The 56,127-nt window shown below is 61.1% G+C and carries 59 protein-coding genes (2 of these 59 running past the window's edge); 36 read left to right on the top strand and 23 right to left on the bottom strand.

Annotation, left to right across the window (positions count from 1 at the left end):
• The 8 genes in view from hypF to LK12_RS04620 are tightly spaced (at most 1 nt apart) and all read right to left on the bottom strand, a layout consistent with a single transcriptional unit that may run on beyond the window.
• On the bottom strand, nt 1-605 hold the 5' end (the start) of the coding sequence (gene hypF / locus LK12_RS04585) for a carbamoyltransferase HypF (protein ID WP_082010338.1). The gene continues 1,714 nt to the left of window position 1, outside the view; 605 of the gene's 2,319 nt are visible here — the first part of the coding sequence; the start codon lies at nt 603-605; its stop codon lies off the left edge, out of view.
• Nucleotides 606-884: a hydrogenase maturation nickel metallochaperone HypA gene (locus tag LK12_RS04590; protein WP_039279768.1), complete on the bottom strand. Its 279-nt coding sequence runs from the start codon at nt 882-884 to the stop codon at nt 606-608.
• Nucleotides 877-1,356, bottom strand: coding sequence for a hydrogenase maturation protease (locus tag LK12_RS04595; protein WP_039279770.1), 480 nt, complete (start codon nt 1,354-1,356; stop codon nt 877-879). The genes LK12_RS04590 and LK12_RS04595 overlap by 8 nt, the downstream gene beginning before the upstream one ends.
• Nucleotides 1,353-2,642, bottom strand: a complete 1,290-nt coding sequence (locus LK12_RS04600; RefSeq protein WP_039279772.1) for a Ni/Fe hydrogenase subunit alpha — start codon at nt 2,640-2,642, stop codon at nt 1,353-1,355. The genes LK12_RS04595 and LK12_RS04600 overlap by 4 nt, the downstream gene beginning before the upstream one ends.
• Nucleotides 2,632-3,402 carry an NADH-quinone oxidoreductase subunit B family protein gene (locus LK12_RS04605; RefSeq protein WP_039279773.1) on the bottom strand — a complete coding sequence of 257 codons (771 nt, stop codon included), beginning with the start codon at nt 3,400-3,402 and terminating at the stop codon, nt 2,632-2,634. Before LK12_RS04605 ends, LK12_RS04600 begins: the two co-directional genes overlap by 11 nt.
• A 1-nt stretch (nt 3,403) precedes the next feature.
• A complete protein-coding gene (locus LK12_RS04610) occupies nt 3,404-4,246 on the bottom strand; it encodes an FAD/NAD(P)-binding protein (protein ID WP_039279775.1) in 843 nt (280 codons plus the stop codon).
• Nucleotides 4,246-4,710, bottom strand: coding sequence for a cyclic nucleotide-binding domain-containing protein (locus tag LK12_RS04615; RefSeq protein ID WP_197063454.1), 465 nt, complete (start codon nt 4,708-4,710; stop codon nt 4,246-4,248). The genes LK12_RS04610 and LK12_RS04615 overlap by 1 nt, the downstream gene beginning before the upstream one ends.
• Nucleotides 4,710-5,855, bottom strand: coding sequence for a 4Fe-4S dicluster domain-containing protein (locus tag LK12_RS04620; protein ID WP_052223187.1), 1,146 nt, complete (start codon nt 5,853-5,855; stop codon nt 4,710-4,712). Before LK12_RS04620 ends, LK12_RS04615 begins: the two co-directional genes overlap by 1 nt.
• A 242-nt stretch (nt 5,856-6,097) precedes the next feature.
• On the opposite strand from LK12_RS04620, the gene LK12_RS04625 reads away from it, so the two are divergent.
• The 11 genes from LK12_RS04625 (at nt 6,098) to LK12_RS04675 (ending at nt 16,090) form a co-directional block, all read left to right on the top strand.
• Nucleotides 6,098-6,856, top strand: a complete 759-nt coding sequence (locus LK12_RS04625) for a sensor histidine kinase (RefSeq protein ID WP_039279777.1) — start codon at nt 6,098-6,100, stop codon at nt 6,854-6,856.
• Between the two features lie 161 nt (nt 6,857-7,017).
• Entirely contained in the window at nt 7,018-7,692 is a 675-nt protein-coding gene (locus LK12_RS04630; RefSeq protein WP_039279780.1) for a protein-L-isoaspartate(D-aspartate) O-methyltransferase, read from the top strand.
• 153 nt (nt 7,693-7,845) lie between these two features.
• Nucleotides 7,846-9,039, top strand: a complete 1,194-nt coding sequence (locus LK12_RS04635) for a hypothetical protein (RefSeq protein ID WP_039279782.1) — start codon at nt 7,846-7,848, stop codon at nt 9,037-9,039.
• A gap of 61 nt (nt 9,040-9,100) precedes the next feature.
• On the top strand, nt 9,101-10,447 hold the full coding sequence (locus LK12_RS04640; protein ID WP_052223150.1) for a lipopolysaccharide biosynthesis protein: 1,347 nt from the start codon (nt 9,101-9,103) through the stop codon (nt 10,445-10,447).
• The gene (locus LK12_RS04645) at nt 10,444-11,529 is read left to right on the top strand and encodes a glycosyltransferase family 4 protein (RefSeq protein ID WP_039279785.1); all 1,086 of its coding nucleotides are present in this window, start codon (nt 10,444-10,446) and stop codon (nt 11,527-11,529) included. Before LK12_RS04640 ends, LK12_RS04645 begins: the two co-directional genes overlap by 4 nt.
• 224 nt (nt 11,530-11,753) lie before the next feature.
• Nucleotides 11,754-12,350, top strand: a complete 597-nt coding sequence (locus LK12_RS04650; RefSeq protein ID WP_039280380.1) for a DedA family protein — start codon at nt 11,754-11,756, stop codon at nt 12,348-12,350.
• A 121-nt stretch (nt 12,351-12,471) separates the two neighbouring features.
• Nucleotides 12,472-12,849, top strand: a complete 378-nt coding sequence (locus LK12_RS04655; RefSeq protein WP_039279787.1) for a hypothetical protein — start codon at nt 12,472-12,474, stop codon at nt 12,847-12,849.
• A gap of 25 nt (nt 12,850-12,874) precedes the next feature.
• Nucleotides 12,875-13,939: an alpha/beta fold hydrolase gene (locus LK12_RS04660; RefSeq protein ID WP_039279788.1), complete on the top strand. Its 1,065-nt coding sequence runs from the start codon at nt 12,875-12,877 to the stop codon at nt 13,937-13,939.
• Nucleotides 13,936-14,520: a GNAT family N-acetyltransferase gene (locus LK12_RS04665; RefSeq protein WP_039279789.1), complete on the top strand. Its 585-nt coding sequence runs from the start codon at nt 13,936-13,938 to the stop codon at nt 14,518-14,520. Before LK12_RS04660 ends, LK12_RS04665 begins: the two co-directional genes overlap by 4 nt.
• 158 nt (nt 14,521-14,678) lie before the next feature.
• Nucleotides 14,679-15,455, top strand: a complete 777-nt coding sequence (locus LK12_RS04670) for an esterase/lipase family protein (RefSeq protein WP_039279792.1) — start codon at nt 14,679-14,681, stop codon at nt 15,453-15,455.
• A gap of 206 nt (nt 15,456-15,661) precedes the next feature.
• Nucleotides 15,662-16,090, top strand: coding sequence for a hypothetical protein (locus LK12_RS04675; RefSeq protein ID WP_039279794.1), 429 nt, complete (start codon nt 15,662-15,664; stop codon nt 16,088-16,090).
• A 25-nt stretch (nt 16,091-16,115) separates the two neighbouring features.
• Here LK12_RS04675 and LK12_RS04680 read toward each other — a convergent pair whose 3' ends face one another.
• The 10 genes from LK12_RS04680 to LK12_RS04725 all read right to left on the bottom strand — a co-directional run bounded on the left by LK12_RS04680 (nt 16,116) and on the right by LK12_RS04725 (nt 24,676).
• Nucleotides 16,116-17,171, bottom strand: coding sequence for a hypothetical protein (locus LK12_RS04680; RefSeq protein WP_039279796.1), 1,056 nt, complete (start codon nt 17,169-17,171; stop codon nt 16,116-16,118).
• Nucleotides 17,172-17,175: 4 nt separating this feature from the next.
• The gene (locus LK12_RS04685; RefSeq protein ID WP_052223151.1) at nt 17,176-19,707 is read right to left on the bottom strand and encodes a fimbria/pilus outer membrane usher protein; all 2,532 of its coding nucleotides are present in this window, start codon (nt 19,705-19,707) and stop codon (nt 17,176-17,178) included.
• 3 nt (nt 19,708-19,710) lie between these two features.
• Entirely contained in the window at nt 19,711-20,460 is a 750-nt protein-coding gene (locus LK12_RS04690; RefSeq protein ID WP_231568240.1) for a fimbrial biogenesis chaperone, read from the bottom strand.
• Nucleotides 20,461-20,491: 31 nt separating this feature from the next.
• Nucleotides 20,492-21,076 (bottom strand): hypothetical protein, encoded by a 585-nt coding sequence (locus LK12_RS25085; RefSeq protein ID WP_039279799.1) that lies wholly within the window; start codon nt 21,074-21,076, stop codon nt 20,492-20,494.
• Nucleotides 21,076-21,654 (bottom strand): hypothetical protein, encoded by a 579-nt coding sequence (locus LK12_RS04700; protein ID WP_156135381.1) that lies wholly within the window; start codon nt 21,652-21,654, stop codon nt 21,076-21,078. The genes LK12_RS25085 and LK12_RS04700 overlap by 1 nt, the downstream gene beginning before the upstream one ends.
• A 25-nt stretch (nt 21,655-21,679) precedes the next feature.
• Nucleotides 21,680-22,243: a hypothetical protein gene (locus LK12_RS04705; protein ID WP_156135382.1), complete on the bottom strand. Its 564-nt coding sequence runs from the start codon at nt 22,241-22,243 to the stop codon at nt 21,680-21,682.
• Between the two features lie 7 nt (nt 22,244-22,250).
• Complete coding sequence (locus tag LK12_RS04710) at nt 22,251-22,820, bottom strand: hypothetical protein (protein ID WP_039279804.1); 570 nt, start codon at nt 22,818-22,820, stop codon at nt 22,251-22,253.
• Nucleotides 22,821-22,871: 51 nt separating this feature from the next.
• Nucleotides 22,872-23,393, bottom strand: a complete 522-nt coding sequence (locus tag LK12_RS04715; RefSeq protein WP_039279807.1) for a hypothetical protein — start codon at nt 23,391-23,393, stop codon at nt 22,872-22,874.
• Between the two features lie 32 nt (nt 23,394-23,425).
• Nucleotides 23,426-23,998, bottom strand: coding sequence for a hypothetical protein (locus LK12_RS04720; RefSeq protein WP_039279808.1), 573 nt, complete (start codon nt 23,996-23,998; stop codon nt 23,426-23,428).
• 87 nt (nt 23,999-24,085) lie between these two features.
• Entirely contained in the window at nt 24,086-24,676 is a 591-nt protein-coding gene (locus LK12_RS04725; protein ID WP_231568241.1) for a hypothetical protein, read from the bottom strand.
• A gap of 756 nt (nt 24,677-25,432) precedes the next feature.
• On the opposite strand from LK12_RS04725, the gene LK12_RS04730 reads away from it, so the two are divergent.
• The 4 genes from LK12_RS04730 to LK12_RS04745 all read left to right on the top strand — a co-directional run bounded on the left by LK12_RS04730 (nt 25,433) and on the right by LK12_RS04745 (nt 28,927).
• Nucleotides 25,433-26,110 (top strand): hypothetical protein, encoded by a 678-nt coding sequence (locus LK12_RS04730; RefSeq protein ID WP_039279812.1) that lies wholly within the window; start codon nt 25,433-25,435, stop codon nt 26,108-26,110.
• Nucleotides 26,111-26,253: 143 nt separating this feature from the next.
• A complete protein-coding gene (locus tag LK12_RS23720) occupies nt 26,254-26,829 on the top strand; it encodes a TetR/AcrR family transcriptional regulator (protein WP_052223152.1) in 576 nt (191 codons plus the stop codon).
• A gap of 274 nt (nt 26,830-27,103) precedes the next feature.
• A complete protein-coding gene (locus LK12_RS04740) occupies nt 27,104-28,354 on the top strand; it encodes a tyrosine-type recombinase/integrase (RefSeq protein WP_039279814.1) in 1,251 nt (416 codons plus the stop codon).
• A gap of 66 nt (nt 28,355-28,420) precedes the next feature.
• Nucleotides 28,421-28,927, top strand: a complete 507-nt coding sequence (locus LK12_RS04745) for a winged helix-turn-helix domain-containing protein (RefSeq protein ID WP_039279815.1) — start codon at nt 28,421-28,423, stop codon at nt 28,925-28,927.
• A 55-nt stretch (nt 28,928-28,982) separates the two neighbouring features.
• Here the strand turns inward: LK12_RS04745 and LK12_RS23725 are convergent, their stop codons facing one another.
• Genes LK12_RS23725 through LK12_RS04755 form a run of 3 tightly spaced genes read right to left on the bottom strand, consistent with a single transcriptional unit; the run spans nt 28,983 to nt 31,347 of the window.
• Entirely contained in the window at nt 28,983-29,330 is a 348-nt protein-coding gene (locus LK12_RS23725; protein ID WP_156135384.1) for a hypothetical protein, read from the bottom strand.
• Between the two features lie 29 nt (nt 29,331-29,359).
• Nucleotides 29,360-31,087, bottom strand: coding sequence for a phage/plasmid primase, P4 family (locus LK12_RS23730; RefSeq protein ID WP_052223154.1), 1,728 nt, complete (start codon nt 31,085-31,087; stop codon nt 29,360-29,362).
• Nucleotides 31,084-31,347, bottom strand: a complete 264-nt coding sequence (locus LK12_RS04755; RefSeq protein WP_039279817.1) for a helix-turn-helix transcriptional regulator — start codon at nt 31,345-31,347, stop codon at nt 31,084-31,086. Before LK12_RS04755 ends, LK12_RS23730 begins: the two co-directional genes overlap by 4 nt.
• Nucleotides 31,348-32,318: 971 nt before the next feature.
• Between LK12_RS04755 and LK12_RS04760 the strand changes: the two genes are divergently transcribed.
• Nucleotides 32,319-32,732, top strand: coding sequence for a DUF5623 domain-containing protein (locus LK12_RS04760; protein ID WP_269430639.1), 414 nt, complete (start codon nt 32,319-32,321; stop codon nt 32,730-32,732).
• 6 nt (nt 32,733-32,738) lie between these two features.
• On the opposite strand, the gene LK12_RS04765 is transcribed toward LK12_RS04760, so the two are convergent.
• Nucleotides 32,739-33,059 (bottom strand): hypothetical protein, encoded by a 321-nt coding sequence (locus LK12_RS04765; RefSeq protein WP_039279821.1) that lies wholly within the window; start codon nt 33,057-33,059, stop codon nt 32,739-32,741.
• 454 nt (nt 33,060-33,513) lie between these two features.
• Here LK12_RS04765 and LK12_RS04770 point away from each other — a divergent pair, with 454 nt between their 5' ends.
• Genes LK12_RS04770 through LK12_RS25090 form a run of 4 tightly spaced genes read left to right on the top strand, consistent with a single transcriptional unit; the run spans nt 33,514 to nt 37,531 of the window.
• Nucleotides 33,514-35,037: a hypothetical protein gene (locus LK12_RS04770; protein ID WP_156135386.1), complete on the top strand. Its 1,524-nt coding sequence runs from the start codon at nt 33,514-33,516 to the stop codon at nt 35,035-35,037.
• On the top strand, nt 35,037-35,300 hold the full coding sequence (locus LK12_RS04775; protein ID WP_039279824.1) for a hypothetical protein: 264 nt from the start codon (nt 35,037-35,039) through the stop codon (nt 35,298-35,300). The genes LK12_RS04770 and LK12_RS04775 overlap by 1 nt, the downstream gene beginning before the upstream one ends.
• Nucleotides 35,297-37,432 (top strand): phospholipase D-like domain-containing protein, encoded by a 2,136-nt coding sequence (locus LK12_RS04780; RefSeq protein WP_039279826.1) that lies wholly within the window; start codon nt 35,297-35,299, stop codon nt 37,430-37,432. Before LK12_RS04775 ends, LK12_RS04780 begins: the two co-directional genes overlap by 4 nt.
• 33 nt (nt 37,433-37,465) lie before the next feature.
• Nucleotides 37,466-37,531 (top strand): SEC-C metal-binding domain-containing protein, encoded by a 66-nt coding sequence (locus tag LK12_RS25090; RefSeq protein WP_082010371.1) that lies wholly within the window; start codon nt 37,466-37,468, stop codon nt 37,529-37,531.
• A 15-nt stretch (nt 37,532-37,546) separates the two neighbouring features.
• Here LK12_RS25090 and LK12_RS04785 read toward each other — a convergent pair whose 3' ends face one another.
• Nucleotides 37,547-37,960 carry a hypothetical protein gene (locus tag LK12_RS04785; RefSeq protein WP_156135387.1) on the bottom strand — a complete coding sequence of 138 codons (414 nt, stop codon included), beginning with the start codon at nt 37,958-37,960 and terminating at the stop codon, nt 37,547-37,549.
• A gap of 63 nt (nt 37,961-38,023) precedes the next feature.
• Between LK12_RS04785 and LK12_RS25350 the strand changes: the two genes are divergently transcribed.
• From LK12_RS25350 to LK12_RS04860, 16 genes are all read left to right on the top strand, one after another.
• Entirely contained in the window at nt 38,024-38,281 is a 258-nt protein-coding gene (locus tag LK12_RS25350) for a helix-turn-helix domain-containing protein (protein WP_039279830.1), read from the top strand.
• Between the two features lie 66 nt (nt 38,282-38,347).
• The gene (locus LK12_RS04795; protein WP_039279831.1) at nt 38,348-39,379 is read left to right on the top strand and encodes a hypothetical protein; all 1,032 of its coding nucleotides are present in this window, start codon (nt 38,348-38,350) and stop codon (nt 39,377-39,379) included.
• A 233-nt stretch (nt 39,380-39,612) separates the two neighbouring features.
• The gene (locus tag LK12_RS25095; protein ID WP_231568242.1) at nt 39,613-40,065 is read left to right on the top strand and encodes a winged helix-turn-helix domain-containing protein; all 453 of its coding nucleotides are present in this window, start codon (nt 39,613-39,615) and stop codon (nt 40,063-40,065) included.
• A 77-nt stretch (nt 40,066-40,142) separates the two neighbouring features.
• Complete coding sequence (locus tag LK12_RS25100) at nt 40,143-40,538, top strand: restriction endonuclease (RefSeq protein WP_231568249.1); 396 nt, start codon at nt 40,143-40,145, stop codon at nt 40,536-40,538.
• Between the two features lie 138 nt (nt 40,539-40,676).
• On the top strand, nt 40,677-40,850 hold the full coding sequence (locus LK12_RS24125) for a type II toxin-antitoxin system Phd/YefM family antitoxin (protein WP_082010341.1): 174 nt from the start codon (nt 40,677-40,679) through the stop codon (nt 40,848-40,850).
• Nucleotides 40,850-42,850: a type I restriction-modification system subunit M gene (locus LK12_RS04805; protein ID WP_039279832.1), complete on the top strand. Its 2,001-nt coding sequence runs from the start codon at nt 40,850-40,852 to the stop codon at nt 42,848-42,850. Before LK12_RS24125 ends, LK12_RS04805 begins: the two co-directional genes overlap by 1 nt.
• Nucleotides 42,847-44,094 (top strand): restriction endonuclease subunit S, encoded by a 1,248-nt coding sequence (locus LK12_RS04810; RefSeq protein WP_197063457.1) that lies wholly within the window; start codon nt 42,847-42,849, stop codon nt 44,092-44,094. The genes LK12_RS04805 and LK12_RS04810 overlap by 4 nt, the downstream gene beginning before the upstream one ends.
• Nucleotides 44,091-45,359 (top strand): AAA family ATPase, encoded by a 1,269-nt coding sequence (locus tag LK12_RS04815; RefSeq protein WP_039279833.1) that lies wholly within the window; start codon nt 44,091-44,093, stop codon nt 45,357-45,359. The genes LK12_RS04810 and LK12_RS04815 overlap by 4 nt, the downstream gene beginning before the upstream one ends.
• Complete coding sequence (locus LK12_RS24130) at nt 45,346-46,044, top strand: retron system putative HNH endonuclease (protein WP_082010342.1); 699 nt, start codon at nt 45,346-45,348, stop codon at nt 46,042-46,044. Before LK12_RS04815 ends, LK12_RS24130 begins: the two co-directional genes overlap by 14 nt.
• On the top strand, nt 46,041-49,055 hold the full coding sequence (locus LK12_RS04825; RefSeq protein WP_039279834.1) for a type I restriction endonuclease subunit R: 3,015 nt from the start codon (nt 46,041-46,043) through the stop codon (nt 49,053-49,055). The genes LK12_RS24130 and LK12_RS04825 overlap by 4 nt, the downstream gene beginning before the upstream one ends.
• A gap of 505 nt (nt 49,056-49,560) precedes the next feature.
• The gene (locus LK12_RS04835) at nt 49,561-49,845 is read left to right on the top strand and encodes a PepSY domain-containing protein (protein WP_039279835.1); all 285 of its coding nucleotides are present in this window, start codon (nt 49,561-49,563) and stop codon (nt 49,843-49,845) included.
• An 8-nt stretch (nt 49,846-49,853) separates the two neighbouring features.
• The gene (locus tag LK12_RS04840; RefSeq protein WP_039279837.1) at nt 49,854-50,528 is read left to right on the top strand and encodes a response regulator transcription factor; all 675 of its coding nucleotides are present in this window, start codon (nt 49,854-49,856) and stop codon (nt 50,526-50,528) included.
• Nucleotides 50,529-50,587: 59 nt separating this feature from the next.
• Complete coding sequence (locus LK12_RS04845) at nt 50,588-51,871, top strand: HAMP domain-containing sensor histidine kinase (protein WP_231568243.1); 1,284 nt, start codon at nt 50,588-50,590, stop codon at nt 51,869-51,871.
• Nucleotides 51,868-53,208, top strand: a complete 1,341-nt coding sequence (locus LK12_RS04850; protein ID WP_039279840.1) for a TolC family protein — start codon at nt 51,868-51,870, stop codon at nt 53,206-53,208. The genes LK12_RS04845 and LK12_RS04850 overlap by 4 nt, the downstream gene beginning before the upstream one ends.
• Nucleotides 53,205-54,227, top strand: a complete 1,023-nt coding sequence (locus LK12_RS04855) for an efflux RND transporter periplasmic adaptor subunit (protein ID WP_231568244.1) — start codon at nt 53,205-53,207, stop codon at nt 54,225-54,227. The genes LK12_RS04850 and LK12_RS04855 overlap by 4 nt, the downstream gene beginning before the upstream one ends.
• Nucleotides 54,224-56,127, top strand: partial view of an efflux RND transporter permease subunit gene (locus LK12_RS04860; protein WP_039279844.1) — the 5' portion only. Its footprint extends 1,180 nt past the window's final position; the window shows 1,904 of its 3,084 coding nt (coding positions 1-1,904); it begins with the start codon at nt 54,224-54,226; the stop codon falls past the right edge of the window. The genes LK12_RS04855 and LK12_RS04860 overlap by 4 nt, the downstream gene beginning before the upstream one ends.

A 56,127-nucleotide genomic window follows, 5' to 3' on the forward strand; every position in this document is an offset into this window, starting at 1 on the left:
TGCAAGGCCAGTTGCGGCCCGCAATCGGGACAGGCGTTGGTCTCGGCATGGAAGCGGCGCGAAGCGGGATCGTCGTATTCGGCCTGACAGGCAGGGCACATCGCGAAGTGCCGCATGGCGGTGCGCGCCCGGTCGTAGGGCGCCGTCTCGATAATGCTGTAGCGCGGGCCGCAGTGCATGCAGGTCGTGAAGGGATAGCGATAGCGGCGATCCGCCGGATCGAAGACTTCGGCGCGGCAGTCCTCGCACATCGCCAGATCGGGCAGGATATGAGCTGAGGGCGCGGCATCAGAACTGCTTGATGAAATGGTAAAGCCCTGCCGCCCGGTTGGCTCAAGACTTTTCCGCGAAAGCCCTTCAATCAGGGCCGGTGGACGAACCTCGCGCCTTAGCCGCGCCAGAAACCGCTCGATCGCGCTGTCGGGCCCCTCCACTTCCAACGTGACGCCGGCAGCGGTGTTGCGCACGTAGCCTGCCAACCCCTCGTCCACCGCCAGTCGGTACACGAAAGGCCGGAAGCCCACGCCCTGTACGGCGCCTGTCACGTCCAGCCTGATCCGCTGGGCGTCTGGCACGGCAAGGCAGGCGGCAGGCTCCATCGGCATTCAGTCTTCCGTCTCGGAGACCTCCAGATCGACGCTGCGGATCATCACGTGCAGCGCATCGGGATCACCCGGATCGTCGGACGTGAGGATGTCCAGCGCCGCGCCCTCGGCGATCGTGCCGCGCGCCTCGTCGTCGAAGTGCTCGCGAAAGTGCTCGGGCGAGAACTGGCTCAGCGCGCCTAGCCAGACCTGAACCCCCGATACGGCCTCGGCGCCGGCATCGCGCGCCACCGTTTCCAGATGGCGGACGAGATCGCGGACAATGCCCGTTTCATGCATGGTTTGCAGCCTCCTGCAGTCTTGCCACTTCGGCGGTGATACGTTCCGCCACCGGGCCGATGGCCGCAGAGACGGGCGGCGTCATCTCTGCCCCTCCGTCGAAACGCTGCCCTTCGACAGCGTAGACGACGATATCAGGGGGCGCGAGATCGAGCGTCCGGGCGAGCGCGATCGCTTCGCCCAATCCGAACGCATGGCTGGAGAGGAACGCCATGTCGCGCGGCAACTCCTCCTCTGCCAGATCGATGCGGTGAATGCGGCCCGGCTGATCGCCACCGCCTGCGGCATCGACGCAGATGAGCGCATCGAAACCGGCCCAGTCCTCAAGCATCGTCAGCATGTCGCCGCTACGCGCCATGAGCGTCACCTCGGGCGGCAACTTGCCGGCCAGCGCCTCGGCGACAGCCGGTCCCAAACCGTCGTCGCCCCGGTCGGGGTTGCCCAGGCACAGGACCAGCAGGCGCCGCGTCACGTGCGGTGCACCGACAGCTTGAGGAAGTGCGCCGAGCACGAGATGCAGGGATCGTAATTGCGAATCGACTGCTCGCAGAGATGCCGGATCACGTCGTCGGGCTCGCTGGCAATCGGCGCGGCGACGGCGGCGACGTCTTCCTCGATGCTTGGCTGGTTCTGCGACGTGGGCGGCACGATGCGCGCGGTGCGGATCGTGCCGTCTTCCTCGAAATCGTAGCGATGCCAGCAGATGCCACGCGGGGCCTCGCTGCAGCCGAAACCGGTTCTCGCACGCGGTTCGAGCGGTACGGCGGGGCTCTCCGGCTGCTCGTAGGCGGCAATGAGACGCAAGCCCTCCTCACAGGCAAAGGCCGTTTCCAGCGCGCGCACGACGATGCTGCGGAAAGGATTGGAGCACACTGGTCCGAGCCCCGCCTCGCGCGCCAGTCCCCGGATCGAACCCGGCAGGCGGTCGTAGTTCAGCGCGTAGCGCGCCATCGGCCCCACCAGATAGGCCCCGCGCCGCTTCACCAGCGCATGCAGCGCGGTGGAATGAGCGACGTGGCGTTCCTCGAATTCGCTTTCGAAATCGGCAATGTCGATATCGATATCGCGGTTCGAAACCAGCCGTCCTTCGGTGATCGGATATTCGTCCGGGTGGCGCATCGCGACGAATTCGTAGTCGCGTTCGAGGTCGGGGAAATCGAACGTCGCAACCCAGCGCACCAGATCGACAGCCAGGTCGAAGGCCTGCTTGAGCTCTTCCGCCAGCGGCACAAGTTCGGCCTTGGTGGGCACCTTGTAGAACCCGCCCGGCTTCACGTTCACCGGATGGATCTCGCGACCGCCCAAAATCCGCAGGATGGCATTACCGGTCTTCTTGAGCGCCAGCCCCTTGCGCACGACGTCGCCGTGCTTTTCCGCCATGCGGATCGCATCGGGATAGCCGAGGAAATCGGGCGCGTGGAGCATCACCACATGCAGCGCATGGCTTTCGATCCATTCGCCGCAATAGAGCAGCCGCCGCAGCGCGCGCAGTTGCCCTTCGACCTTCACGCCGAAAGCATTCTCCACCGCCTGCACGGAACTCATCTGGTAGGCGACCGGGCAGATGCCGCAGATGCGCGCGACGATGTCCGGCAGCTCGATGTGCGAGCGGCCCTGCAGGAAGGCTTCGTAGAAACGCGGCGGCTCGAAGATGCGCAGGTTCGCGGTCTTCACCGTGCCGCCCTCGATATGCAGATCGAGGGCGCCTTCGCCTTCGACGCGGGCGAGATAATCGACCTTGATCGTCTTAGTCGTCATGCGCCGCGCTCTCCTTGCGGAAGGGTTCGGCCCAGGCATTGAAGCTGCGCAGGGCGCGCCGGATATCGCGTCCGTCGGCGCCCAGTTCGCGCCATCCGCGGGCCAGCGCCGGCATGTTGGGCGTTTCCATCGGACCGTAACAGCCATAGCAGCCACGCCGGTAGGCCGGGCAGATCGCGCCGCAGCCGGCATGGGTCACCGGGCCGAGGCAGGGCGTGCCCTGTACCATCACGCAGACGCTGCCGCGCTGCTTGCACTCGATGCAGACGCTGTGCGCGGGCACCGCCGGCTTGCGGCCCGCGAGAAAGGCCGAGATCACCTCGACCAGTTGCGCCTTATTGATCGGACAACCGTGGAGTTCGTAGTCGACCGGGATATGCGCCGAGATCGGCGTCGATGTCGCCAGCGTGTCGATGTACTGCGGCGAGGCATAGACTGCGGCCACGAAGTCCTTCACGTCGGCGAAATTGCGCAGCGCCTGGATGCCGCCCGCCGTCGCGCAGGCGCCGATGGTGACGAGGAACTTCGATTGCTTGCGCACTGCCAGAATGCGCTCGGCATCGTGCGGCGTGGTGATCGATCCTTCGACCAGCGAGAGGTCGTAGGGCCCTTCGACAATGGCGCTCGAGGCTTCGGGGAAGTTCGCGATCTCCACCGCCCCGGCCACGGCCAGCAGTTCGTCCTCGCAATCGAGCAGCGAGAGCTGGCAGCCGTCGCACGAGGCGAACTTCCATACGGCGAGTTTGGGGCGGGCGGTCATGTCAGATCTCCTGCACCGCCAGCAGCCCGGAAATCCGATCGAGCGGGAAGACCGGGCCATCCTTGCAGACGAAGGTGGGCCCGAACTGGCAATGGCCGCACAGACCGATCGCGCACTTCATGTTGCGCTCCATCGACAGGTGTATCTCGCTTGCCGGCACGCCCGCCTTGAGCAGGGCGCTGGCGGCAAAGCGCATCATTACTTCGGGACCGCAGACCATGGCTACGGTCTTGTCCGGATCGAACGGCGAGCGCGGGATCAGGGTGGTGACGAAGCCGACATCGCCGTGCCAGTCCGTCCCGGCATGGTCGACCGTGACTTCCACCGTCACGTCGAGCCGCTGCCGCCACTCCTCCAGATCGTGCTGATAGAGGATGTCGTGCGGGCTGCGGCAGCCGACGAGGATCGTCACCCGGCCATAGCGCTCGCGATGGGCAAGCACGTCCTGGATGGCGGGCCGTAGCGGCGCGAGGCCGAGCCCGCCCGCGACGATCAGAACATCGCGGCCTTCCGCTTTGACGACAGGCCAGCCGGTGCCGAACGGCCCGCGCACGCCCAGCGTCGCGCCCGGCTCCAGCCGCGCCAGCGCGCCGCTGACCGCGCCGGCATTGCGGACGGTATGGACGAAGCCGGTCCCCAGCCGGGCGCTGGCACTCATGCTGATCGCCACTTCACCGACACCGAAGGCATAGAGCATGTTGAACTGGCCGGGCCGGAAATCGGGCCGCGGGCCCGATTGCGGCTCCAGTTCCAGGGTTACGGCATCGGCCAATTCGCGCCGCACCTTCCCGACGCGGTATAGATCGGGAAGGAAAGGATCGGCAGCGAAAACGTCCGAAGGCATCAGGGCTGCCCGTAAACGTCGAGAATTTGGAGCCGCGTCGCATGCAACCGCTTGACCATGACCGGCAGGAACCGCTTCATCATCTCGTAGCCGAGGTGATGGTCGGCCTCGCATTTTCCACGCAGGCACTTGGCATCGATGCCGATGGCGCGGACCGGTTCCACGGCGCGCGCATCGAATTCCGCGCGGTATGGCGGAATCAGCCACGACACGCCTACGATCTCCCCTTCGCCCAGCGTCGTGACGATCACCGGCGCGCGGGCGGGCGCGGTTATTTCCAGCGCGACCTTGCCTTGTCGAACGAGGAAGAACCTGTCCGCCGGATCGCCTTCCCGGATGAGGTATTCACCCGCCTTGAAATGTTGATTGCGCGCGCAGCCGGCAAGCAGTTCGACGAATTCCGCCGGAAAGTCCGCGAAGAAGGCCTGGCTGGCGAGGATCCGGTCCATTGTCTCGATGCTCATCAGCTCCTCCCCTCGCCCGGCGTGGCCCGGATGGCGGCAGCCTCCTGCGTCAGGTCGATACCGACCGGGCACCATGTGATGCAGCGCCCGCAGCCAACACATCCAGAGGTGCCGAACTGATCAATCCAGTTCGCCAGCTTGTGCGTCATCCACTGCCGGTACCGCGAAGCTGTCGAGGCACGCACGCTGCCGCCGTGAATGTACGAAAAATCCATCGTGAAACAGGAATCCCACTTGCGTACGCGCTCGGCTTCACGGTTTGCGAGATCGCTGTGATCTTCCACCGTCGAACAGAAGCAGGTGGGGCAGACCATCGTGCAATTGGCGCATGTAAGGCAACGATCCGCCACATCATCCCATCGCGGATGTTCGAGATTGCCCTGCAGCAACTCCTTGAGGCCATCGGTATCGAGGTGCCGGCCCATCTGGGCGGCGGTACGCTCGACGATGGCACTGGCTGCTCCGATGCGAGCCTCGTCGGCGCGAACGTGCGGCACCTGCGCCATGACGCTCCGGCCTTCCTCGCTGCCGATTTCGACAAGAAAGCGGTGCTCCGCCCCTTCGATCATTTCGGTCAATGCCAGGTCGAAACCGTGGGTAGCTCTGGGGCCGGTCTCCATCGACACACAAAAGCAGGTTCCACCCGCCTGCCCGCAGTTGACGGCAACGATGAAGGCATCCGATCGCCGTGCGGCATAGGCGGTGTCGGTATAGGGCCCTTGTTCAAAGACCCGGTCCTGAATGGCGATGGCCTCGATCTCGCAGGCGCGCACACCGATGAACGCAAAACGGTCAGCGGGGCGTTCCGGACGGGACACCGCCATTGTGCCGTCGTCTTCCCGCCGCGCTTTCCACAAAGTCTCGACAGGCGGGAACAGGAACTTCTTCCACGAATGCGGTCCCACCACGTAACCGAAGCAGGCCTCGTCCTCCCGCCGTTCGAGCGCATAACGCCCCGCCTCCTGCCGATCGGTCCACCCCCTGGGCAGGGACCCGAGACCAGCGATATCGTCATAGACGATGGCTTCGTCGCGCACTGTCGGACCCACCACCCGGCGCCCGTCCTGCGAGAGAGCATCGATCAGGCATTGCAGGCCGTGCGCATCGATCACGACGTGCGACGTGTCTGGCCTGATGTCCTGCATGGCTTCAGCCTCGTTGCCGGCAATCAATCATCATGTCCGGTGCCTACAGCCACCGAGTGACCAATGCCTCATAAGCGATCTAGCGCGTGGGAACCAGACTTGCAGCCGTCGATCATTGAGGCCAGTCAATCCTCGTTCCCGTTCGACGGCTCGCAAGCCGGCTCCGGGAATCTACCCAGTGCGCGCGTCGTTCGAATGCTCCAGCATAACCGTTCCGGAAAAGCCAGACCACCGAGGTGACAATGCGGATCGAGGGCGCCACCGCCGAAAACGGTAAGAAAACAGGCTTCGTCGAACATCGCGGGGCCTACCGCGCGCCCCATCCCGTCGATTCGATCCATGTTGCGCAGCCAGCGCGTCTGAGCGACCTGCGCGACATGCTTTCAGCCATCGCAAGTGGTTTCGGCCTTATCGAGAGCAGCGCAAACGAAGCGAAGCGCGGCGCCATCCTCGACTCCATGCGCCGGACCACGGCTTGCGCCCAGGACCTTGCGGCCCGTCTCTTGGTAGAACAGCGAGCCCGGGCGAAAACCCGCATAGACGTGGGCGAAATCCTGTCGCGTCTCGCCGGCAAGCTGCGGCCGCACCTGCCAGAGGATATACTGCTGAGTGTCAGGGTATGGCAGGGCCTGCCCTTCATTGTTGCCGATCCAGATGAATTCGAAGCGGCGATCAAGAGCCTGATCCGCAATGCGGAGGAAGCGATTCATCGTGGCGGGGTCATCACGGTCGATGCCCGGCCTTCGCGAGGACAGGTCCTGGTAGCCGTCGCCGACACCGGCACCGGAATGGAACCCCAGGTTCTCGAACGCGCGGCGACGTCGTTCTTCACGACCAAGCCCGGCAAGGACGTCGGGCTCGGGCTCATGCAGGTAAAGCGCTTCGCCGCCCAGCTTGGCGGGCATCTCTCGATCCGGAGCACGCCGGAAAAAGGCAGCCTTTTCGTGCTCCATCTGCCCGGCGCACAGACAGCCGGGACGGCCTCGGCCTCATACGCATGACATTTCCGCAGGGGGCACCCTGCACCCGGCGTTGAAGGTCCACTCTGTGCGGCAGGGGCGGACTCATCTCGCAAGCACAACCGGCATGCCTATATGAGGTAAGGGCTGCCGAGCCCCGCGAGACAATTCAACGCCACGCCAGCCGCAAGCGGACAGATGCCATGAAACCTCTGACGGAAGATCACCTTGCCATCTACCGGCGCCACATGGTCGAAGTGATCGACATCCATTTCGACCTGCTGAGCGACGAACTCGGCAAGCCGCACATGGGCGAGCGGCTGCGCGAAGCCCTGCTCAAGGTCCCCCGCCATGTCTTCGTCCCGCGCGAACTGATCCTCGCATCCTACCAGGACGGGCCGCTGCCGATCGGTTTCGACAAGACCATCTCCCAGCCCTTCATAGCGGCACTGATGATAGACCTGCTCGACGTGCAACCCGACGACAGCGTGCTCGAGGTCGGGACCGGATACGGCTATCAGGCCGCCCTGCTCGCCGAACTGAGCCGCCACGTCGCCAGCATCGATGTGGTCGAGGAATTCATCGAGATGGCCGAGTCGCGCCTCATGACGCTCGGCTACGAGGACGTCGATCTGCGCGTTGGCGACGGGTCGCGCGGATGGCCGGAGAAGGCGCCGTTCGACAAGATTCTCGTCACCGCCGCGGAAGAGGAGATTCCTGCGCCACTGGCCGAACAACTCAAGGCGGGCGGCCGGCTCGTGATGCCGCTGGGGCCGTCCGACACGCAGCAGATCACGCTGGTCGAAAAGAACGACGACGGTACACTGGCGAAGACGCCCATCATGCCGGCACGCTTCACGCCGCTCGAGACGGTCTAGCGCGAACCCGCGACAAACCGGGCGGCGCGCGCTCCGTCCCCAATCGCCTCGACAGCGGTCATCGGTAACCCGCTTTTCGCAGGAAGTCGGTGTTCCAGATATTTTTTCCGACGCGCGACTGGGGAGACCGGCCGGCCGCGGCGTCGTGGGGGCATGCGCATAGGCTTCCTGTTCAATCACGACCAGATTCACCAGGTCGCCCACAGCCTCCCCATAGCGCTCGCCCTTGCCGAAGGCGGGTTCTCGGGAGAGATAATCGTTGCCACCACAACCGTTCCCCTCGCCCGCGAGGTCCAGCGGATCGGCGGGCAACTGATCGGTACGCAGATCGAGCACGTCCAGCTATCCCCATCGGCCGTCTCGCGCAGTCTGGACGCGGTTCTGGGAAAAGTCGTCCCGGCCAACAAGATTCTGATCTACAAGGACAACCTCGATTTCTTCCGTAGTCTGGACGTGCTGGTCGTCGCCGAAAAGACATCGCTAATTCTCAAGACGCGATACGGGCTCGATGATCTCGCCATCATCCACACCCGCCACGGCGCCGGCGACCGCGCCATCGGCTTCGACAAGGCGAGTGCCGGGTTCGATCATGTGCTCTGTTCGGGGCCCAAAATCCGCGATCGCCTTGTCGCCGAGGCAGGAGTGTCCCCGGACGCGATCACGATCGTCGGCTATCCCAAATTCGATCTGGTAAGGAATGCGCGACGTCATCGCTTCCTGCCGACGGCCGAAAAGGTCGTTCTCTACAACCCACACCCCTCTCCCCACCTGTCGTCGTGGTATCGCCACGGGCACGGGGTGCTGGATTATTTCCTCGACAACCCGCACTACGGCGTCATCTTCGCGCCCCATGTGATGCTGTTCCAGCGCAACTTCGTGGTGACCATCGACAAGCTGACGATCAACAGCGCGGGAGACATCCCCAAGCGCTTCCTGCGCGGCGACAACATCAAGATCGATCTCGGCAGCCGTGCCTCGACCGACATGACCTATACACAGGCCGCCGACATCTATCTCGGCGACGCAAGCAGCCAAGTCTACGAATTTCTCCTGAATCCGCGCCCCTGCATCTTCATGAACACGCATCGCCATAACTGGGTCGGCGATCCCAATTTCAAGCACTGGCATGCAGGCGAGGTCATTCTCGGGCCGGATGAATTGCCGGCCGCATTGGCGCGGGCCGAAGACCTTCACGAGACGCACTACCGGACTGTGCAGGAAGACATGTTCGCGGAAAGCTTCGACCTCACCGCCAAGCCTTCATCCGTGCGTGCCGCCGAAGCGCTCCTCGACTTCGTCCATGGCCGGTCGTCGCCGCGTCCGCAGCTGCGGCTCGTTGGCGCCTGAGGCCGTTTTCGGCGCGGCACAGTGACATCACGTGAAGGTTGCTGCTAATCGCACCGGTCTGATGGGCCGTAAACGCCCGGGTCGGGATGCCATTTTGCCAGCGCACGTAGAGCCATCCTCCGGCCGCATAGGCCGTATCTTCAAGGGCATCGGTCTGGTGCTGGGCGGCAAGGCCGGCGCTGGCCTGCTCAGCCTGCTCTACCTGCTGATGGCAACACGCTATCTCGGTCCCACAGACTATGGCGTGCTGGTGCTGGTGCATGCCTATGTCACTACCGTGTGCGGTATCGTCGAGTTTCCCGCCTGGCAGGCCATCGTACGCTACGGCGCCGAGGCAGAGAAGGAATCGGGCACGCAGCGCATGGCCCGTCTGCTGCGTTTCGGCGCAACCGTCGAACTGACTGGCGGGGCTCTGGCCATCCTTTCCGCCATGGCGCTGGCATCGCTGGTGGGCCCCCACCTGGGATGGCCGCCCAAGGCGATGGCCTTCGCGCAGATCTATGCGTTTGCCGTGCTGGGCTCGGTGCGTTCGACGCCATCGGGCTACCTGCAGTTGATCGGACGGTTCGACCTCATCGGCTTGCACAACCTCGTCCAGCCCCTCGTCCGGCTGGGCGGGGCACTGGTGGTCATCGCATTCGGCTGGGGCCTCAAGTCCTTTCTCGTGGTGTGGCTGCTGGCAGCGCTCGCCGAGTTCGCCGTCTTGTGGGCCATGGGTTTCTGGTTCGCGGCACGGCGCCTCGGCCCGAGCCTGTGGAGGCCGGAGCCGGGCGAAGTCACGAGCGAAAACCCCGGCATCTGGCGCTTTCTGATCGCCAGCAACGCCGACGTCACGCTGCGCGATCTTTCGGGCAGGATTGCCCCGCTGATCGTTGGCTGGGTGCTCGGGCCGGCATCGGCAGGACTGTTCGCCGTGGCCCAGAGAGCCACCGTGATCATTGCCCAGCCGGCGCAGATCCTGGGCAACACTTCCTATGCGGAGCTTTCCCATATTGTCGCGGAAGGCGGCGGAGGCCGGCCGCTGCGCCAGACGCTTGCAAAGGTGGTGGGGATCAGCCTTCTTGCCGCCCTGCCGATCGTGGCAATCGTCGCCCTGTTCCCGCAGGCCGTTGTCCACCTGCTCGCGGGCAGCTCCTTTGCCGCCGCGGCCTCGGTGATGGTTGCCCTCGTCGCGGCGCGCGCGATCGCCTTGGTCGGACCGCCATGCAGTTCGGCGATTTCCGCACTGGGCCATCCCGCCCGTTCGATGAGCGCCAACCTCTTTTCCAGCTTGGTCTTCCTGCCGGCTCTTCCCTTCCTGCTCCACCGCTTCGGTCTGATGGGAGCCGGCGTCCAGGCCGTGGGGCAGGCCGTGGTCGCGAGCGGGCTCCTGGTCTTTCTGGCCTGGCACAGCAGCACGCGGCGATGATGCGGCCCCGGATCGCCTATGTCATCAACTCACTGGAAGGCGGCGGCGCAGCTCTGCCGGTGCCGGCAATCACCCGCGTCCTCCGCGATGCCGGTGCCGACGTGCGTGTCTTCGCGCTGACCCGGCGCAATGGCCGCGCGCTTCCGGCTATGGTCGCGGCCGGCCTCGATCCGGTCGTCCGCGAAGGCGGCGAAACCGATCATCTTGCCGCGGCCCTGTGGCTGAAACGCGAGTTGCGCCGCTGGGGCGCGACCCACGTCTGGACCTCGCTTAGCCGCGCAACCTTGCTGGGCCTGGTGATCGGGCCCTCGCTGGGATTGCCCGTCATCGCCTGGCAGCACAACGCGTTCCTCAAACCCTGGAACCGCCGGCTGCTGCGGCTGCTGCAATCGCGCGCCAGGTTGTGGGTCGCCGATTCGCGCTCGGTTGCCGAACTGAGCGTGGATCGGCTCAAGATCGCCGCGGATCGCATCGAGACGTGGCCGATCTACTTCGCCGATCCGACCATGCCGAAGGCCGAATTCTGGTCGCCGGGTCAATCGCTGCGGCTGGGCAGTCTCGGGCGGCTCCACCCCGCCAAGGGGTATGACATCCTGATAGCCGCACTGGCGCGACTTACGGCCGAAGGCTTCGCCCCGCCGGCGCCGTTCGAGATCGCGGTCGCGGGCGAAGGGGATCAACGCGAGCAGCTTGAGACGCTCGCACGCGAGGCAGGCATCACCAATCTGTCCCTTGCGGGTTATACGGAAGCCCCGCGCGCCTTTCTGGCCGGGCTCCATCTCTATCTGCAACCGTCTCGCGCCGAAGGCTTTTGCATCGCGGCGCACGAGGCCCTGACCGCGGGCCTTCCGGTGATCGGATCGAAAGTCGGAGAAATGCCTCACTCCATCGTACCGGGACAGACGGGATGGCTCGTCGATCCAGGCGATGTGGACTCGCTCGCCCATGCCCTGCGGGACGCTCTTTCCCACCCGGAACGACTTGCGGCGATGGGGCAAGCCGCCCGTGCAGACATGTTCGAACGCTTTTCCGAGGCGCGCTTCCAGACCGCCGGTACCGAGATCTGGCGCCGCGCCCGCTGAGATGGCCGCTGAGATCTCCCGGCAACCGACGTTCGAACCTCTGAGCAAGACCCCAATCGGCAGGTTACAAAATCCCAATCATGGAACGCCCTTCTTCCGTATGGGTTATGTCCTGCAAGCACCATCGGCCGAATGCGGCACCGCCCGAACGTGCCGAAGCGACTCTCCCTCAAGCGCAGCGCGAGAATGCCGATCGATCGCGGCGCGCGTCTGCAGGAGCCCGAATGTTCAACTGGATCACGCACCTGATCGATCAGTTCGGCTACGCCGGGATTGCCCTCCTGATGTTCCTGGAAAACGTCTTTCCGCCCATTCCCTCCGAATTGATCATGCCGCTGGCGGGTTTCGATGCCGAACGCGGCGATCTCAATATCGTTCTGGTCATCCTCTCAGGCAGCGCAGGTTCGCTGGCGGGGGCGACGCTATGGTATTTTGTCGGCCGCTTCGTCGGCGAAGACCGGCTTAGGCGCTGGGCCGGCAGGCATGGCCGGTTGCTCACGCTCAGCGCCAAGGACGTCGATCACGTGAACACATGGTTCGACCGGCACAATGAGAAAGCGGTCTTCATGGGCCGCCTCGTCCCCGCCGTGCGGACGCTCATCTCGGTTCCTGCCGGCCTGTTCGAGATGCGGCTGGACCGCTTCCTGCTGTTCTCGAGCTTGGGCACCGCTCTTTGGACAGCCCTGCTCGCCATGGCCGGATATCTGCTTGGCGAGCAGTACAAGGCCGTCCAGGGCTATCTCAACCCGGTATCGGACGTGATCGGCGCCGCGATCCTGCTCTACTATCTCTACCGCGTCGTTACATGGAAACCGCATTGAAATCAGGCGGGAAACAGTAAAGGCCGACTGTCCAGCGAAAAGATCTCGGCCATGCATGGCCAAGTCCGATCCATCATAAGTACCAGTTGTCCTCGCCCGTCTTCGGACGATTATGCAAGGCATGACCAATAACGCCTACGACCCGATCGCCGCCTGGCAGAAGATGATTCAGGACTGGGAGGGCGAGATCAATGCATGGTCCGGCAAACTCACGCAAAGCGAACAGTTCAGTGCCGTTCTCGGGCAGGCTACCAAAATGATCGTGGTGGCGCAGAAGACGATGAGCGAACAGCTCGAAGGTCTGCTGCAATCGCTCAACTTGCCCTCCAAGACACAGGTCGAAGCCATGACCGACCGGCTCGATGCGATCGAGGATTCCATCGCGCAACTGCGCATCGCACTCGAGAAACTGGCAAACGAAGAGACCCCGTCCCCCACCAAGACCGAACCACGGCGAACGCGCGTCCCTGCCGGCAAGACCAAGACACGGAAGGCCTGAACGTTTCCAGGGGGAGGAGCCGTGCGTGAACGAAAATGAAGATATTGCGCGCCGCGTCGAGTTGGAAATAGACCGCGCGCTCAAACGCAACATCAAGGGCCTCGATTTCCTGATCGCGGACCGCGAGCCCGTGGGCACCATGCCCAAGTCGGTAATCCACCGCGACGGAACGGCGGTGCTCTATCGCTTCGAACCCGTGCTGGACGAAATCTACCGCGTACCGCTGGTGATCGTCTCGCCGCCCTCGAACCGCGGCTACATATTCGACCTGGCGCCGGGACAGAGCTTTGTCGAATTCATGCTGAACCACGGCTATGACGTCTACAACCTCGACTGGAACCCGCCGCGCCGCGACGAGGCCGAACTCGGCCTTTGCGACTATGTCGACCGGTTTCTGCCCGATAGCCTCGCCGCCGTGGCCGATGTCACCGGTGAGGAAGACGTCTCGCTGGCCGGATACTGCATGGGCGGAACGCTGGCGACGATCCATGCCGCGCTCCATCCCGCACCGATCCGCAACCTCATAACCTTGGCGACGCCCGTCGACTTCAACTACATGACGCTGTTCCAGTCATGGGCGGACAAGCGCTACTTCGACGTCGAACTGCTCGTCAACAACCTGGGCATCATCCCGGCGGACGTCATGCTCGGCGCTTTCGACCTCTCCCGCCCGGCCAACCGGACGGCCGGCCGCATGACCTTGTGGAACAACATGTGGAACGACGACTTCGTCAAATCCTACCGCATGTTCGACCGTTGGGCCGCCGAAACGCTGCCGCTTCCCGGCACGTATTTCCGCGAGCTGATCACCCGGCTCATGTGGGACAACGCACTGGTCAACGACACGCTGGACATCGCGGATCGGCACGTCGACCTCTCGCAGATCACCTGCCCGATCCTCAATATCGTGGCCCAGCACGACCACATCGTCAGCCACGAGGCGACCCGCCCCCTGATGGAAATGACGGGAGCCACGGACCGGCAGGAAATCGTATCGAAAGGCGGCCACGTGAGCCTCGTGGCCGGCCCTGCGGCCGTCCGGCGCCTGTGGCCGCACATCGACGATTGGCTTGGAGTAAGATCGACATGACGACCGGCACGGATATCGGCCCGACCCAACTTGAACTGGACGGCGTGCGCGTTTCGCTACGGCCGATGGAGGCCGGCGACAAGGACGCGATCCTGGCCTTCGCGCGTTCGCTTCCGCCGCACGATCTGCTGTTTCTCCAGCGCGATATCCGGCACGACAAGGTCGTGTCGGCCTGGATCGAGCAGACGGGTCCAGGCGGCTCCATCTCGAGCCTCGTGGCGATCGACGACAAGGGACGCATGCGCGGCTGCTCGGCGCTGGTGCGCGACCGCCTCAGCTGGACGAGCCATGTCGCGGACATTCGCATCCTCGTCGGCGTCGACAGCCGCTCGATGGGCCTGGGTCGGCTCCTGGCGCTGCACTGCGTCGACCAGGCCCTGGCAGAGGACGTCGAGAAGCTGACGGTCCAGATGACGCCCGATCAGGAAGGTGCGCTGCGCATGTTCGAGGAGCTGGGCTTCTCTCCCGAGGCGCTGCTGCGCGATCAGGTCCGCGATGCGGAGGGAGCGACCAGCGACATCGTCATCATGGCGCTCAGCCTGGCGCGCTACAGCGCGACGCGCACCGCCTATAGCCTCTGACACCTTCCCTCGGCCTGCGCCCCGGGGATAGCCAAAGAGCTAGGATGACGCGGCACCCGATTTGCCGGACAATCGCCAATCTCCGCACTGCGCAGCTATGATAGGCAGGAACAAGCATGACCCAGAGTGATCGCGCCGTGCGCAGGGATCGGGACTGAATGAGCGTGACCCCGTCCGAGACGCCGATCCGGGCGCCTTTCGTTGGCCTTGCGTTCCTCGAACTGGGACGCTGTATCATGGAGGCGGGAGCCACCCTTGCGCTGAGCCCGGTGCTGGCCATGGCGCCGCGCGGCGACGGCCATCCGGTCATGGTGCTGCCGGGATTCGCCACCAGCGATTCGATGACCGCGCTCCTGCGCAACTTCCTTGCCGCGCAGGGCTACGAGGTTCACCCGATGGATCTGGGCTGGAACTTCGACCATCACACCGTCGGAGAGAACGGCGAGCACATCGCCGAGCGCATCCGCGCCATCCGCCAGGCATCGGGGCGCAAGGTCAGCCTGGTGGGCTGGAGTCTCGGGGGTGTCATCGCCCGCGAAGCGGCGCGACGCGATCCTGACGACCTGCGCCAGGTGATCTCGCTGGGCAGCCCCTTTTCGGGAGATCCGCACGCGACCAACCTCAAGTCGTTCTACCAGTTCGCCACGGGCAACGACTTTTCCTCCGACAAGATGCTCGAGCGCTATCGCACCGGTGCGCATGTGCTGCCCATCCCGTCGACCGCCGTCTTCAGCCGCACCGATGGCATCACGGCATGGGAAAACTGCGTCAGCGACAGCGACGCGATCAACGAGAATATCGAGGTCGTTTCCAGCCATTTCGGTTTCGTGACCAACCCGGCCGTTTTCCAGATCATCGCCGATCGCCTTGCCCAACCCGAAGGCAACTGGCAGCCGTTCGTGCCCCGCACGCCGCTTTCGTCCGTATACAGCTAATCGCATTTACCGGCTCCGGCAGCCGCCCGAGACCGTGCTGCGAACGATGGCCGGGCCCCGGAAACCGTCGGTGCGCAGGCCGCTCCTGAACCCGAATGCCCCAGAACCGAAGTTGGACGGTTACGGACGCGTTAACTGTTTTCGATCACCACATCTTGAGGCAATGATGAGACTGACTGTCCCGACACTTATCGGGAGGTCGATACATGAAACTGCTCTCGTCATTGCTGCTTGCGGCCGGTGCGGTCTCGTTGGCCGCTCCCGGACAAGCCGCCGCGCCCGGAATTTCGCAGTCCGGCCAGTACTCCATCGGAATTACCGGTTTCGTGCCGGTGATCTGTCGCACCAGTGTGGATGCCAGCATGGTCACGCCCGCCTCGGGAACCGTGCAACTCGGTACGCTCAGGAACTTCTGCAACAGCCCAAACGGCTATCGCGTCTATGCGGATTATTCACCGTCGTTGAGCGGTGCCAGCATGATCGTAGACGGTCAGTCCGTGACGTTGCAGCCTGACGGATCGACGATCATCGCCCGGGCCGACCGGGCCTCGATCGACCAGCACTCGCTGGCGCTCGACCTCGCCGACGGCCAGATCGCCTCCGGTTCCATCAGCTTCCGCATCCAGCCGCTCTGACGGCTTTAGCGGTCAGGCGCCTCCGTCAGGGGACGGAGTAGCTACCGCAGGCATCGGTGCCGCTATCGGTGCTGATCAGCGGCGTTACGGTGATCGTCAGCGTGTCGGAATAGGTGGGCGACGGGTTCTTGCCCTGTCCGCCTTCCTCGAGCGTCCCTTGAATGTAGAGCTGGTTGCCCGAGTTCAGCCCGGCGCGCTGGCAACTGCGCGAGATCGCCGTGGTCCCCGGCGTCGGGTTGCTGGCATGATCGACCGACATTCCGAGGAACTTGAGCTGGTAGGCAACCTGGTCGTCGGCCGTTGCCGCGCCAGGCTTCTTCAGCAGAAATCCATTGGCCGAAGACAGCGTGACGCCATAGGCCCCAGAACTGAGCACGGAGACATAATTGCTGGGCGACGTGCGCCTGGGCGCGGCTCCCAGAGAAGCGGTGGAGATGTTTCCGATTTCGCCGAAATCGAGAGTGCTGCCCGCATAGTAGGTCCTGAGAGCGCTCAGGACGTGCACGTCGATCGTCACTGCATTGCTTTGGTCGGTCGGCGTCTCGACATTCGACAGGCCGCCCGTGCCCTTGCAGACATAGCGGATCCCGAAAGTGATGGGCTTGCCCGCACTCAGGTCGGTTCCCGGCGGTACCGTGACGAGAATGTTGAAAGTTGCCGTGTCCGGCTGCGACGCACCGCCGAAGATATAGGCGATCTGGCCCGAAGTGTTCGTGCTGATCGTCGGCAGGTTCGCCGGAACCGCGTTCTCGTAATAGAGAACGTTGGTGTAGGTCGAGCCACCCGGTTCGGTCGCCTGTACCTGATAGGCGGGACTGCCGGCGGGCTGGGTCAGCACGAAGTAGACTTCCTGTGTCTTGGCGCCGCCCGAACCGGTGGTGCGGGTCAGGGTCAGCGGAATCGTCGCCTGCTGCAGGCCGGTCGTGCCGAAAGGATCATAGTAGATTCCGGTCGAGGCCACGGCGGTTCCGGTGACGCCACAGGAACCCGACGGCGGAGCGGCGTGAGCCTGGGTGCCCCAGGCCATTGCTGCGAGCGGCAGCAGGGCGCGGATGCACTTGGATTTGAACGTCATCTTCATCGTCTCACTTCCCAACCGGCCTGATCGTTCCGAGCTGGACGGCGCCCTCGGCGTCCTTGGGAATGTCGATCAGGTACGTCGATTTCTTCTCGTCCAGCATCTCCAGACGCCATTGCCCCGGGGCCAGTCCGGTTGCGCCGAAACGGCCCTGGCGGTTCGTGAACATGGTCACCGGCGGATTTTCAGGATGGGCCACCTCGGTAGCCTTGCCGGCGACCAGCGACACCGGCTGCCCGTCCTCGTCGATCATCTCGCCGATTGCAGTGTAGTGGTAGTCCGATCCTACCGTCAGCTTGTAACCGCTGCGATAGCCCGGGAAAACCTTGAAGGACCCCAGACCGATATCGACGCCGGGAGGCGCTTCGGGCACGTCGACCGGGATCGTCCGCTCGGCGTAGGACGACAGGCTCGGCATTGTCGCCGCGCCCAGTTCCCCACTGTTGGCCGCATAGCCGAATGGCGTCGGTTCGACCACGACATCGGCGTTCTTGAGGCTCTCGTGCGGCTCGACGATGGCAAAGCTGTCATAGATCGGCCGACCGATCGCCACGGCCCCGTCTGCCACCGCGATCGAGGTGCCGATGCGGAAATTGGTCCGCTGACCCAGGTCGGTGCCGAAATCGCGTGAGAAAGTGCCGTAATGGCTGACGCCGAGTTCTGCGCGGTTGGAAAAGTAGTTGGCGTTGACGCTGACGTCGGAACCGAAATCGGACCGCTCGATGTCTGCCGATACATTGTAACTGCCCACGCCGGTGCCGTGGATGGTCTGGAAGGAACTGCGCACGCGGTTGTCGCGGGAATCGTATTCGGTGCGCACGCTGGAGGACTGGCCCAGCCGGATCGTCAGCGTCGCAAAGGCGCTGACTTCCTTGCCTCGCGAATCCTCCTGAAAGCGCGCCTCGGCGGTCAGGTTGGCGCGCGGCGACAGGCGCCAGCCGGCGAGCAGGCGATAATTGTGCAGGTCGGGATTGTCGCCGCGCCCCTTCGAAAAGCGCGCATCGACACCGGCGTAGAAGCCGGAACTGAACGCATGGGTATAGCCGCCGCCGACTTCGTACTTGTAGGGGTTGTCCGCGAGGAAGAACGTTACCGGCGCAAAGCGGCGGCTGCGATGCTCCGCGAACAGGTTGAAGGTGTCGGCCTGTCCGTCGTTGTGCTGGATGAGCCTCTGGAAGGTGGCCTGGACGGCAAAGCCCTCACCCATCCCGCGGGTGTGGCTGAATGCCGCGCTGGCCCCCAGGGTACCGATCGAGGACCCGACCACCGCCTCCAGCCCACCCATCTGGATGTCCTTGTCGGCCTGGAAGTTCGCACCGAGCGTCAGGTTCTCGTTGATACCGCGGCGGTAGAAGCCCGATGTGATCCACTCGTCGGTGTAGTGCGGCCCCTTCAGGCCCAGCGGCGCCTTCACGCCGGCATAGAAGCCAAATTCGCTCAATCCCTTCGCGAGCTGCGTCTGGTCGACGAAAATGTTGAAACGCAGCACTTCGGTGCGCCCGGTGTCGTCGAGCACGTTGAGGCGGATGTCGTTGGCACCCTGGGCAAACGGAAAGTCGCGCAGGTTGTAGTTGCCCGGCGCAAGCTGGAGGCGGCGCACCTGCGAGCCGTTGACCAGCACTTCGACCGTCGAAGGTCTCTCGAGCGTGAAGGTGCGATCCCCGCGCGGACGGATGATCATCTGGGGGTTCAACACGCTGTAGGAGCGGTAGACCGAGAGGCCCGCGATATCGGGCGAGGTCTGGAAGCTGCGGGACTGCACCTGCAGGTCGCCGGCAGAAAACCGGACGAGATCGTCCATGTCATCGTAGACCAGCCGGCTGCCCAGCCGCTGGAAATCGGGACCATAGCTCCCCGGCGACCAGATCGCGTCTGTCTCCGCCACCACCCCGCCTGCGCGTGTTGCGCCGTTAAGCAGGAACACGGGCTCGTTGAACCCGGTGTCGACCCCCGATTCGACAAGGTCGACCGAGCCGCGGACGTTGAGATAGGCACTGAACCCGGCCGGTTTGGCGAACGTGCCGATTGCGGAACGGTCCAACGCCGATACCGAAAGCCGCCGCGAGGCGCGCATCTCCACCGCAATGCGAAAATGCAGTTCCAGCGTGCGCGGGTCGTAGTCGATACCGATTCCCGCCGGGACGACGTCGCCCGGGCCGATAGTAGTCTTTCCCGCCAGGTTCGCGCGCAGCGCATCCAGGACCTGGGGGTCGAGTACGTCGGCCAGCAGTTGCAGGATGCGATCTGCGGGAAAGCTGAGGGAATCGTCAGGTCCGATCGTCAGCGGCACGTCGCCCAGATAGGCTGCGCCATCACGGGCCGGGACCGTGAGCAGGATCGCCCTGCCGGTCGGGTTGAGCCGCTGCGCCCGCGCCGGCGGCGCACTGGGCGGCACCGGCGGCGCAGCCGCCAGAGTGACCTGCGCATCCGAACCGGGTATCGGCTGTTCCGCAGCTGCAGCATAGGCATTGCCTGCAGATGCCAGCGCTACCGCGCTGGCGCCCGTAAGCAGACCGACCCGGATTCCCCCCCTAGTCATACCCTACCTGTCGAAACTGAACGATGCCTCGAGGCTGCCTTCTGCCGTTGGCAGTTCTACCGGCACCGTGATCTTGCGCTCCTGGCCACTTCCGATCAGCCCGAAACCCATGGTCTGCTGAATTTCGGCGGCCGAAAGCGACTTCGAGAAGATCTGCTTGCCGGCAGCGTCCTTCTCCACGATCCGCAAATGGCCGTTGGAAAGGTACCCGTACGTGGCGGCGTCGTTGCGGATCTGCAGCACCGGAACCGGCTTGCCGGCTGCATTGCTGCCGATCTGCGCGCTGTCGATAGCGAAATCGGGTTTGACGCCGCTCGGTCCGACGCTGACCAGAACCTGGAAATTGTAGAGGATCTGAATAGCCGACTGCCCCTCGGGCAACTTCACCGGCAACTGCGCCACGGTGATGTAGTAGTGGTGGCTCTTCTCGAGATCGGGATTGCCAACATACTGCACACGGAACGACTGGGTCTGCCCCGGCGGTATCAGCGCCTGCGGCGGAAAGACCAGCAGGTCGCCCGGATCCTCGCCGGTCTGCTTGACCCCGTCCGCTGTCATTTCGAGCTCCTGGATGGTGAGCTCTACCGGCAAGTCGCTGGTGAAGGTATTTTCGACGGTCAGGACTTGCGACATGCCCTTGCCCGAGGTCTGCAGGTCGATGACAACCGGCTGGACCGTCATCGCCGTGGCCACCGGGATCGGGGCAACGACGGCGCAAAGCGCGGTCAGGGCAAGTCGTGCAATCTTCTTCACCAGGATCCTCCCAAAGGTATCGTACGCCGGATCAGTTTGCCGGAATGAGTTCGACGACGATGGAATCGTTGTATTGCCCCGCCACCAGCGGCCCACCGCCCGCCGGGGTCGATATCCGTATTGCCAGATCTCCGCGAGCAGGATCGCTCGACTGAATCGTCGCTGCGCCGGCATCGCTCTGCCTGGCAATGGCGTTGCCTGCCCAGTCGATGCCGACGGTATAGGCAAGGAACTCGCTGAAGCCGCCGCCGCTGCCGGCAGTGCTCGCGCCGCCACGCTGCAGGCCGCCGTTGGCGCTGCGCACGACCACCGAATGCGAGCCGTTGCATACGACCGGAAAGTCCAGCTCGATCGAACTGGCCCGCGCCTGTGCGGTCTCGTTGTCCACGAGCTGGGTAATGGTCACCTGTCCGCTTCCGATCGTGTCGGCGGCGAACGTGGCGTTCTGCGCATTGCTCGCCCGCGGTGCGCTGATCACGCAGGCGGCCGGGGCGTCGCCGACGAGATAGAGCTGCTCCAGCCCCGGATCGGTCGCCTGCGCCTGTGCCGCCGAGGCACCGAGCGAGAATGCGGCAACCATGGCCGAAGCGGAAAGCAGACGGGTCAGGCCACGCATCACCGGGGCTCCAGGAAGATCCGCAGCGTGTCGGCGTAGGCGCCGGCCAGCAACGGGGCATTGACGTCGACGTTGGATGCGCCCTCGGCGATCTCCAGGCTCACGCGCAGGTCGCCCGCGGCTGGCTCGTCGATATTCGTCACCTGCTGTGCGATCCTGCGCACCTTGCCGTCGGTGTAGAGCTTCGAATTGGTGCCATCCCAGCTTACGCTGGCCTCGTAGGGCACGGCATAGGCGAAACCGGAGGCGGTAGCGCTGATCCGGCCATCGGTAGGCCAAAGGCCGTTGTTTTCCGATTCGATGCGCAACTGGTGAGGGAAGTTGCACACGGCGTCGAACGAGACGGTCGCGCTTGCAGCCCGGGCTGCGAGCGTCTGCGGATCGGTGAACTGCAGGATGCGCACGGTATTCCCGTCAATCCCGCCGACATTGACCAGCGAACCCGACTGCAGGCGCGGGTTCTGAATGGTGCAGACCTGGGGTGCGCTCCCGGTAACCGGCAGTGTCTTGCTGGCAACGCTCGACTGCGCGGCAACGGGAGAGGCGATCAGCCCCCCGGCACAGCATGCGATCGCCATGGCAAGGTTACGGCCGGCACCCATCTCAATTGGCCGCCGTCAGCGTCACCGTGACCGAGCCCTGGTAGTCGGTATCGGAGACCATGCGCAGCGTATCGCCGCCGCCGGTGGAGAAATTGCTCAGGGCCACCGCGATATCGCCGGTGAAGGCCGTATCACGCGTTTGCATGGCAGCGGAATTGGTCGTCGCGGCCGTGTCGAAACTTGCCGGTGTCGTGGTCCAGCCGCTGGCCGTGGCGACGTAGTTCACCGTGCGCGAAAAGCCGGCGGGCGGCGTTGCCGTGGCATTCTGCGCGGTCATGGCCGTGGCGGCGATCTCGATGGTGCTGCGGGTGGAGCAGAACGAGCCGGTGATAACCTGGTCCGGTGCCGACAGGTCGGTCCGGAGCAAGCCGGTAGCCGTGTCGGTCAGAACCCCCAGGTCGAACGTACCGTCGCCGGTCAGGGTCCCGCCCGTGCACAGGGCCGGCACGTTGCCGGTCACGGCGAACTCCTTCGTCGAGCTGTCCGTAGCCGACTGCGCGGAAGCGGCCGCGGGCAAAGCCGCCAAAGCCAGCATCGATGCGGTGATGAAAATGCGCATGATCATTACCCCGTTAATCGGCTACAGTCGCGGGGCCGAGAGTAACCACGACCGTTCCACTGTAGCTACCCGCCACCAGAAGGGAATCCCCCGGCACGGTGAATTCGGAAAGCGTCACGCCGATATCGGCGATCTTGGGCAACGGCTGGGTGGTCCCGGTCCCGCTGGCCGAAGCCCCAGTACCATCGCCCAGGGCAGCGGTGGTGGCCGCCGCGTCCCCCGTTGCCCAGCCGGTCGCCCGTGCCGTGAAGTTTACTGCACGAGCGAAACCGGCCTGGAGAGGAGAGGCATCGTTGGAGACCAGGGCGACGGCATCGACGGTCACCGCAGAACCGGCGAAGTTGCAGAAGCTGCCCGGCAGGTTCACGGTCTGCGCAGCCAAGGTGTCGATGCGCCCAGCCCGCGATCCCGAAGTTGCAGCCATCTGGCCCAGGTCCACCGTCGCGCTGGACGGATCGCCGAGGATGCAGATCGAAGCGACGCGCCCGTCGATGGCAACGTTACCGGTATCGCTGACCTCAGCGAAGGCCGTTGCCGGAACGGCTGCGAGAACGACTGCGCAAAGACCTGTCAGCTTCCTCATCGGTTCATATCTCCAGTTCGTACGGACAAGCCGGGCCCACTCCGGCCACCATCAGGTCGTGGGCGAGAGGACGACCTCGACGCTGCCGGAATAGCCGCCTGCCACCAGCAGGCCGGTTGCCGACGAGTTCGACAGTGTCACCTGGACGTCGCCGCTGAACATGTTCACGTCTGCGGCCGCGCCGGGCAGCGCATCGGTGCTGTCATCGGTGGCATCGACGCTGTTGGCATTGGCCGTGGCGCTGTAGTCCACGCGGTTGGTGAACCCGGTGGCCGCAGTGGCGCCATTGGTGAGGGCATTAGCCTGCACCGTCATGGTCGCCGCAGTGCTGTTGCACCAGCCGACGAGGGTAGCGCTCTTGCCGTCCACCTTGCTGGTGTCGAGAGTACCGGCACTGTTTCCGGTACCGCTCTGCGCCATTTCACCCAGCGAAATCGTTGCGCTTGGTGTCGTGAACAGGCAGCGTGCCGCGACCGAACCGTCGATGCTGACAGTGCCCGTCGCGTCTTGCGCCGAGGCCGGGCTGGCCAGCAGGGCCAGCGGCGCGGCGGCGAGGATCAGGTGATTGCGCATTGCATGTCTTCCCATCTTCTTACGGTGGCCGATCAGGCGCCCGGCGCGATGACGACGACGATCTGCCCGGTATATGTCGGACTGGCGACCAGCAGGTCCGTGGCGTTGTTCGTACGGAAGTTGCTGGCGCTGATCGTGATGTTGTCGCCGCCGTTGTTGGCCAGGCGATCGCCGATTGTAGTCGCCGCGAAGGCACCGCCGGCCGAGTCGGACGAGAAATCCGCCGAGCCACCCACAGTCACGACGTGGACATCGGCCTGGTAGTCGATGCTGTTGTCATAGCCGGTTGCAGCGGGCGCCGCGGTTGCCAGCGGTGTCGCAGTGATGGCGATCGTCGGGTTGGGCGTGGTGCAGACGACACGGGTCGAGAGCGCCGATCCGCCGATGGTGCTGAACGAACTGGCCAGATCCGTGCGCATCGTGCCATCGGCTTGGGCCAGTTCACCCAGGGCCACGGTCGTCCCGAACGTGCTGCCCGATCCAGGCAGGACGACGCACTTGTCGGCAACCGAACCGGTGATGTCCACCGTTCCCGTCACGTCCGCCAGGGCGGGCGTAGCAACGGCGGTCGAGGCCGCCAGAGCCAACAATGCCAACTTCCTCATTTCACTTCTCCTCTTCGAACCGGGTCGCCCCGATCCATTCGCGTCTCCCGCGCCCGAAGGCCTGCGGGTATTCCCAATTCCGCCTCGTCAGGAGGCGGGTGAAATTGTCACCGTCAGCGTGTCGCTGTAGGTCCCCGAAACGAGCATGTCGGTTCCCGCATAGGCCGGCGCGCCGACCTCGATATAGGATCCGTTCTGGTCGTAGGAGCGGGACACCAGCAGTCCGTTGGATGCCGATGCGGTGCCATTGAAATCGCAAGTAGATCCCGAAATGCCCTGCTCGATCTGCGCGACCGGGCACGTGCTCGTCACCGTGCTGTCATCGGCCACGACATTGAGCGAAACCGTATAGGGAGCCCTGTCGGTGTAGCCGGTCGAACCGGCCCCGACACCCGCTGCCAGCGCGCCATTCTGCGATGAGACGGCGATGCGCCAGGGCGCGGTGCATTCCGCGACGAAGGGAACCTGCCCTGACCACGCGGACGTGTCGATCGCGCCCGCGTTCACGGTACCGTTCGGCGCGCCATTGGCAGCAAAGCCGCAACGTCCGCCGATCGAGGCCATCACATCGATGTTGATGGTCGCCGATGCGGGTCCCAGACCCGGCGCTACCGGATCCGGATAATATGCGGTCACCGGAGTGGTCGAAGCCAGCGCCGGCGCGCACCATGCTGCCACGCTCATGGCAAGAGCCATGCTCAGCAGTCGGTTTGAATGGCCCCCACGCATCTTCATGTTCGAACGCCCCGGCGCCCCCCTGTCGCGCTGCCGCAACGGCACCGCATGCATCTTCAACAAACCGCGTCCATTGCCGCACTGAACGGTCGACGCCCCCGGTAACGGGTTGAGAACTTGCCTTTTACTGGCACCTGTTAGCTAACTGCACCCGGCGCCGATAACCTTTGATTGAGGTCAAGTCCATGCAGCCAAATAGGCGTAATCAACAGATTAGAGTACGTCCGCGTAGCGGGTGTCGCGAATTGGTACGGTTAACTCGGGTTAAGTTACGCTTAGCCTCAGTCGACTTGCCTGTCGAAGTCGACACGCTGGCGCTCCACAGATGCTGCCAGTCCAATTTTCGCGCCTGAAAGAAGAGCGCATGAGGCGATTTGAACCCACCAACGAATACGCATGATTTTCAATGATATCCGGGGAGTCCTGGCTCCGCATCGACTTGCTGCGGATTTCATTCCAAGCGTGGCCCGGGGGGGGAACCGGACGGCCTTGCGGCAGGGCGCACCCGCAGCCGTGGCATCTGGTCCGTGGCCACATGATTGTTTTGCACGACGAAATCCGCCGGGCTCCGATCGAGCATCACGCCGCTTCACCGGGGCGAATCCCGCTTCCTTTTAGAAGTGCAGGATTCGCAAATTTCCGCAAAGGTTGTAGCAACCTGGACCGCGGCCAGGCTGCCCGAAGGGAGTAGGGACAGACATGACGGATTTCGATCTCGCGATCATGGGGCAGGGCATTTTGCCCGGGATCGTCGCGCTGCGGCTGCTCGCTGTCGGCGGGCATACGCGCGTGCTCCTCATTACGGCGGACGAAGAGGTCGGAGGTCGGGGCCTGGAACTGATCCTCGTCGATCGGCTTGCGGGACCGGTGCGCGACCTGATCGATCCGATGATCGTTCGCGAATGGCCCGGCTGTTATCTCGATCGCGGGGACGGCCCCGTGCAAAGCGACGAACGCACGGTGCTCGTCGACCCGGTACAGGTCTGGCTTGAATTGTCGGCGCGGCTCGATCCTGCCGCTATCGTGACCGCGTGCGACGAGGTGGAACGCGCGGGCCGCTTCATGCGGTGGCGGCGAGGACATGCCTTTGTCGATCGCGTCATCGATCTGGAGCAATGGACGGGACAGCCGGCCGAAACGCGCATTGTCGGCGCCGACGCAGTCGAGCATCTCGACCTTCCGATCATCTCGGACCCGGCATGCCCATCCGAAAGAACGGGTGCCTACCAGTGCATTCCGCTTGGCGATGAACGCATGGCAATACGCAACTGGACGCCGCCGGCACGCGCAAGCCAAGGGGAAACCGACCTTGGCGGCGGGTTCCTTGCCACCAGCCCGGATGTCTACGGCCTCCTCAACGGGATCGGGTCTGCATAGGCACGCGCCGGCGGCGATGGAAACCGGGTCGCCGCCCGCCTTGTCCCGAGCACCCAGCCATTCCCGGTGCCAGGTTTCCTGCAGCAGCGTTGTGCGTCGTTTCCAAGCCCACTAGGATCGCGCGAACCGGGGATCGCTCATTCATGCCCAAGATTGTTGATCACGATGCGCGCCGCGCCGCCGTCGCGGAAATTGCAGCCCGGCTCATCGCCCGGGACGGAATAGAAGGCACCAAGGTACGCGAAATCGCGCGCCTTGCGCAGTGCAGCACGTCGATCGTCTCGCACTACTTCAAAAACAAGCATGATCTCCTGCTCTCTGCCTACCGCATGCGGATGGAGCGGACCGTCGCGCGCGTGGAGGAAACGTCGCGCCAAGGGAACGGTCTCCTGGAAGTCCTGGCCGCGGTGCTCCCGCTCGATGAAGAGCGGGTGGAAAGCTGGCGAATATGGTTGGCGTTCTGGGGCCTGGCGACAGCCGACGAAGCCTTCTTGCGCGAGCAACGCCAACGCAGTCGCGAGTCCGTCGATCTTTTTCACCGCGCGATTCTGGCCTCGGGAGCAATGGTCGAAGGCGAGCATTCGCGCCTCGTCGCGCAGACGCTTCTGAGCAGCGCGGCCGGAATCGCCACCCAGGCAATCTATGATCCCGAAAGCTGGCCGCCGGAAAGGCAAATCGAGATCCTCCGGCTGCAAATCGAGACATTGATAAGCCGATAGCACCGAACACCCGTTTCCGGGGCCTGGCGCAGGGCAAAGACGCGAGATTTTCTGGGGCTCGGAAATGGTCGGTGACGGGGTTCGAACCGCCGACCCTCTCGGTGTAAAACTGGGTAATATTATTACCATAGAGTAACAATAAATTACATTCCGAGAGGGTCTATTATTCTAAAATATTGATTTATAACGATTTTTATGCTATGCGTGTATACAGGCATTAACACCGTGACACACGCTGCTCGTGTACACGGCTGGATACACAGGAAGCATAGAGATGGGCGCATCGAGGCTAAAGCCGCTGACCGTGAAGGAAATCGAGAAGCTCACGGCGACCAAGCCAGATACGATCAAACACCTCTCTCTGGGCGGTGTCCCCGGGTTCGTTCTGGTCCACACGCCGGCCGGCTACACCAGTTACGCTCTGATCTATCGAGTGGGTGGCAAACGAAAGAAGCTGACCCTTGGCAACACCCGCATGCTCACCCTCGCCCAAGCGCGCAAGCTGGCAGGGCAGTTTCGGACAAGCGTTGAGACAGGTGGAGATCCTCACGGCGAGAAGCTCGAGAAGCGTCGCCAGGAAGAGGAGCAGCGGCGCCAAGAGGAAGAGAAAGCTCGCCTTGGAGTGGAGCGCATGTGGGAGACCTACATGCACTTGGTCGGGAGCCAGTTGCGAAGCCGCGGCGAGAAGGACCGAATATTCCGCAAATACCTGCTCCCCTATGTCCAGGGCCTGTGCGTCACGGAAATCACCAAGAACCACGCACTCGCGGCAATCGATGCTCTGGTCGCCCGCGATCGGCGTCCTATGGCGGATAAGGCCCGGCAGGAAGGCGCCGCCTTCTTCGAATGGCTCATCGAACGCGACCATGTTGACCGCAACGTCTTTGCCCGCATCCGGAAGACGAAGAACTCGAAGAGCATTCGCACACGCGTCCTGACCGACGAGGAAATCAGGGCAGTCTGGATCGGGAGCGAGCCCGAGGGGCATTGGGCCTGCTGGATCAAGTTGCTGATCCTCACTGGCTGCAGAAACATGGAGGTGCGCGGCGCACGGTGGTCCGAAATCGACTTCGAACGACGCCTTTGGACGATCCCAGGCGAGCGCTACAAGAACGGACGCCCACACACGGTTTACCTGACAGACCCCATGATCAAGCTCTGGCACGAAGTCCCACGGTTCAGGAGTTCGGATCTCGTGTTTCCGGCTCTGGGCAACATGTGCCAGCCGATGTCGGGCGACCAAAAGGTCAAGGATCGGATCGATAAGCGGATGCGGGAGATCATAAAGAACGCCGGCGGGAAAGAACCCGAGAACTGGTGTGCTCACGACTTCCGGCGCACCATTGCTACCGGCCTGCAGCGGCTTGGTTTTCGGCCTGATATCGCTGACCAAGTGATCGGGCACGTCGGCTCAACGCGGCGCGGGGCCGGTGTCCACTATCTTCACTACGGTTACGACGAAGAAAGGAAAGAGGCGCTACAAGCCTGGACAGACCACGTAATGAATGTGTGCAGCCTCCACTAAGCCAGCTATAAGTTGCGCCGTTTTGTCTTGCGCAAGATTCAAAACATCGCCACTGGGAGTTCAAGCATGAATGGATCCGATCCTCGTTTTGAATATACACGCAATGACTACCTTTACGACCAAATAGATTACTTCTCAGAGCGCGCAAAATTTCACGGAAGCTATGCTGATGATGCGGATAGGATAGCCGTCCTGCTCGACTCTGCTCGATATGATGAAGTTGTAGGGCTGGAAGATTGGCAATGGGAAGCCGAGCATTACCCTAGTCCAGCTCTTGTTGCCGAGAAGCTCACGAAGTACGATAACGCAGATATCCCGATTCGCGCCTATTACTTGAGCAAAGCTCTGCAGCGACTGCTGAAATTTTCCGGGGCACCGGAAAATATGATCGCGGATGTCACGCTTCTACTTCGGGGATACGCACCAAAGGGAGCTGAAAAATATGCTCAGGCTCAGCGAGCTTTGATCGAGAACCCGGGGATGAGCATCACGAAGATCTCAGAAATTTCTAATCTCGATAGAAGCACGATACATACGTTGATAAAAAAGGGTGTCCTCGTCCGACCGGATTGATCGTGGCGGCACCTGCGACCCGCGCAGGCGCCGATTTCATCAGAATTCACCGCACTTAGAACGGGGCGGAGCGCTCAATGACGATTTTTATGCCAAAGTAGCAACGCACCGGATTTACCTCTCCTTTGATTGTTCCAGTTTTACAGGCGATACCCTTCGCCTTCAGTTTCCCAGTAAATTTCGCCCTTATCAGGGGAAACCGGATCCCCTGATCTCCCGCCCAAGCTCGGTAGTTTGCGTAGGCGACATCCCCTTTGACGCGAAAATCCGGGCCGATCTCGGCTGAGTCATCTAGCCACTGCTGGATGGTGTCGTTCTCCTCAAAGTATTCGGCTGTGGCGGTCTTGACCGTAGGTGACGGCTCCAGTCCCTCTTGGTAATATCGCACCGCCCCCTCGATCATCCAACGTAGGATCAGGTCGACCTCATCTCTCAATTCTCCGTTAAGTAAGGATCCGGCGCCGTCACGCCCCTAGAAAATTTCAATACGTGGAAGCGACGGCGAAACTCAGGCCCTACTGATCGAAGACTTGGCGCCTCATTGCCGGTAATCAACAGCTTGAACTCGGGTCGGAATTCAAACAGATGACCTCCCTTGAAAGACGCTGATTGGCTCTCCCCGCCAGTAACAGATTTGATGCGGGCGTCGTTCCAAGCCAGGCTGCCGTTGATTTCATTGACGAGAACTAACCGGGCTCCCTTGAGCCAGGCAATTTCCTCGTGATGCTGACTATGACGGCTCTCGAGAAATGCAGTGTCTGTTGACGTCCGCGCGTAGTCGCCCATGATATGGCGAAGCGTGTTCGTGATAACGGATTTGCCATCACCACCGGGGCCAATCCACATCGGCAGGCATGCCTCGGGGTTGCCACCAATAAGGAAAAGCCCCGCTAGCTTCTGAATGTACGACAATTCTTCTGGGTCTTCGCCAAACCATTCGTGCAATTTCTCAAGCCAGAGTGATCCCTCGCTACTTTCGGCAGGGGATACTGCGGCGCATCGCGTGATCAGGTCGCTAGCCATCTGGGGCCGCATCCTCCCAGTTTTCAAATCGATGGTACCAGCGGGCGTGTTGAACAAGTGGAAGTCCGGATCCCAACTGCGCTGGTCCATACTAAATTCTGGCCTGTCTCGCAGCGATGCTTCGACCCCCTTAATCGTGGCACTGTTGCGCAATTCATCTGAGAGGTGCACGTCGATGGCATTGCGCAGGCGGTAGTCGCACTGCTCACGCCAGCAGATCCCATCAAAGAAATACCAACATCGCCGTTCCCGGTCGTAACGGAAGTGGTCACGAGTTTGGGGCAGGAAGCCGTCGGCTAGCACGCCATGGCTAATCCGTATGCGCTTCCGTCCGTTGGCCCCTTGTTTCGATCGGGCACTATCAATCCATTCTTGGATCGTTTTTTCAGCTTTGGGCCAATTGTATGGTGCGCCAGCTTCTTCGCAAGCTTCCCGCTTAGCCCGGTTAATGCGCTCGTGAATTTCCCCGTCGGACCAGCCACGATTGACCATGGCCCAGACTGCTTGGACGCACGTATCATGTGTGTCGCCGCCGCCTCCGACACCGGCCCAGACCATGTCATTCAACTTGTAAACGCGATCTTCCGGATCCTTACAAAATCCGTGAATTTCATCCACCAGCCACTGTCCAAAGACAGGCAAAGAACGATAGTCGAGATCTACGAGAGGCGTGCCAGCGATCCACGAGTACGGCAGTTGGGTTTCCGGGTGGACAGAGGGCGGGACGACTGTTTGCGCTCCACAGCAAAGGATGTCGATCGCGGGTGTCTTCTTGGCACCTCGTTTCAATTCAAACTTGGTTGTCTTCTGTTCGTAATCCACACGAACAAAGTAAGTTGCTCCCTTCTTTCCCCTTTTGGTGGGTACCTTCGTGCCTATCGCTCGTTCGACGCACCGAACGAGTTCTGCGTCGTCCACGTCGATATCGATAGCGAGGAGACGGGTTCCGTCGGGCTTAAGGTCACCGCAGCGGACACCAAGGTTACAAGGACGAGAAAACTCACGCTCGATGCTTGCGAGTGAGGGGTGCATGACGGACCATCCTTGAGACCTTGCAGCCTTCGAGCCCAGATCAACACGCAAGGGCACAAAGCCATTGTTGTGAAGCCGCAGGGCCTCAGCGAGGGTGCTCTTCATTTTGCGGCTCCCTTGTCGACCGCGGGCGCAATTTCGCGCGAAGCGCACCATTCTACGATTTCAGCTTCTGGCCACGCGACAATACGCGGGCCTATCTTCCGGCGCCGCGGGAACCTGCCCTGCTTCTCCCACCGAAGAAGCGTCATCCAGGAGACGCCAACGCGCTCCAGGACTTCGGGCTGGCGCAGATAGCGGTTCGAGTTAACCTTTGCGCCAGCACCGTTGCCAACACCAGAACAGGAAGTCGGATTTTCTTTCATCGTTCACTCCTATGGTTTAGCCGATAGGAGGGCAGAGAAATCATCGTAATATTAGAACTTTGATTTACATCAGATATCGCTGCCCATCGGCAGCTCTCTAAAAAACACACGAGATGTGAGGGTAGCCATAGCCCCCCGACCCAACACCGTGCTCGACCGCTGGCCCGGGACCCAAACCGTCGGCATCGCGTTGGATGTCCTCTGACGCGAACTGACGTTGTCGCGGCAGGATATGTCAGCCAAAATTCGATAGCTCACGTGTTCCAAAGTAATTGTAAGTGAGCAGCAACCGAGCAATTTCCAAGTTCCCTGACACCCTGACATCGTTAGGATTTGGAAACACAGTGATGGGCAGCGGGCCTCTTGCCCCTACTATCTGGTGGTTCCGCTTCGGCCGCTCAGTCGTAGACCGTGTCAGAGGCGTCAGTGCGTCAGGCGCCCTACGACCGACGCACCTCTGACTGTACGCGAGTGCAGATCGGCCAACTTCAAGCTCTGTCGGATGCGCGACCCGATAAGCGGCTGCAACTTGGGTTCAAAATAGTAGTTTCGCACCATGTCTCTCGGCTCAAGAGCGATGGCTTCAGGTGGCAAATGCCACTCATGATCCCGGGGAACATCAAAACCGATATCGGGCCCTCTGGATACACCGGCGACTACACAGCTACCCATAGTTTCTCTGGCCTGGGCTGGATCGCGGCCGACCCTCTGCTTCGTGGACAGGCGACTCGGAGATGAAGCCGCAGAGACAGCCAAAAATCCGGCACAAAGAACTTTCCCCTGCTCCCCGCCAAGCTACCGTATGTGACCTCTTGGTAGCGCATGTTATAATATTTAAATTATTGTTTTTCTATATAATTTTCTATTCTTGGATCGTCCTCAATTGACACCCAAGGAGATTAGATATGTCACTGGACGAGGGAACTTTTGGCACCAAAATTCCGACCGATTAAAGCTTCAATCAGTTCTTGGTGGGGCCCCAACTTCGGCCAAATGCAAAAATGCCGCTAGCCGCGCACCAAATATGCGGCCGGCTACTCAAGCAAATCGTGCTAACGACAGAATTTGGCCAAGTCGGGCACAAACCAGTAGCCGTTGTGCGTGATCGGCTGGACGAGTGGCTGATGCGGGAATACGACCGCGCAGAACTCGACAACGAGACATTTTCGAAAGTATATTTTCCGGGCCCCGATTTGCCACATTCCCAATTGGGCTTTGCGGAACGGATCTTCGCGCTTGAACTGATCAAGGCGATACTCAAGCAGCACTATCCCGATGGAAAGGCGCTTCTCACGGTACTTTGGTTCATTGATCGTGCCAGCGTTTCGCTCGAAGCTTGGGCCTCCAAGAAGAACGACTACACCCACCGGCGTTCACATCATTAACTAAGCTCAGGCCTCGATCGCCAGTGCCAGCAAGCGAGCGGCCATCTCGAGATCGGTACTTTGCCCACCTTCATCGGTGCCTGCGAGCACCAGTAGCCGGACAGCCATCACGAGGCGGCCGAGACGGGTTTCCGGATAGCTGTCGAGCGAGAGGGTAAGGTCGATACCGGCCACGGCCTCGAGGGCCTCGAGAGTAGCTCCGTCGGCCTCCCAGGCCGTATCGGAGACAGGATCGGGGTCGCCACCATCTTCCCAGGCCTGGCAGGCAACGGCAGCGGCGTTCACGGCACGTGCGGCCCGCTGTAGCAAGGCTTCGAAGTGATCCATTGCGTCCTCAAAAATTAAAAAACGCCAATTTTATCATGTGGATATAGGTCGGCACAATTTCCTGCTTTGCAAACCAAATGTCGCGGCGCAACGAGGCTGATGACTAGCGGCACCTGACGCCCTGACACTCCTGACGCCGTTCTCCGGTCGCCTCCGACACGACGCAGGGAGGACCAAAATAGTCTCCTCCGCCCCCTTTCGCCTTTACCAACCTTACACACCGTCAGGGTGTCAGGATAATCTGGTTGGGAGCCGGAGGCCGCTACAGGGGTTATCGTGAAAATACGCCGGATATCTTTCGGCCCTGACGGTGGAGTGATCAGTCAGTGTCAGGCGCCGTTAGTGCTGGACGCCCGGATAGGCGCCGTGGATCAAATCGCGCTGATATCTAGCGATAGTAATTAGATAAGATTTGGATTTTATTCTGGTCAACCTGGGATGGGGGAGCCTGGCCATGATCAATCTTAGCAAAGCAGCAACGGACGATCTTCGTCTGCTTCATTGGAACGCAGAGTTGCCACCAGCAGGGACCAACGATCCTCTCGGGTTGACATTGAGGGTCGGGGCCCGGCTGACCGCAGAGCTGTCTCACTGCATCACATCGATCACCCCGAGAGCACGTTATTACTCATTCTTTCCTTGGGCCTTCCAGCGCGCAGTCGGCAAATGTAATGACAGCGCTCGCTTGGACGAGGTCGTGCAGCGCGTGATCTTGGACGAGAGGGCTATGGCCCTGGGCGCCGTGCTTCACCACGAGGGGCATCCGTGTGAAGGCGGTGGGCTTCAAGGCTCGAACAAAGCTGAAACGCTTGTAAGTGAACCGGGACGAAGCCCCATCGATCTATCTACATGGAACCATCTGCAGGCCAAAGAGGGTGGATTTGCTGCTTACAAAGGCTCGCTAATCAATCTCGGCCTGTTTCAGGCTGAAGATGCGGAGGATGACCAAGATAGACCCGAAGACATCGACGATGAAGCAGAGCACGCGAGCGTTGCGCTGACGTCTGGTAAGCTCTCCGAAAAGGGTGAGGCGCTAGCTCAATCCTTTGCTGCGGCTGTCGAGGGCGCCAAGTACCTTGATCTTGAGCCTACCCAAGCGCCAATAACATTCGACGTACTCAACGAATTCGGTGCCAAGGCAGGGCTGTGCGAGTTGCGAGAGGCCGACTCCTTCGACCTTGGGCCATTGCGCGATCTGTTTTTCGCCGTTGGCATCGAAGGCTTGGAGAACTCCCATTATCGGCGGCGGATGACTCTGCTCCTGGTTTTGCAAGCGGCTCATATCGCTGACGCCAACGGCCTGGAACTCGATAACGATACCTTCAATGATATGACATTCTATCGACGGCTGGTGCTGCCTGATGAAGCCAAGTCGGAAATCGCCGTGTCCTTTCCGCCCCAACTAGACGACATCGCCGAACGGTGGAAAATCTTCTATTTTCACAATTATCTGACTGTCGCCCTGGAAAGTTTGTTGGCCGGTGTGGCCCGGTCTTTGAGGGGGCATCCAGCCGGACGTACAATCGGCGAAATCCTGGACGATTTTGACGATGTTGATGCCCGAATGGCTTTGGCCGAGCATTTCGAATTCAAACCGACAGATTCCTTTCAGGAAATGACGCCTGCCAGATCGCTAGCCGCTCTTGGGATTGACGTTGCCCCGTTGCTGCAAGGATCATCGAGCGCAGTTGAAGCATTGCGATCAGGCGAAATGATTGAGCGCCGCCTTCGTTCGCTGCTGGTTGATACCGGATTTGTCAGGGGGCCGGCTGGTCCAGCAATTGCAGCAATGCTGCTCTTCTCGCTCGCACTTCGATACAAATGCACGGTGGGGGATCGGTACCAAGGTTGGAATAGGCAGAAGGTCTTCAACCAACAATACGACATTTCGCTGCCTGGTTATCTATATGCTTTGGATGCCCAGTTTGGTGATGACTGGTGGCACACGAGCATACGCGAGGTCATGGCGCGATCCTGATGCGCTATGTAGTTCGTCAACATGAAGCGATGAGCTACGAGCGTGGCTTTGGCGGCAGCCCTCCACTCTTCTTCTTGGAGGGAGAGCGCATTGTCGGCAATGATATTAGTCGAGACGATGTGGACCCTGGGAATGCCCGTTTCCCAAGCATCATGCAGGTTCTCTGGGATTTACGGCTGATCATAGACCATGAATCCGGGCAAATGCTTTCGGAAGATGGCAATGCTCTGCTTGCCTCCTACTTGGATGGGAACGGAGCATGATTCTCGACTTCCTCAAGTTCCTGAATGAAGGGAAGGCAAAATACGCTTTCGTTGCCACCTACGAATTCGATCCGCTCTTTTTCGAACGTCGCATGCAGCCGAGCCGGTCCTTTGACGCCGCCGATCGCATCGTCGTGTTCATGGACGAAGGCAGATACCATGAGCTTCTGACCCAGGGACGGCAGGGCGAACATTTTGACCGCCGATATTTCGTGGTGCCGGTCAGATGCGATCAAGGCGTTTTTCACCCAAAGCTCTATTTTGCGATAGGCGACAAGGCGTGCATTGCCTCCGTCGGGAGCAACAATTGCACCGCGTCGGGCACAGGACATAATTTCGAGCTATTGTCGGCCTTCAAAGCCGTACTGGCGGGCGATGCGCCTTCCCCCCGAGAAGCGCTTTGTGCGTCAGTCTTCCAACTCTTCCGCCGCATCGCACTAGATGTAGGGCCAATGGCCAGTCTGCTTCGGAACGAGGTTTTTGGGCCGCTCGAATATTCCTTCCCCTGGTTGTCTGATGCTCAGGCGGCGGCTGATCCTGACGGAATAGAATTGCTTTCCAACTTTGACGCCTCCCTCTGGAAACAAATACTGGATCGCCTCGGCACTGCAGACGTTGGCAAGGTCACTCTTTGCGCTCCATTCTTCGATGAAAGCCTCTCGACAATCGAGCGCATCAAGGACCGTTGGCCAAACGCAAAGATCGAGATTATTGCTCAGCCTCACTACAGCAACCTCCCCTCTGCCAGGCTGGCAAGTCTGCAAGACAGGTTTGCGGACATTCAACTACTGTCGGCAACGCCGCAATCGGCAGGCCGCAATCTACACGCCAAGGCACTTGCCTTTGAGACTGAGAATGAGACCTACTGGCTCACCGGAAGCGCAAACATCAGCAATGCGGCATTGGTGGGAGGAAACAGGGAAGCTGGTTTGTGGTTCTCAACCCGCCAGCGCGCGTCCGAAGTCTTACAACACGAAGACCTAACGCTCGCCGTCATCGCCGCAACTGAGTTCAAAGAGAAGGAGATCGCAGAGCCACTTCCTAGCTCGCAGCCACGCCACGGACTCCAAATATTGTCAGCTATGCTGTCCGACAAAGGCGAACTACGAGGAACGATCCGCGTCCCACCTTCCGCAAGCGACCTGAGTCTCAGGCTCTTCCGACTTCGCGAGCAGCACCCGTTTCTGATCCGCTCGCTGGGAGGCAGCAAGGACGATTTTGTCATTAACTTGGACGACGACCAAAGAAAGTCATTCGAGCGTCCCGTGATCGCCTATTTGCAGGCCGACATCGCAGGCGAGACGGTCATCAGCAATCCTGCGTCAGTCGCCCAACTTGCGCAACTGCTGCGTGATAGAGAAGGGAGTGGAGGGGCAGGCAACCGACTCAACCGCATTGCCGAGACGGGCGAAGGAATGATCGAGTACGCGGATGCACTGCAAGGTGTCGACGAAACCATCGATTTCTTCAAAAACGTCAATATTCGGTTCGATGACGGTTCGCATCATGGCGGATATGGGGGCCAGAATTGGAGAGCCCGCGACCCATTTTCGGGTGACATACCGGACAGTTGGCTGATCGGATCGCGCGGAGGATCGATCACAGAGCTTCGCGATGCCATATGGGATTTCGTTGAGCGGCATATCTCCACTAGGCTTCAAAGGCACGTATCTCGCGGCAACCCGAACGGTCTGCCCAATTTCATGGATGTCTATCGGACAGTGAGCGGCTTGCTGCTGACGTATCACCAAAGGAAGTTGGAAGGCGAGACGGTCATCCCGTCGCCATATGCAACAAGCGGCCTACAACAGGCGCTCGCCGCCTTGATCGGGCCCATGGCTTCGGACGATCCGAATGAGCGTGGCTTTGTTCAGGCAATCCAGATGAACTTGGGTACGGAGCATGAATTCGTCAGAGAGTTGCTTGAACGCCATCGTGTCGCCGCGACCGTGTTTGCGACTGTCGATGAACTCATCAGAGTGCGGAGCGCTGCGCTCAATTGTTCGCCAACAGACAAATGGTCGATGACGAGGAGGAAATGGGTTTCGGATTGGATTGCCGAGACAGGGCTGACGTTGCCGAGCGAGGGAGATCTGGAAGAGGTCGGCGCTGAGTTTCGAATGGCGGCATAGGCGATCGTCATCCCTTCGGCACGACCAGGTAGGATGCAACGACCCGTGCGCCCCTGCGGCTCGGGGAAGAAATACAAGAAGTGTTGCGGCTTGAACTGAAATCGGATGCGCAAATTAGGGCACAATAACCCGCCGATCTGCACATGCCACGTGCCCAAGCGAGGCCGATCGGAAGCTCTCTCCCCGACTGACCTTCGCAATATCAACGATGCGTACCTGCGTTCTCGGCGTCAGCGCCCGCTGCTCTCCCAAAACCTCGCAGATGTAATTGGCGTACCCAACGCGGTTGGTACCGTCGTCCAGGACGCCAACCTGCCATTCGACCGCTTGACCCGGTTGGTAGATGAAGTCCTTCACCTTGGGTTCGGCCCTGATGGCCTGCTTAGCGGCTTCAATGGCTTCAGCCGCTGGCCCGACATCTCCCTTGTCCTCGGGAGCGGGCGGCTCGATTTTTACCCCGGCAAACTGAAATGCGAAGATCATCAGCGCGACGATGCCTAACATGCCCCATATCAATTTGCGAACCAAGCTTGACCTCCTGCTAATATCCCAAATCGGGATATACTAAAACAGGTTCTAGGCCTCGGCACAATGTCGAGGTCGGTCTTCTCAGAGCCCTACGAAGTGTTACTTCAGGCCCTTATCGAGGGCCGGCGTGCCGCCGGATTGCGGCAGATCGACCTCGCTGAGCGCCTCGGAAAGCCCCAGTCATTCGTTTCAAAATTCGAGAATGGAGAACGGCGGCTGGACGTCGTAGAATTTCTGGTCATCGCCAAGATTATCGGTCTGGACCCTCATGCGCTGATCGACCGACTTTCTGGGCTGCTAAAGCCAGGTACTCGGATCTGATGCAGCCCCGAACGCGGTCAACCTTGGCACGGTTGCGTTTGAGCCTGAACGGCGCATTAAGGCCGAATGCCGAAAGCATTTGACCTTTTGGCCGCAGCGGCGGCCTTCGCACGCGAAACGGGCGTGCCTATCAACGATGAGGATCTCGTGCCCAAATTCGTTGCGGACGCAGCGGCGCAGCTGCGGGCGGCACTGGGCGACACGGCTCTGATCCACGGCACCCGGACCGAAAATCTGTTTGAGGCAATGGTGCTCAGCCTCGGCCGCTTCAAGCTTTTCAAAGCTGAAGACGTCGGGAGAGTACATGCGACGGCGCCGCTGCGCGCGCCGGACTTTCGGATTGTATTGCATGATGGCGAGCAATGGTTGATCGAAGTAAAGAACGTACGCCAGGAGAATCCACACAAGCAGCAAACAACGATGTCAGCCGCCTATCTGGAATCGCTACAAGCCTATGCCGACGTCGTTGGAGTCCCCCTGCGGATCGCGATCTACTGGTCGCGCTGGAACATCTGGACGCTGATCGCGCCTGACCGTTTCGGGACAGCGGCCGGAGGACTGAAGGTGCGCATGCCACAAGCGATCATGGCGAGCGAACTCGCGCGGCTCGGGGACGTCTCTATTTCAACGGTGTCGCCGCTAAGGCTGGTGCTCGGAGCCGATCTCAACAAACCATCGAGCTTAGGCTCGGACGACGTTGCCAATTTCACGATTGAGTCCGCCCGCCTATTTAGCGGCGAGGTTGAGCTAACCGACGAGAAGGACCGACAGCTTGCAGAAATGCTTCTGCTGTTCGGCGAATGGCCGATCGAAGGGCTATACCCCGTGATGGACGGCGATGTCCTGGTTGGCGTTGAGTTCGTCAGCGTTCCTGAAGAGCCATCCGGGATCGGCTTCGACAGCATAGGTTGGGCAAGCCGCATCTTCTCGCGGTTCTTCGCAGAGAGTACGGTAAAAGGCGACCAAGTCATTCAGCTCAGCAGGGGGCCGGCGCCTGAAAGGTTCGCACCGCTGGGTTCGTGGGACTTCGCTGGCAGCAATCTTCCGCTCTGGCTCTTCCAGCTCCAGCCTTCGACGGCGGAGGACTCTTCCAAGTAGCGCCGCGGCTCGCAGCGCCTGCTCCTAAGCAAAATGCTCCTCTTCCTAGGTGCTTACGATCCTCTGCCGCAGGAGCAGAGGCTTTGCTTCCTCGAGAGTGCAAATTTTGGTGCGCACCGGTAATCGTGTATCCGGCCATGTATCCTATGATCACTTAGGCAGTAGTCTGCCGCAAATAGAGTGCCTACTTTTTCTCCTTTCCTTGCCGATATTTGCCTTGCTATCCTCTCGCTATGTCAATTCCTGATTACCAGACTTTGATGTTGCCAGTGCTTTCCGTGGCCGCCGAGGGCGAAAGGCGGGTGCCGATTGCGGCTGACAAGATTGCTGATCAGCTAGGGCTCTCCGAGGAAGAGCGCGAAGAGATGTTGCCCAGTGGCAAGCAACGGTTGCTGCACAATCGCGTGCACTGGGCAAAATTTTACATGAGCAAGGCCGGGTTAATCGACACCCCCCGGCGTGGTGTATTCACCGCCAGTGAAGCCGGGAAGCAGCTCCTCGCTACGCAGCCGGACCGGGTCGATGTTGAGGCACTCAAGCAGTATCCGGCGTTCGCGGAATTCTACGGCCAATCCGCCACCGCCAACGAGCCTGATCGGGTTCCAGCCGCAACCAGGGCTACTTCTCTGACTCCACGCCGGAAGAACAGATCGATGCGGCCCAGTCCGTTCTTAATGCAGCGCTGAAGGCTGATCTACTCTCGCGTGTCCTGGAGCAGTCGCCTGCCTTCTTCGAACGCGTCATTGTAGAGCTATTGGTGGCTATGGGGTACGGCGGGTCGCACGAGGATGCTGCCCGGCGGCTGGGCAAGTCAGGCGACGGCGGTATTGACGGTGTGATTGACGAGGATCGGTTGGGGCTCGATCGGATTTACGTCCAGGCCAAGCGCTATGCGCCCGGCTCAGGTGTCGGCCGGCCGGACGTTCAGTCTTTCCTCGGCAGCCTCGTGGGGCAAGGCGCAAGCAAGGGCGTATTCGTAACGACCTCTAGCTTCAGCCGGCAGGCGAGCGAGTTTGCGGACAGTCTGCGAGAACGTATTATCCTGATCGACGGAAAGCGCCTGACGGAGCTAATGGTCGAATTCGGTATCGGCGTGCGGATTAGCCGGGTGGTAGAGGTGAAGCGGCTGGATGAGGATTTCTTCATCGACTACGAGTAAGCAAAGAGGACAAAATACGTCACGCTACGTCGGAGGAAGGTCGATGGCAGGCCGGAACGTGGCGAACGGCCATTCTAAAAATCCCACTGCCCAAAGCTTAAAGTTATGGCTAAAGTAGCTCCAACTCTGGAGGGGCTCATGCAGCATATGTCGGCGCGCGACGCCAAGAATGGCTTTGGTCGGCTCATCGATCTGGCCCGGGCGGCGCCTGTGTCGATCGACAAATACGGCAGACCTGTCGTGATCGTGTTGTCAGTGGAGGAGTATGAACGGCTCTCGGCCCAGAGCAAAAAGAACGGAACAAACGCCTGATGGCCACCCATACTGACCTTTCCAACCTGATCTGGGAAATCGCTAACCTTCTGCGCGGTCCCTATCGCCCTCCGCAGTACGAACGTGTCATGCTGCCGCTGGTCGTCCTGCGCCGCTTCGATTGCGTTCTGGCCGATACGAAAGAAGCGGTAGTGGCCGAGGCCAAGCGTCGCGAGGGCAGCAAGATTCAGGGCGATGCGCTCGACAGCAAACTGAACCAGGTGGCTGGCCATCGCTTCCACAACCGCGCGCCATATGATTTCAGGAAGCTGCTCGGCGATCCGGATAACATCAACCAACACCTGCAAACCTACATAAATGGCTTTTCCGCCAACGTCCGGAAGATCTTCGAGTACTTCGAATTCACCGCCGAGATTGAACGGATGCACGAGGCAGGCATCCTGTTCCTGATCGTGAAGGAGATTGCTGGCGTCGATCTACACCCCAACAAGGTCAAGAATGACCAGATGGGGCTTCTTTTCGAGAACCTGATCCGGCGATTCAATGAACTAGCCAACGAAACGGCGGGCGATCACTTTACGCCGCGTGAAGTCATCACGCTGATGGTCGATCTCTTGTTCATTGAGGATGATGCGCTGTTCCAGCAATCCGCCGCTGTGAAAACGATGCTCGATCCAGCGTGCGGCACGGGCGGAATGCTGGCTGAGGCGCAGTCCTATATGCGCAGCCACGGAGCCGCTGCGAAGCTTTATGTCTACGGCCAGGACTACAACAAGCGCGCTTTCGCCACCGCCGCCTCCGACATGCTGATGAAGCAGGTTGACCACAATGGGCACGGCGAGAACATCCAGTTTGGCGACACCTTCACCGATGACAAGTTCGAGGGCCACAAGTTTGACTATTTCATCGCCAATCCGCCATTTGGAGTGGATTGGAAGAAGCAGCAGAAGGACATCGTGGCGGAGCATGAGCGCGGCAAGTCCGGCCGCTTTCATGCTGGCCTGCCACGCGTAAACGATGGATCGTTGCTGTTCCTCCAGCACATGATTTCAAAGTTTGAAGACGTTGACCCTGCAAACAACAAGCACGGTTCGCGCGCCGCCATCGTCTTCAGCGGTTCGCCCTTGTTCACCGGCGGCGCTGGCGGCGGCGAAAGCAACATCCGCAAGTGGATCATCGAAGAGGACATGCTGGAGGCGATCATCGCCCTGCCGGAACAGATGTTCTACAATACCGGCATTGGCACCTACATCTGGATCGTTACCAACCGGAAGGCGAAGGCCCGCAAGGGCAAGATCCAGCTGGTCGACGCGCGCGATACCTGGATTCCCATGCGCCGCAGCCAGGGCGACAAGCGGCGCAAGATCGGTGAAGGCCCGGCACTCCCCGGCGATGATCGTACAGACGAGCCAGACCAGATTGCCGACATCGTTCGCCGCTACGGCCAGTTTGTCCAGGGCGAGCAGTCCAAGATCTTCGACAACGATGATTTCGGCTACACCCGCGTCACAGTCGAGCGGCCTTTGCGGCTGCGTTATCAGATGACGGTAGAGGACAAGGCGCGCTTCCTCGATGCCGCACCGCACCTGCTCGACGATATTCAGGCCATAGACAAGGAGCTTGGCCGCGAACCGCTGATGGACTGGAACGCCGCGTCCAAGGCCATTGAACGCATTCTGAAGCAGCGCGGATCGAAGTGGCGCGCGGCGGACGAAAAGCTGTTTCGCAGTGTGTTCACCACCAAGGATGCGGGCGCGGAGAAAGTACGGAAGGGCAAGGGCTTCGAGCCTGATCCCGATCTTCGCGATTTCGAGAACATCCCGCTCAAGGTCGATATCGAGGCCTTCTTCGCGCGAGAGGTCCTACCCCATGTGCCCGATGCCTGGATGGACCGGAGCAAGGACAAGGTGGGTTACGAAATCAATTTCAACCGCCATTTCTACAAGTTCACTCCGCCCCGTCCGCTGGCATTGATCGATGCCGAACTGAAGGAGGCGGAAGAGGAAATCTTGCGCCTCTTGCGGGAGGTGACAGAGTGAGCAGCACGCAACAGCAAAACACGATGCGTCTTAAGTTCGCGGCGACCATCAACGATGAGGCATTGCCCGAAAACGTCGATCCGGACTTTGAGATCGCCTACATTGATATTGGCAACGTGGACTCCTCCGGGACAATCCATGAGATTGTTGATTACCGGTTCGAGGCGGCCCCAAGCCGCGCGCGCAGGATCGTGCGGGATGGCGATATCATCATTTCCACCGTTCGCACCTACCTGCAAGCAATCGCCCCAATCATAGAGCCTCCCGAGAACCTGATTGTCTCGACCGGGTTCGCGGTCGTTCGTCCTCGTCCAGACCAGCTCGACCCGGGTTTTTGCCGTTATGCCGTTCGGGAACCTCGATTTCTGGCGGAAGTCGAAATGCGATCGACGGGCATCAGCTACCCTGCGATCAATGCGTCTGAAATCGGCGACATTGCGATTGCTTTGCCGGAACTGCCAATCCAGCGAAGAACTTCGGCATTTCTTGACGCGGAATTGGCCCAACTCGACACCCTGATCGAGGCCAAGGAGAAGCTGCTGGGCCTTCTGGCCGAAAAGCGGCGGACGCTGGTGGGAGAAGCGGTCATGAGGGGGCTGGACCGCTCCGCCCCCTTGTGCCCCTCGGGCATCGACTGGCTCGGCGATATTCCGACGCATTGGGAGATCGAGCGTTCCCGCTGGCTGTTCAAAGAACGTGATGAACGGTCGGAAACCGGCGAAGAGGAAATGCTGACCGTTTCCCACATCACCGGCGTCACGCCCCGGTCCGAAAAAGACGTCAACATGTTCGAGGCAGAGACGACGGCAGGGTACAAGCTGTGCTTCACCGGTGACCTCGTCATCAACACGCTTTGGGCATGGATGGGCGCTATGGGCACGGCCCCGGTCGATGGCATCGTCAGCCCCGCCTATAACGTCTACACACCTGGCCCGCGCCTGCTACCAGCCTTTGTCGACGCACTCGTCCGCATCCCGGTCTTCGCGCAGGAAGTAACGCGATACTCGAAGGGCGTCTGGTCGTCCCGCCTGCGCCTGTACCCCGAAGGCTTTTTCGAAACCTTCTGGCCCGTGCCGCCGCTTGACGAACAGGAAGCGATCGTTGCCTTCATTGCCGAGGAGCGCACCAAGATCGACAAGTTGGCAACTGCCACCGAACGCTCCATCGCCTTGCTGAAAGAACGCCGCAGCGCCCTGATCGCCGCCGCCGTCACCGGCCAGATAGATATTCCGGAGGCCGCATGAAGATTACCAAACTCGACGTTTCCGGACTGCGCGGCTTCGCCCAGGCAACCTTCGCGTTCGATCCTTCCTTCACGCTGCTGGTTGGCGTCAATGGCGTGGGCAAGAGCAGTGTGCTGGAAGCCCTGCGCATATCCCTGTCGCGCGTGCTGCCGAAGTTCACAGCCAGCCGCGCTGGTCCATTGGCGTTCTCCGGCGACGATATTCGGATCGGCAGTTCGGCCCTTTCCGTCCGGGCGGACTTCCAGTTTGGGGATGATCCCCGCCATTTCTTGATGCACGTACCCCGCGAACGCTATGCCAAGGGCGAGGAAGGTTCGGTGCGGTATGGTGTTATCGAAACACCGGAACGCGAAGAAATGTCGCAGCCGTGGCCCAAGGAGGACAAGGCGGCAGAGCAGCCGCTTGGCTTGTACTTCGGAATCCGCCGCTCCCATCCCACCGATGCGCAGGCGAAAATAGGCCAGACGCGCGGCGGTCAGGCTGCGGCCTACGCCGACGCGCTCTCAGATGTCCGCGCCCTGCATCTTGCAGACATGGCTTCTTGGATTTTGGCGCAAGAAGCACTGGCTGGGGAATTGCCGCGTGCAAGGATGCATCTGGAAGCGCTGAAGTCCGCTGTTGCGCGATTTCTGCCGACATGTACTGGTCTGCGGGCGATCGGTGACGAAGAAAGGCCGCGCCTGCTGATCACCAAGGGCGATACCGAACTGGACGTTCGCTTCCTGTCGGAGGGGGAGCGCGGTATGCTTACGCTCGCTCTCGACCTTGCCCGCCGCCTATCGCAAGCAAACCCCGGCCTTGACGATCCCGTTCGCGATGGCGTGGCCGTTGTGCTCATCGACGAGCTAGACATGCATATGCATCCCACCTGGCAACGGCAGATTTCCGCCCTCCTTACTGAAACCTTCTGCAGCTGCCAGTTTATCGCTTCCAGCCACTCTCCCCAAATCATTGGTGAAACGCAGCCAAATCAGTTGATCTTGCTGAGGCAAATCGATGGCAAAGTGGTCCCCGAGCAATGTGGGCAAGCATATGGCCTGGACACAAACTACGTCCTCGAACAGATTATGGAAACGCCGTCACGTCCAGCACCTGTGCGTGCTGCTATCGATGCTGTTGAGGAAGCGCTCGATGAGGCCGACCTTGATCTTGCTCGCGAGAAGTTAGCCGACCTACGCCGTTTGCAACACGGTGATGACCCGACTTCTGCAGGTCTCGAAGCAGCCATCAACAATCTCGAAGCCTTGGCCGATGAGGCAGATTAGAAAGCAGGCACCACCGGCCGCATTAACCGAATGGATTGCTGCCAATCAAACCGGACCGAATTGCGGTTATGGTTCTGTGAGCAGTGAATTGCGCAAGATCATTCGGACATCGCTCATTGCCGAACAGGGCGGACTCTGTGCTTACACCGGCAGAAAAATTGATGTCGATAGTTGCCACATCGAACACCTGAAGCCGCAGGCCTACTGCCAAGGCTTAGAAGACGTTACATATCGCAACCTTGTAGCGGCAGTTCCAGCGCCCAACGCGCCAAAATTGCCATACGGAGCGCAATTCAAAGATAACTGGCCTTCCGATGAAGAATCGGCGCTGTTTATCTCTCCGTTAAAAGATGGCTGTGCAGCGCGTTTTTCATACAATTTCAGGGGTGAAATTCATCCTGCTAATGCCGCTGATGCAGCCGCAACCGAAACAATCAAGCGCCTTGGTTTGGATCATAGCATTCTGGTGAGCTTCCGCCGCGAAGCGATCAATCGAACTCTTCAAGCGCCCAAGAAGGGTACGGCATCGCTCGATCCCAAGGCCGCCCGACGAAGGTTGGACGGCTTGCGGCAGAAAGATTTAGGCACGGAACCTCTTGAGCCATTTTCCTTCGCATTGATCAATGCTTTAGAAAAGCACATCAATCGGATCCAGAAAATTAGCGCGAAGAAGAAAAAAGTATGAAACCAGCTCGCCACACTGAAGAGGCTTTCGAGATCGTGGTCGAGAGCGTGTTGTTGGCGAATGGCTACACCTCGATTGCATCGGATCAGTTCGACCGTGCGTCTGCTATTTTCCCTGATCCAGTTATCGACTTCATCTGCGCTACCCAGCCCCGTGAATGGAAGGCTCTTGAAGCCTTGCACGGCGACAAGACGCGCGACCAGGTACTTGCAGATCTGGTTAAATGGATTGATGCCAACGGCTCCCTTGCTACGCTTCGGCACGGCTTCAAATGCTACGGCAAGACCCTCCGCGTAGCCACGTTCAAGGCGGCCCATGATCTGAACGCAGAGCTGGAGGCACGATACGCCGCGAACGTCGTCAGCGTCACGCGCCAGCTTCGCTACTCGCTCAGCAACGATAACGAACTTGACCTGGCGCTGAGCGTCAACGGTATCCCGGTGATTTCGGTCGAGCTGAAAAACGCTATGACGAAATCGACCGTTGAGGATGCCATTCGCCAGTACCGCCGCGACCGCGATCCTCGAGAACCGATTTTCGAGTTCAAGCGGCGGATACTCGCGCATTTCGCAGTCGATACCGATGCGGTCTTCATGACGACGCGGTTGGCCGGTCCAGCCACGCACTTCCTGCCTTTCAATCGCGGCAATGAGGGTGGCGCAGGCAATCCTCCTGACCCGAATGGCCGAAGCTATCGTACGGCTTATCTGTGGGAAGAAGTTCTTCAGCGTGACAGCCTGCTCGATCTGCTGGCCCGCTTCATCCATTTACAGGTGGAAGAAAAACGCGACGACGCGGGCCGGAAGGTCAAGAAGGAAACCCTCATATTCCCGCGCTACCATCAGCTTGAGGCCGTCCGCGATCTGGTGGAGCGGGCCAAGTCCGAAGGCCCAGGCAACAATTATCTGATCGAGCATTCAGCGGGCAGCGGCAAGAGCAACACCATCGGCTGGCTTACCCACCGCCTTGCGTCGCTGCACGACAGCGCCAATGACCGCGTGTTCGACAGCGTCATTGTCATCACAGATCGCGTGGTGCTCGACAAGCAGTTGCAGGACACGATCTACCAGTTCGAGCACAAGCACGGGGTGGTGCAGAAGATCGACGACAATTCCCGGCAGTTGGCGGAAGCTCTGGAAAGCTCCGTGCCCATCATCATCACGACCTTGCAGAAGTTCCCGTTTGTCTCGCGTCAGCTGATCCGGCTGGCGGAAGAGCGGGGGGACGATGGTGACGGGGTGCTCAAGACCCGGAATTTTGCGGTTATCATCGATGAGGCGCACAGCTCACAGGGCGGTGAAGCCTCGACGGACCTGAAGGAAGTCCTCGGTGGCCAGCGGCTGCGCGAAGAGGCGCAGCGCTACATGGTCGAGAACGACAGCGCCGGCGAGGATGAGCTGTTCCGCAGCATGGCTAAGCGCGGTCGTCAGGCAAATATCAGCTTCTTCGCATTCACCGCGACGCCGAAGCACAAGACATTGGCGGTGTTTGGCAATGGCGGAAAGCCGGCCCACCGCTACACTATGCGCCAGGCTATTGAGGAGGGTTTCATCCTCGATGTCCTCAAGCACTATACCACCTACGCCACCTATTTCCGGCTGTTGAAGGCCAGTGACGACGATCCAAACGTGGTCAGGAAAAAGGCGGCACTGGCTCTAGCGCGTTTCCTGAAGCTGCATCCGCACAATATCGCCCAGAAGACCGAGGTGATGGTCGAGCATTTCCATGCGGCCACTCAGCACAAGGTTGGTGGCCGCGCCAAAGCCATGGTCGTTACCGGCTCTCGGCTTGAAGCAGTGCGGTACAAGCAGCGTTTTGACGCCTACATCAAGGCGAAGGGCTACGCGATCAAATCGCTCGTCGCGTTCTCAGGTGCAGTTCCCGACGACAAGCTCCCCGATGTCACCTACACCGAAGAGGCGATGAATCTTGGCGTACGTGAAAAGGAACTGCCCGATGTCTTCGCCACGTCCGAATATCAGGTCTTGCTCGTAGCAGAGAAATATCAGACCGGATTTGACCAGCCGCTTCTCCACACAATGTATGTCGACCGACGGCTTTCTGGCATCCAAGCCGTACAGACCTTGTCCCGGTTGAATCGAACTCACCCTTTCAAGGAAGACACGTTCATTCTCGATTTCGTGAACGACCGGACCGAGATCCAGAAGGCCTTCAAGAGCTATTACGAAGGCGCAGAGATCGGCGAGGAAGTCGACCCAAACCGAATGTATCAGATCAAAGTCGAACTGGATTCGAGCGGCATATACGCCCTGAGCGATGTCGAGCTTTTCTCAGACGTATACTTCAAACCAAAATTGAAACAGAGCCCTGCCGATCATCAGAAGTTGAATGCCATTATCGATCGGCCAGTATCCAATTTTTCCGACCTTGTAAGAGACGATCCGGCAGAGGCCGAGGTATTACGCGGAAAGATCCTCGCATTTGGCAGTCTGTACGGCTTTCTTAGTCAGATTATTCCCTATCAGGACTCTGACCTGGAAAAATTGTACGTCTTCCTGCGCCATCTGGCTTCGAAGCTGCCAAAGAAGGGAGGCAGCCAATCCTACCAGTTCAACGACGAGGTCAGGCTTGATTACTATCGCCTTCAAAAGGTCAGCGAGGGTTCAATCAGCCTCTCTGAAGGGGCTGCCAATAAACTCGATGGGCCATCTTCTGTTGGATCGCAGATAGCGCGTGAGGAAGAAGTACCTCTTTCCCGGCTGATTGATGTCGTGAATGATCGCTTTGGAACCGATTTCAACAATGCCGATCAGCTGTTCTTCGATCAGATCGTCGAGGCCGCGATGGCCGATGCCAATTTGCGGCAAGCCGCTATTGCAAACCCAGGTGAAAAATTCGAGCTGTTGTTCAAGAATCTGCTCGAAGCTCTGTTTGTCGAGCGCATGGATCAGAATGAAGAGATTTTTGCTCGGTTCATGAATGACAAAGCTTTCCAAGGCCTTGTCACAAACTGGCTTGCGACGGAAGCCTACGAGAAGTTGAGAAAATAACCAGTAAATCAATGCGTGACTGGTGCAGGCATTGTGAAACACTGATGTCTCTCAAGAACTCTGGCCTCGCCTGAATGAGATGTGGATCATCTATAGCTCGGGATACACGGCGGATACACAGACCTTCGCCGGCGCGCGCCCAAATTCCTGGCTTGAGTGAAAAACCGCGCTTTTCCGCGGTCTGTAATGGTGGGCGGTGAGGGGCTCGAACCCCCGACCCTCTCGGTGTAAACGAGATGCCTGCAATCAAAGCGACGCATTTTCGTCATTCGACAGAAAAACAATACAAGATCAAAACGCAAAATTGCGATCCTTGCTGACCATTTGCTGACCACTTGTTGTCGTATGACGAAGCGTTGTCAGCCTAACGAAGGCTCGCACCATTGTTGAAGGCGCCCCAGACGCAGCACCAAGGTTGGGAATTTGTATCCCGACCGCAGACCTCCCGTAATGTATGAGATGCCAGAAGCGACGAAGTGCAAGAATGCTCTTCAGGAGAAACATGATGAAGCTGGTATCTCGGTTTGCCGTAGCGCTTGCCGCTGTTGCGTTGCCCGGCACGGCAGTCGCCACACGTCCTCGCGCGAACATCAGCAAGGCGGAAGCGCAGCGCATCGCGTTGGTCGTGGCGCACGGGAAGGTAATGGAAGCCGAATACGAGAAGGAGGACGGCGGCTGGCGATGGTCTTTCGACATCAGCGAAAACGGCCGCATTCACGAGATCGGTGTCGACGCCATGACCGGCAAGGTCGTGGAGGACAGCTGGGAAGCGCCGGACAGCGCGGACTGATCTTGCCTATGCGCATCCTGATTGCCGAAGACGATGTGGAGACAGCCCGGTTCATCGAACGGGGACTGGCCGAACTCGGGCACGCCGTCGTGGTGGCTGCAAACGGCGATGATGCGCTTCATTTGGGGCTGACCGAGAATTTCGAGATCATGATCCTCGATCGCATGATGCCGGTCCGCGACGGACTCGAAGTACTGCGTTGCCTGCGTGCTGCCGGAAATGAAACGCCGGCGATCATGCTCACAGCGCTGGCCAGGATCGAGGATCGTGTCGACGGCCTAGATGCAGGCGCCGACGATTACCTGACAAAGCCCTTTGCCTTCAGCGAGCTGGTGGCGCGCGTCAACGCGCTGGCCCGGCGCAGCGCGCCCCAGCAGACCGAAACCCGGCTTTGTGTCGGGCCCATCGTGATGGACCTCCTGGCCCGAGAGGTGCGCCGCAATGGCGCGGCTGTTCTGCTGCAGCCCAAGGAGTTCCGGCTGCTGGAGGAACTGATGCGGCATCCGGGCGAGTTCGTGACGCGCACCATGCTGTTAGAACGCGTGTGGGATTTCCATTTCGATCCGCAGACCAAGATCGTGGAAACGCACATGAGCCGCCTGCGTTCGAAGCTCAACGAGGGCGGCTTGGATGACTGGATCGAGACGCGGCGCGGCGTCGGGTACCGGGTGCGCGCCCAATGAAGTTGTTACCGCGCAGCGCGGCATACCGGATCGCCATTCTATCCGCGCTTGCCTTCTCGTTGGCAACGATTTTGGTCGGGACAGCCGTATACTACATGGTCCACACGGCCTTCGAACGCCAGCTCGACATGTCGATAGAGCAGGCCAGCACCGCGCTCCATGCCGAATTCCACGACGACGGCCCCGCAGGATTAGTCGAGGCCATCGCCGTACGCGAAAAGAGCGCCACCAAGACGCTCGGGTTCGCTGTGTTCGCACCGGACGGCCGCAGGATTGCCGGTCGTCTCGATACGCCGATGCCGCCGCTTGGATGGCACCGCGTTGTCTTTCGCGACCCCGTCGAAGGGCCCGATCCCGCACGCGCGTTCATAGCCGAAATGGACGATGGCACGCGGCTCGTTGTGGCAGCCGACCTGGAACCGGTGGAGCGTATCGACGAAACCATCCTGACCGCGTTTGCTCTTGGATTGCTGGGAGTTCTCGCCATCGGGGCCCTGCTGGCCGTGATCCTCGGCGGCTATCTCAAGCGGCGGCTCGACCGGATCGCGTCCGTATCGCAGGGCTTTGCCGTAGGAAACCTTTCGCAGCGGGCCAGTGTGGGCGAGCATGGCGACGAGTTCGATCAGTTGGCCGCCGCAATCAATGGCATGCTCGAGCGGATCGAGGCGCTGCTGCGCAATCTCCAGCAAGTCACCTCAGACCTTGCGCATGACATGCGGACGCCGCTGTCGCACCTGCGCCGCGATCTGGAATACCTGCAGGACACGGACGGCCCCGAGCGCGACGAAAGAATCGAGGCCGCGATCGAGAAGAGCGACGAAATCCTGAATCTCTTCGCCGCAATGCTGAGGATTTCAGAGCTCGAACAGGCCGATCTCAAGCGCCATTTCCAGATTCTGGACCTGACCCGACTGGTTGCGGAACTGGAAGAAGCGCACCTTCCACTTGCCGAGGACAGCGGACATATCCTGCGTTTGACCGGGCTGCGCAGCGGGGTGTTAGCGGAAGGTGATCGGGAACTGCTGGCGCAGGCGCTGATCAATCTTCTTCAAAATGCCCTGCGTCACACCCCTTCCGACACTGCGATCGAAATCGGCGCTGACATCGAGGATGGCAAGCCTGTGCTGTTCGTTCGCGATCATGGGCCAGGCATTGACGAGACGGATCGCAAGCGCGTTCTCGAACGCTTCGTGCGTCTGGAAAGCGCGCGTTCGACGCCGGGCAACGGCCTCGGCCTCAGCCTCGCGCAGGCCATCGCCGAGGCCCATGGGGCGCGCTTCGAGTTGCGCGACGCGCGGCCGGGCCTGAAGGCAGTGCTCGTTTTCGAAAGGCAGGCAGCATGAAGCGGCTTCCTCTTCTGACAATCGTGCTGCTGGCTGGATGTGCAAGCTATGCGCCACACCCGCTGGCCCCGGAACCCGCAGTGCTGTCCACGCCGGTCGCAGCCGTGCTGGAAAAGCGAGCCAGCGCCGTGCAACGTCCCTGGCTCAATCCGGTGAACGTCGATCTGGCCGCTCCGCTCACGCCGGAAGCCATTGCCGCGATCACGGTAACCAATGATCCAGACCTCATCGCCCAGCGAACCCGGGCAGGCGTGTCGGGAGCACAGGTCTTCGCTGCCGGGCTCTTGCCCGATCCGACCTTTTCTGCGGGAGCCAACAGCGTGTTGAGCGGCCCGGACTCGATGCTCGATGTGTCAGGCGCGCTCGGCTTCGACCTCAATGCCCTGCGCACGCGAGCGGTAAGGCGTGCCGAAGCAAAGGCGCAAGCGCGTTCGGTGCGGCTCGATCTTGCCTGGGCGGAATGGCAGGCGGCAGGCGATGCGCGCTTGCAGGCGGTGCGCATTCAAGCGCTCAAGCAACGCCGTGTCCTGGCCAGGGCATCGCAGGAATCGGCGCAGTCTCTGTTGGAACGCATCGTTCGTGCGGTCACGCGGGGCGACCTCGCTTCCAGCCGACTGCAGGCAGCCCGTCTCGATGTGCTCAATGCCGACGATACCCTGCAGACGGCGAAAAAGAACCTCGCATCAGCGCAGGCCCAGTTGCTGCGTCGGCTGGGGCTTCCTCCCGGAACCGCATTGCGGCTGGCGGATCAGGGGCTGCACGACGCAGTGCCACCCTCCACCGCGCAGTTGTTCGCGCTGGCCAAGGCAAACAGGATGGATCTAGCTGCCCTGCGCCAGGGCTATGCGGCGCAGGAGGCCACCGTCCATCGCGCCGTGCTCGAGCAGTTTCCCAATCTTACGCTGACACTCAATGGCCAGCGCGATTCGGCCGGCAACGTGCTCGTGGGCCCGGCGGTGGATTTCACGTTACCGCTGTGGAACCGAAACCGCGGTACCATCGCGGTAGAGAGGGCTACTCGCGATGCCTTGCGGGCCGAATACGACGCGCGGCTGTTCCAGACCCGGTCCGACATTGCCGAAGCCGAGACGGGCATTGCAATTGCGCGCCAGCGGCGGGCCGTCGCGCTTGCGGGGCTCGACGAACTGGAAAGACAGGCGACCGCATCGAAGCTTGCGGCTGAACGCGGCGATCTGTCCTGGGATACCGCCCAGTCGACGCTGCAGGCGTTGCGCGACCGGCGCATGCAGATCGTTCAGGCCGAACAGGATCTTTCCGAGCAGATGATCGCGCTCGAATTGCTAACCGGCACGCCGAGGGAGGCATGGCCCCGATGAAATTCCTACTTCCCGCAATGGCGGCGACGCTTGCGCTTGCCGGATGCTCGGGCTCGTCGAACTCGAACAAGCAGAGCCAGCCGGTGGCCCTGGTCTCGCTGGTTACAGCGCAGAGCGGCGGGGTCGCCAGCACCGAGCAGGTCTACGGCGCGGTCGAGCGAAACGCGGAGACGCAGTACAATCTGGTGGCTCCGGTGGAAGCGACAGTGCAGCGCATTGCCGCGCCGGGCGGGACTGCCGTTTCGCGCGGTGCGCTTGTCGTGTCCCTCGCGCCCAGCCCTGCAACGCATGCGCAGATTGCACAGGCTTCCGCGGACGCTGCCGCCGCACAACAGGCTTATGAGCGTGCCAAACGCCTGCGTGCCGATGGTCTCGCCAGCGATGCCGAGGTGGAAAGTGCGCGGTCTGCCGCTGCCAATGCCCTGGCTACGAAGCGGGCGCTTTCCACGCAGACGAAGCAGCTCGCCTTGCGCGCGCCGGGCGCCGGATATGTTCAGTCGATCAACGCGACGCCGGGCGACCTGATCGGTGCCGGCACCACCGTCGCCACAATCAGCCGCAAAGGCTCTCTGCGTGCACGGTTCGGCATTTCGCCAGCACTTCTTCCGCGCTTGTCGCGGTCTGCCGGGGTTACATTGCAGGCGAATGGGGGCCTGCCCTCGCGGACGGTTCCGATCGTTGCCGTCGATCCTGCTGTCGATCCGCAGACCCGCCTTGCATCGCTTTATGTGCGCTTGCCTTCGGGGAGCGGTGTCGAGACCGGACAGGTACTCTCGGGCCAGGTTGCATTGGAGCAGATCGATAGCGGTACGACTGTGCCCTACGACGCTTTGCTCGACGACGGCGGTCAGCCCTACGTCTATGTCGTCAAGAACGGCGTGGCGCACCGGCACGACGTGACGGTCGGCGCCGCGAACGACAAGCACGTGGCCATCACCAAGGGCGTTTCGAGCGGAGACAAGGTCGTGACGGCAGGCGGCACCGGCGTCGAGGACGGCATGAAGGTGCGCACGAAGTGAAGTCGCACCTTTCTCGCCATGCCCGCGCGCTATGGCTCGCGATGATCCTGCTGACGCTGGGCGGCGTGTTCGGCGCGCTCAAGCTTCCCGTCAGCCTGTTCCCGCAGATCGATTATCCCCGCGTGGTCGTGTCTATCGATGCCGGTGAACGCGATGCCGCGCAGATGGAGGCGGCGATCACCCGGCCAATGGAGATCGCGCTGCGATCGGTGCCGGGAGTGACGCGTATCCGCTCGACCACCAGCCGTGGCTCGGCGGAAATCCAGTTGAACTTCAACTGGGGCCACAACATGCCGCGCGCCTTGCTGGCCGTGCAGGGCACGCTGGCGACGATCCAACCCGACTTGCCTCCAGGTACGCGCTACGATGCCTGGCGCGCGGACCCAACGGTATTTCCCGTCTATGGCATCGCGCTCACCTCGCCCAATCTCGATCAGGAGGCGCTGCGCCAGATCGCGGTCCTCAAGGTTCGGCCTGCGCTTACGGGGATCACCGGCGTGGCGGCCGTCGACATCCTTGGCGGATCGCCGCGCACGTTCGAGGTCGATGTCGATCCCGCCAAGCTGACCGCGCTTGGCCTGAGCCCGGACGACGTCAGCACGGCGCTGAGCAAGGCCAATGTCGTGCGTGGTGCGGGCCGTCTGCAGGACCGTCACCGGCTCTACCTGCTGCTGGTGCAGAACCGGCTGAAAGATGCGGCGGACATCGCCGCGACGCCGATCCGGGCAGGCAACATGCCTGGCGCCGGACTGGTGACAGTCGGTGACGTGGCGAATGTTCGCTCCGCCGTGGAGCCGAACTACACGCTCGTGACATCGAACGGCCAGAATGCCGTGCTGGTCAATGTGCGCCAGACCTTCAATGGCGATACGGTGCAGGTCGCACACGACGTAGAAGCGAAGTTGAAGACGCTGGGCCTGCCCCCCAGTGTGAAAGTGACGCCGTTCTACGATCAGTCGCAACTCGTCACCGGTGCTGCCAATGCGGTTCGCGATGCGATCCTGATCGGCGCGGTGCTGGCAGGGCTGGTGCTGTTCGTGTTCCTTCGCTCGGTGCGGCTGATGGCGATTACTGCAGCGGTCCTGCCTGCCGTTCTGGCGGGAACCTGCGTCGTGCTGTTCGCCCTGGGCATGCACTTCGACATGATGACGCTGGGCGGCATGGCAGCGGCCGTGGGTCTCATCATCGACGATGCCGTGGTCATGCTCGAACACATGATGCGCCGGATGCAGGAAGGCGAAGCGACCGATGCGCCCGGCCTGCTCTCGGCTGCGGCCGAAATGGGCAAACCGCTGTTCGGATCGACTGGGGCAACGATCGTCGTGTTCCTCCCGCTCGCCTTCATTTCCGGGGTCACCGGGGGCTTTTTCAAGGCGCTGGCGATCACCATGGTGGCCGCCCTTGCCATCTCGCTGGTCTACGCCCGGTTCCTGATCCCGCTGCTGGCCGCGCACTGGCTCAGACCCAGGGATGCCGAGGCCGCGGAAAACGCGGGCGGTTTCATGGGCTGGATCAGTCGCACCTACGATCGCGCGTTCCAACGCACATTCGCGCGCCCGTTGCTGTTTGTCGCCATCGTCGGGATCGGCCTCGCTGCCGGAGGATACTATTCCTACAAGCATGTCCCTTCGGGCTTCATGCCCAAGATGGACGAAGGCGGCTTCATCCTCGACTACAAGGCGCAGCCCGGCGCGGCGCTTCACGATACCAACCGGCTGCTCAAGCAGGTCGAACAGATCATCCAGAACACGCCGGAAGTGGCCAGCTATTCCCGGCGCACCGGCGTGCAGCTCGGCGGCGGCCTGACCGAGGCGGACGAAGGCGACTACTTCATCCGGCTGAAGGGCGGCTCGCGCCGGCCGATCTGGCAGGTCATGGATGAGATCCGGCACAAGATCGA

Source organism: Novosphingobium malaysiense (assembly GCF_000802225.1).
GTDB lineage: Bacteria > Pseudomonadota > Alphaproteobacteria > Sphingomonadales > Sphingomonadaceae > Novosphingobium > Novosphingobium malaysiense.

Excerpts from the sequence above, each read along its gene's own strand:
- LK12_RS04590 (WP_039279768.1), bottom strand. The coding sequence starts at position 884 with ATGCATGAAACGGGCATTGTCCGCGATCTCGTCCGCCATCTGGAAACG.
- LK12_RS04600 (WP_039279772.1), bottom strand. The coding sequence starts at position 2,642 with ATGACGACTAAGACGATCAAGGTCGATTATCTCGCCCGCGTCGAAGGC.
- LK12_RS04605 (WP_039279773.1), bottom strand. The coding sequence starts at position 3,402 with ATGACCGCCCGCCCCAAACTCGCCGTATGGAAGTTCGCCTCGTGCGAC.
- LK12_RS04610 (WP_039279775.1), bottom strand. The coding sequence starts at position 4,246 with ATGCCTTCGGACGTTTTCGCTGCCGATCCTTTCCTTCCCGATCTATAC.
- LK12_RS04615 (WP_197063454.1), bottom strand. The coding sequence starts at position 4,710 with ATGAGCATCGAGACAATGGACCGGATCCTCGCCAGCCAGGCCTTCTTC.
- LK12_RS04620 (WP_052223187.1), bottom strand. The coding sequence starts at position 5,855 with ATGCAGGACATCAGGCCAGACACGTCGCACGTCGTGATCGATGCGCAC.
- LK12_RS04625 (WP_039279777.1), top strand. The coding sequence starts at position 6,098 with ATGCGGATCGAGGGCGCCACCGCCGAAAACGGTAAGAAAACAGGCTTC.
- LK12_RS04630 (WP_039279780.1), top strand. The coding sequence starts at position 7,018 with ATGAAACCTCTGACGGAAGATCACCTTGCCATCTACCGGCGCCACATG.
- LK12_RS04635 (WP_039279782.1), top strand. The coding sequence starts at position 7,846 with ATGCGCATAGGCTTCCTGTTCAATCACGACCAGATTCACCAGGTCGCC.
- LK12_RS04640 (WP_052223150.1), top strand. The coding sequence starts at position 9,101 with ATGGGCCGTAAACGCCCGGGTCGGGATGCCATTTTGCCAGCGCACGTA.
- LK12_RS04645 (WP_039279785.1), top strand. The coding sequence starts at position 10,444 with ATGATGCGGCCCCGGATCGCCTATGTCATCAACTCACTGGAAGGCGGC.
- LK12_RS04650 (WP_039280380.1), top strand. The coding sequence starts at position 11,754 with ATGTTCAACTGGATCACGCACCTGATCGATCAGTTCGGCTACGCCGGG.
- LK12_RS04655 (WP_039279787.1), top strand. The coding sequence starts at position 12,472 with ATGACCAATAACGCCTACGACCCGATCGCCGCCTGGCAGAAGATGATT.
- LK12_RS04665 (WP_039279789.1), top strand. The coding sequence starts at position 13,936 with ATGACGACCGGCACGGATATCGGCCCGACCCAACTTGAACTGGACGGC.
- LK12_RS04670 (WP_039279792.1), top strand. The coding sequence starts at position 14,679 with ATGAGCGTGACCCCGTCCGAGACGCCGATCCGGGCGCCTTTCGTTGGC.
- LK12_RS04675 (WP_039279794.1), top strand. The coding sequence starts at position 15,662 with ATGAAACTGCTCTCGTCATTGCTGCTTGCGGCCGGTGCGGTCTCGTTG.
- LK12_RS04680 (WP_039279796.1), bottom strand. The coding sequence starts at position 17,171 with ATGAAGATGACGTTCAAATCCAAGTGCATCCGCGCCCTGCTGCCGCTC.
- LK12_RS04685 (WP_052223151.1), bottom strand. The coding sequence starts at position 19,707 with ATGACTAGGGGGGGAATCCGGGTCGGTCTGCTTACGGGCGCCAGCGCG.
- LK12_RS25085 (WP_039279799.1), bottom strand. The coding sequence starts at position 21,076 with ATGCGTGGCCTGACCCGTCTGCTTTCCGCTTCGGCCATGGTTGCCGCA.
- LK12_RS04700 (WP_156135381.1), bottom strand. The coding sequence starts at position 21,654 with ATGGCGATCGCATGCTGTGCCGGGGGGCTGATCGCCTCTCCCGTTGCC.
- LK12_RS04705 (WP_156135382.1), bottom strand. The coding sequence starts at position 22,243 with ATGATCATGCGCATTTTCATCACCGCATCGATGCTGGCTTTGGCGGCT.
- LK12_RS04710 (WP_039279804.1), bottom strand. The coding sequence starts at position 22,820 with ATGAGGAAGCTGACAGGTCTTTGCGCAGTCGTTCTCGCAGCCGTTCCG.
- LK12_RS04715 (WP_039279807.1), bottom strand. The coding sequence starts at position 23,393 with ATGCGCAATCACCTGATCCTCGCCGCCGCGCCGCTGGCCCTGCTGGCC.
- LK12_RS04720 (WP_039279808.1), bottom strand. The coding sequence starts at position 23,998 with ATGAGGAAGTTGGCATTGTTGGCTCTGGCGGCCTCGACCGCCGTTGCT.
- LK12_RS04730 (WP_039279812.1), top strand. The coding sequence starts at position 25,433 with ATGACGGATTTCGATCTCGCGATCATGGGGCAGGGCATTTTGCCCGGG.
- LK12_RS23720 (WP_052223152.1), top strand. The coding sequence starts at position 26,254 with ATGCCCAAGATTGTTGATCACGATGCGCGCCGCGCCGCCGTCGCGGAA.
- LK12_RS04740 (WP_039279814.1), top strand. The coding sequence starts at position 27,104 with ATGGGCGCATCGAGGCTAAAGCCGCTGACCGTGAAGGAAATCGAGAAG.
- LK12_RS04745 (WP_039279815.1), top strand. The coding sequence starts at position 28,421 with ATGAATGGATCCGATCCTCGTTTTGAATATACACGCAATGACTACCTT.
- LK12_RS23725 (WP_156135384.1), bottom strand. The coding sequence starts at position 29,330 with ATGATCGAGGGGGCGGTGCGATATTACCAAGAGGGACTGGAGCCGTCA.
- LK12_RS23730 (WP_052223154.1), bottom strand. The coding sequence starts at position 31,087 with ATGAAGAGCACCCTCGCTGAGGCCCTGCGGCTTCACAACAATGGCTTT.
- LK12_RS04755 (WP_039279817.1), bottom strand. The coding sequence starts at position 31,347 with ATGAAAGAAAATCCGACTTCCTGTTCTGGTGTTGGCAACGGTGCTGGC.
- LK12_RS04765 (WP_039279821.1), bottom strand. The coding sequence starts at position 33,059 with ATGGATCACTTCGAAGCCTTGCTACAGCGGGCCGCACGTGCCGTGAAC.
- LK12_RS04770 (WP_156135386.1), top strand. The coding sequence starts at position 33,514 with ATGATCAATCTTAGCAAAGCAGCAACGGACGATCTTCGTCTGCTTCAT.
- LK12_RS04775 (WP_039279824.1), top strand. The coding sequence starts at position 35,037 with ATGCGCTATGTAGTTCGTCAACATGAAGCGATGAGCTACGAGCGTGGC.
- LK12_RS04780 (WP_039279826.1), top strand. The coding sequence starts at position 35,297 with ATGATTCTCGACTTCCTCAAGTTCCTGAATGAAGGGAAGGCAAAATAC.
- LK12_RS25350 (WP_039279830.1), top strand. The coding sequence starts at position 38,024 with ATGTCGAGGTCGGTCTTCTCAGAGCCCTACGAAGTGTTACTTCAGGCC.
- LK12_RS04795 (WP_039279831.1), top strand. The coding sequence starts at position 38,348 with ATGCCGAAAGCATTTGACCTTTTGGCCGCAGCGGCGGCCTTCGCACGC.
- LK12_RS25095 (WP_231568242.1), top strand. The coding sequence starts at position 39,613 with ATGTCAATTCCTGATTACCAGACTTTGATGTTGCCAGTGCTTTCCGTG.
- LK12_RS25100 (WP_231568249.1), top strand. The coding sequence starts at position 40,143 with ATGGGGTACGGCGGGTCGCACGAGGATGCTGCCCGGCGGCTGGGCAAG.
- LK12_RS24125 (WP_082010341.1), top strand. The coding sequence starts at position 40,677 with ATGCAGCATATGTCGGCGCGCGACGCCAAGAATGGCTTTGGTCGGCTC.
- LK12_RS04805 (WP_039279832.1), top strand. The coding sequence starts at position 40,850 with ATGGCCACCCATACTGACCTTTCCAACCTGATCTGGGAAATCGCTAAC.
- LK12_RS04815 (WP_039279833.1), top strand. The coding sequence starts at position 44,091 with ATGAAGATTACCAAACTCGACGTTTCCGGACTGCGCGGCTTCGCCCAG.
- LK12_RS24130 (WP_082010342.1), top strand. The coding sequence starts at position 45,346 with ATGAGGCAGATTAGAAAGCAGGCACCACCGGCCGCATTAACCGAATGG.
- LK12_RS04825 (WP_039279834.1), top strand. The coding sequence starts at position 46,041 with ATGAAACCAGCTCGCCACACTGAAGAGGCTTTCGAGATCGTGGTCGAG.
- LK12_RS04835 (WP_039279835.1), top strand. The coding sequence starts at position 49,561 with ATGAAGCTGGTATCTCGGTTTGCCGTAGCGCTTGCCGCTGTTGCGTTG.
- LK12_RS04840 (WP_039279837.1), top strand. The coding sequence starts at position 49,854 with ATGCGCATCCTGATTGCCGAAGACGATGTGGAGACAGCCCGGTTCATC.
- LK12_RS04850 (WP_039279840.1), top strand. The coding sequence starts at position 51,868 with ATGAAGCGGCTTCCTCTTCTGACAATCGTGCTGCTGGCTGGATGTGCA.
- LK12_RS04855 (WP_231568244.1), top strand. The coding sequence starts at position 53,205 with ATGAAATTCCTACTTCCCGCAATGGCGGCGACGCTTGCGCTTGCCGGA.